The organism is Bacillus sp. FSL H7-0578 (genome assembly GCF_038630855.1).
GTDB classification, from domain to species: domain Bacteria; phylum Bacillota; class Bacilli; order Bacillales; family Bacillaceae; genus Bacillus; species Bacillus safensis.
This window is the reverse complement of the sequence record NZ_CP152045.1, coordinates 344,976-402,646: the sequence shown is the minus strand read 5'-3', so window position 1 is coordinate 402,646 and position 57,671 is coordinate 344,976. Positions and strand designations below refer to the sequence as shown.

The following is a 57,671-nucleotide window of genomic DNA, read 5'->3' as shown; positions in this document are numbered from 1 at the left end:
TGAAGACAGGAGCTGCAGCACAGGCTCATCCGGCTCCGGCTCATAATGCTGTTCATCTGGTTCATACGCCAGCAATGCTTCAATTGTTAAGATAGGCATGACCTTTGCTTCAAATGTCTCACGCAGCCCAGCAATGTCCTCAGCACTTGCTTCATTCGTAATAATGAAAGGTTCATTTTGCAGCTGAAACACGCCCTTCAGCTTATTCACACCTTGATTCATTTCATCATAAACAGGAGGCACAGAGACCGGGGTCGGAATGATTCCTCCGAGAATACAGCCCCAGAATACCGTGATAAAATCTTGATGATCTTTCAATTGAAGTAGCACTTGATCACCGTTTGTCAGTCCTGCTGCCCTTAAACCGCACAGAACCCGTTCAGCGCTTGTTAGTAATTCAGGATAGGTTTGGGTCAACGTACGCCCGTCTTCTTTCATATAGGTCACCCCGCGGTCTGGTGACATAAAGGCTGATCGAATCAGCACCTCTGTCAGTGTGACAGGTGTGCCTGGTTTTTTGATCACATCTCCGCCATACACAAGTGCGGGCGGCTTCTCATGTAGAGATGATGGTTTTGTTTCGCTCGCTTCACTTTTCGAAAGCGGTCCGTTCCCTTGGGTACGCTGTCGATCAGGAAACAGATCATCTAAGTGATAGGGCGTTCGTTTTTCTGGCTGACTTTCAATGAAAGCAGCCGCTTCCTCTACACCATCTATAGCTTTGGTGCGCTCTTCTATCTTTCTTAATTCCTCTTGATCTATGATTTCAATTGAAAGCAGTGCCTCTTTGTCGACTGCTCCACTTTCTGTCTTTGGCAAAGAAGGTAATAAGACGAGAGCGGCTGGCACTTCATGAGGATGAAGCGGACCTTTCATCAGATCCTCTCTTGTCAGCGAAGGGTCCTTCGCCTGTGCAAATAGCACAAGCGATAGACTGCCTTCTTGATTTTTCTTCGGAATGATTGCACATTCCTTAAGCGGAAAATGAAGCATCATGACTTGCTCTAATGCTTTGAGATCCAATCGTTTTCCGTTGATTCTGACGATATGATTTGCTGCATGTCCTTTTCGTCTACTCACTAACATCGTTTCTTCTCCTCCTACATCCAATCCAAAATCTGAATCTTGTTTTCTTCAGTCCAAACGCCGACATCCCCTGTCGGATAGAGGTATTCACCAGTTTGATGTTTGAATGGATGCGGAATTTTATGCGTCTCCATCCAATCGGCAAGCTCCCCGCAAAGTGCTTTGATGTCCTTTGCACCGATAAAAATATCTCCAGGAAATCCTACCGGCATGAGCTGATGCGCTTCGCTCAGGACATATATTTCCGTTTCACAGGAAGGATCATGCACACCTGAATAGACCTCTTCTTGATCTGGGTACAGCACGCTGACTTGTGCATTTTTCGCCCAATCGGTGATCATCCGCTCTTTTTCTTCATTCGTGACGATCGTGAAGGAAGAGAGGGGTGTCTCCATTTGTTCTGTCATGGCTTCAAGTGTGTGGATCAGCTGCTGCATCAGCGATTGTATTTGCTTTTCTGTATATTGATTGAAGCGGTATGTGACCCGCAGCTCCAGCCTCTCTCCCGGAACTGCCACAAGGGTCAGGTCATAGTTCGTTTCTTCATGACTCTCAATGTCTAAAATGCGTACGCCGTATGGCTCGATAGATTCAATCGGATAGTTTTCAAACACGACAATGCTGTTAAACAATGAATCTCCATTCGGAATGTGGGTCAGCTGCTGAATATCCGGCAGTACGGTATATTCGAATTCCCGCATCTGAAAAACTGTGTCCTGTGTATGTGCCAGCAGCTTGGAAATGCTCCACCCTGGCGTGATCGGCAAACGGAGCGGCAATGTGTTTATAAAGAGCCCTGTCATGCTTTCAACCTGTGGTAAATCCGCCGGCCGTCCTGATACTGTCACTCCGAACACGACATCCTCAGATCCTGAATGAAGATGCAAAAGCAGCCCCCATGCTGTCTGAATCAGGGTGCTCATTGTCACCTTCTGCGTGCCTGTCATCTCTTCGAGTTTCTGCTGCATCTCGGGCGTTAGTTTGATACTTAGCTGATCAACACCTGCTTCTTGATCCGAAGCATGCCCGCCGTCTCCTGGAAGCGGTGTAGCCTCCTCTACTCCTGACATATAACCTTTCCAGAACTCTAGCGCCTTCTCTTGATCCTGCTTTTGCAGCCACTCGATAAAATCTTTATATGGACGTAAAGCAGGAAGATCCATCTCCCGTTCATCCACAAGAGAGCGATACAAAGAAAAGGATTCTTCAATAAAGCTGAACAAGCTCCAGCCATCAATTAAAATATGATGAAAGCTAAAAACAAACGTGCATGTGTTTTCATCACGATGGAATAAAGCAATACGAATCAGCGGTTCATCCGTATCTTCTAGTTTGAAATCCTTTGACCGATCTGTTTGCAAATATTGCTGAATGGCTTCCTTCTGATCCATTTCACTCAGGTGGCGCACATCGTGCTGAGTGAGGTGAATACTTCCTTCTGATTGAATCAACTGAACAGGCTCCTTTAGCCCTTCCCAAGCAAATATTGTCCGCAAAATCGAATGACGCTCTACTAGCAGATTCCATGCCTTTTCATAGGCTGCGCCGTCCGTTAAGCCTTCGAGCGTCATATGCACTTGACCAAAATACGCCTGTGACGCTTGATCTAATAATGCATGAAACAGCATCCCTTGCTGCATTGGAGATAGTGGATACACATCCACTACACCATCTGGAAGCTCATCGATTTGCTTTTGCGTCAGCTGAACCATTGGAAAATCAGATGGCGTAAAGCCGCCTTTTGTCTCTACACAATGCGTCAGAATATCCTCCATTTTTTCTTTGAACCTTTCAGGTAACAGGCGCACCTCTTCATACTGAAGCAGTTCACGATGGATCATAAAATTCATCTGAAGCTGACCGTTCACAACATATCCGTACACATCGATCAAATGCTGTCTTTCTGCTTTTGGATCATGTACAAGTCCATTTCGTTCATCTGCTAAATAAAGATATGCTTCACCGTCTATTTGATCTAACTGTCCAAGATAATTAAAGCTCATCTGCGGCGCTGCCTTTTTGAGTAAACGAGATGCTGTCATGTATTGAAGCAAGCCATAGCCGATTCCCTTTTGCGGCACAGCTCTTAAGGTTTCTTTGACATCTTTGATTTGTCTCTCAATATCGGTTTGAATAAAAGGAATAAAAATAGGATAAGAGCTTGTAAACCATCCGACTGTTCGTGACAAATCCATCTGTTCAAATAAATCCTCGCGTCCGTGCCCTTCTAATGTTATGAGCAGCGGCTTTCCAACGGCTTGCGTGAGTCCGGATAAGAGTAAATCGTTTACCTCTGTTCGGTACGCTTGTGATGCCTGCCTTAGTAAAATATCTGTTTGATCCTTCGTCAATTGAATAGACAAAATCTCTGCATGTTCTTCTATATTGAAAAGTGCAGGTGTTTGAAAAGGAGAACCCTCTTCCTCTTGGCTCGTGATCTTTTGCCAAAAAGGAACCTGCTCTTGTAATTGATCGGTTTGTGCGTATTCATAAAGAGCATCTGCCCACTGCTGATAGGACGCAGTTTTCTTTGCAAGCGCGATTTCCTGCCCTGCCGCAAGCTGCTTCAGTCCATTTAATAGGTCTTCCTGTATGATGCGCCATGAGATTCCATCCATCACAAGATGATGGGCAGCGATAAAGAGTTCAGACGTACCATTACTTGTGTGAAAAAGAATGGCTTTGATTACTTCTCCCCGCTCTAATGACAACGTTTCTTGACAAGCGGCGGTCTCCATGCGGATTTGTTCCAGCGCTTCCTCATGAGAAACACTCGTCAAATCAAAGAAGGTGACACAAGGGGTGATGCCAGGCGCACGAATGGTTTGAATCCATGATCCATCTGCTGTTTTTGTATACATCGCTCTCAGCATATCGTGATGATCGACAATTTTTGAGAGAACCTGTGTCAGCTGCTTTAGCTGTATAGATTGCTTGAATTCCATATGCGCTGATAAATTCCAATAATCTTGGTTTGTCATTGATTGCTCAAAGAACCATGATTGTATTGGAAGCAGACGAACATCTCCTGTGACAGGCGATTGATCATAGGACGCAGCAGCATCTGACCTTTTCATAGCGAGTGCCAGCTGTGAAATCGTCTGTTTTTCAAATACATCTCTCGGCTGAATGACATAGCCTTCCTGTGCTAAGCGCGCCACCATTTGTATGACAATAATCGAATCTCCGCCAAGCTCAAAGTAGTTATCATGTACGCCAATCGAAGGCGTACCGAGCAGCTGAGTCCACACTTTTTCCAGTACGCGTTCTTCCTCACTGAGTGCCATGTCAGCCGGTTTGTCCACTTCTTCCTGTCTCCACTCTGGCGGCGGGAGACGTTTTTGGTCTACCTTGCCATTTGCCGTGAGCGGGAGTTCCTCCAGCTCTATTAATAGGCTTGGCACCATATAATCTGGCAGTATTTCTTTTAATTGATAACGAATGTCTTGCGTGGTCATGCTGCCCTTTTGGACAAAATAACCGATCAATCGCTTGTGACCACTCTCATGCTGATGCGGAATGACCGCACATTCTATGATGTCTTCAAAGCGCAGCATGGCGGCTTCAATTTCTCCGCATTCGACGCGGTGTCCGCGAATTTTTACTTGATGATCAATTCTTCCAAGGCAGTCGATGATGCCGTTTGGCAGCCAGCGGCCCATATCGCCTGTTTTATATAAACGCGCTCCTTCTTGGAAAGGATGCGGGATAAATGATTGCGATGTTTTTTCTTCATCTCCAATGTATCCGAGTGCAAGCCCTGTACCGCCTACGTAGATCTCTCCAATGACACCTTGCGGAACCGGCTGCAGCTGGTCGTCTAGTACATAGGCCTGTGAATACGCAATTGGCTGACCGATAGGAACCGAAGTCTGCCCCTCATCCACTGCCCGAATGTGATGCACACAGGAGAACGTCGTATTCTCAGTTGGTCCATAGCCGTTTAATAGGCCTTCAGGTAAATACGGCAGCGCTTTACGGATATGAGCAGCTGACAAAGCATCACCACCGACCAATAAGGCATCGAATCCAGATAAAGCTTCTGGATGTTCCTCTGTTAATCGGTTAAACAGCGGTACTGTCAGAAATCCTGTTGTGATCTTGTAAGATGTCAGCGTGTCAGCCAGTGTATCCATTGATAAGATCGTATTTCGATCGGTCAGTATCAGCCTTCCGCCGTTGAGCAGGGCTCCCCATATTTCATACGTAAAGGCATCAAAGGAGAAGCTCGCGATTTGCAAAATACGCGTTTGTTCATTAAGGGTGACATAATCTGTTTCACATACAAGCCGGATGACCGCTTGATGCGGAATTAAAACTCCTTTTGGCTGACCGGTTGATCCTGATGTGTAATTGATATAAGCGAGTCCATCAGGTTTTAAAGCAGCAGACTTGAGTTCTGCCTCTGATAAAAACTCTTCATACCCCTGATCAAGACAAATGAGCTCGGTTTGACTGATCGAGACTTGTTTCAGCCATTCATTTTTTGTCAGTAACAGCTGAATACCTGTATCCCTCAGCATATAATCAATGCGTGCATCTGGATATTCAGGATCAATTGGGACATAGGCCCCGCCTGCTTTCACAATCGCCAGCACCCCAAAAATCATTTCAGGCGACCTGTCAATTAGAAGCCCTACTGGTTCATGCGGCTTCACTCCTCGCTGCTGCAGATAAGCGGCAAGCCGGTCGACTTTCTCTTGTAACTCCTGATACGTCCACTGTTTTTCCCCAGATTCGAGGGCGATCGCATGAGGTGTTTTTTTCACCTGCGCTTCAAACCGTTCTGTGATGAGAAGCGGGCCTGCTGGTTGTTCTGTGCTGCCGCTCCATTCATAAAGCAGCTGATCCCTCTCTTTCTCTGGCAGGTAATTCATTTGTCTGATTGGCTGTGCTGGATTTTCACAAATACACGCAAGCAGCTGCTCGTAGTAAAGAAGGAACCGATCCATCGTGTCGTCAGAAAATAAGTCTGCATCATACTCCAGTTTTAATTGAAGACCCTCCGCCCCTTCAAAAACAAACAGGGATAGATCGAACTTGGCCGTATCATTATCTTCAATGGCTAAAACGGATGTCGCCTCACCCATCGGAGGAGCTTCAAGGGGCAGGTTTTGCAGAACAAACATGACCTGAAACAGCGGCTGCCTGCCAGCCTCACGTACAATATTCAGCTCATCTACCACCATCTCAAACGGCACATCCTGATGCGCATAGGCGCCCATTGTTGTTTCCTTCACTCGCTCTAATAGCTCTGTGAAAGCCGGATTGCCGCTATGATCAATCCGAAGTGCCAGTGTATTCACGAAAAATCCGATGAGCTGCTCCATCTCCGTCCGATTTCTCCCGGCAATGACGGATCCAATGACAAACTCATCCTGTGAAGACAATCGATGCAGCAAGATAGAGAAAGCCGAAAGTAATGTCATATAAAGGGTGCTGTCTGTATTTTTAGAAAGAGCAGCCAGCTGGTCAGACAGCGGCTTCGACAAGCGGTATTTTTTCGTTTTTCCCCTATAGGATTGAACGGCCGGACGCGTGTAGTCATACGGCAGCATCAACTCTTCCACAGGTACCGCAAATTGCTCCTTCCAATAGGAAAGCTGCTTCTGAAGCGTTTCTCCCGTCAAATACTCCTTCTGCCAAAGTGCGTAATCTGCATATTGAATCGGCAGCGGTGAGAGATCAGGCTCCCTCCCTTCGATCATCGCTGTATACCACTCGGACAGCTCCTTTGCGGCAATGCCAATCGACCAGCCATCTGACACGATGTGGTGAATGGACATCAGCAGCAAATGATCTGTGTCTGACAGCCGAATTAGTTTCGCGCGAAAAAGTGCATCATGCTCTAAGCGGAAAGGTGTGCCCGCTTCTTTTTTCGCCCACTCAGCCGCTTTTTGTTCTTTTTCTTCCTGTGATGAAAGATCTGATATATCGACAACCTCAAGCGCTGGAAGAGTCATATGCTCATGTATGATCTGTACCGGTTCATCGCCGTTCATTGCAAAGGATGTTCTGAGTGATTCATGCCTTTGCACCATTTGCTGCAGGCTGCGCTGAAGCACCTTTACATCTAAAGGTCCATTCATCCGAAAGGAAATCGTATTATTGTATAATGGCAGATCAGGCTGTAATTGATAGAGAAACCACTGTCTTTGCTGAGCATAGGACATCGGAAGCTCCTGACCCTTTTCTATTTTCCGTATCGGAATCGCTTCATCGGCTTTGGCATGTGAATCAATCCAGTCGGCTAACTCTCCAAGTCTCGTATGCTCAAAAAGAACAGCGAGCGGCACGTCAAATCCCGTTTTCTGTCTAACAGCAGACAGCATTTGCGTTGCCTTGAGCGAATGACCTCCGAGTAAAAAGAAATGATCACCACAGCTGATGTTTGAGACATCAAGCAGTTCGGACCAAATATGTGCCAAAAGTTTCTCCGTCTTAGTTTGAGGTGCTCTGTCCTCTGAACCCTGTCCACTTTCTTCTATTAATTCATTGAAATGCACTTCGTCCGGCATCCCATCCTCTGTTTCTTTCCAGTATTCTTCAGGATATAGATGGACGGAATATTCACCAGAGAGACGAGACTGTATACACGTATAAATGGATTGATACAGCCTTTCTTCAAAAGCCTTTGTTTGATCGGTTTTGAAAAAGACATATACGGCCTGCTCTGTTTGTATTTCCCCTTGTATCATCTCTTGAATTTCCTGCTTCGACCGATCCAGCCCGATATAAATGAGAGGAGCATCTGTCATCAAGCATGCCAGCATTGTTTGAATGCCCGCCCGTTTTGGAATCGGGAGATAACCTCTTTCTTTTAGCATGCCTTTGATCATTGAGCCTTCACTCATTCCGGTCTCATCCCACATGCTAAAGCTAAAGCAATACGGCTTTACAGTAGATGTCAGCCTCTGATAATGAGCAAATTGTTCAACGAACTCATTGGCCGCGCAATAAGCGCCAACGGTCATCCCGCCCTTTAACGTTCGAGCTGACGAGCTGGAAAGGAATAAGACATTGTGCCGTTTAGAGGCAGCTTCATGAAGCGAAATCGTGCCATATACCTTCGCTTCGTACATCGCATGTAATGAAACAGACGTCATGTCACGAAGCAGCTCTTCTTGAATGATGCCAGCGAAATGAATAACGCCATGCAGCCTTTTGCCTAAAGCCGTCTCCTGTTTTGAAATCAGGGTTTCAATGGCTTTTGCGTCAGTAATGTCTACTTTTTCATAAAGAACTGTGCCGCCGCGCTTTTCCGTTAGATTCTCAAGTGAAATCAATACGTCATGCTGCTCCGCAGATAAAGCCTCTCGCGCCTTTCTTCCAACCAGCACAAGATGCGCTTGATAGGATGTCAGCAGGTGCTCACTCAGCATTCGTCCAATGCCGCCAAGCCCGCCTGTCATCACATAAAGCCCGGAAGATTCAAATGGCGGTTTCTTCACCCTTTGTTCTTTTTCTAGATGAAGCGGTGTTAAAAGAGGAGTATAACGAACACCTTCGCGATAAGCAGCGATATGATGGCTTGTGTCATGTGTAAGCTCTGTCATGATCGATGATGCATGAGAACGGCCAGCATCGGGTTCTGTCAGAGAAAAATCAAGACACCGCACCTTGATAAATGGCCATTCATGCTGAACAGCTGTCATCAGTCCTGCTGTCGTTGCTTTCTCCACATCATGTGTTTGATCTTCCGGCAAGTTCATCGCATGAGCAGAGACAAAGGTGATCTCTACCGGCTCCTCATAGGCAGCGATCGCTTTTGTTACATATAAGGCACTCATGCTGCCAGTTTTCTGTGCTTCTTTTGCCAACGCTGCATGAAGTGTGTCTTCTTGAGTTGTGTAGTTCCAAAGGTGAATGATTTGTTTCACCGAAACGCCATACGAACGGAGTGTCTCAAAGAGTTGTTCGTAGTCAGACGGCCGATTCGGGTGGATGATGAAGTGTGTATGTGTGAGTTGTGTGAATGCTTGACCCGGTTCAACCGTAATATACGTTTGTTCATTGCTTGAAAGGGATTTTAATTGATCTGCCAGCCCTAATGTGTCTGCAAAGATCACCATGTTCCCTGCTGTTTGTTTTTCAGCTTCATGAAGCGGAGCAGGTGTCCACTCCTTTTGTAAACTCCAATCAGGCAAGGTGTGTTCATTTTCAAGTCTAATGTCCAGCTCCTTGATGATTTCATCAAATTCGCCTTCCTGCCATCGCCTCTTAAGCTGTGCCCTTTCTATTTTTCCAGAGCTTGTTTTCGGAAAGGCATGCTTCTGGACAGGAATCACGCGCGATGCAGACAGCCCCATTTTTGTCGCAATATGGGATTTAATATCCTGACTTGCCCTCATAATATAAGAAGGTTCATACAGCTTCGGTGTAAAAAAGAGAATCAGCTCGTCGGATGCAGATGCTTCCATCCGGGCGGAACAGGCCGCTACAAAGCTCGTTTCGACGCCGGGTACTTCCTCTCCAATGACTTCTATTTCATAGTTGTGATAATTTTTCCCGTTGATGATGATCATGTCTTTTTCTCTTCCGGTTAATGTCAGCCTTCCTTCGTGCAGAAAACCTAAATCCCCCGTGTGAAACCAGCCGTCTGTTTGAAAGACTTCTTGATTCGCTTCGTCATTCTTGTAATAGCCCTTCATTGTCGTCGGCCCTTTAATTTGCACACTGCCAATATGATCTTCGGGAAGAAGCTCATGCTGATGATTCACGATACGAATCGTGATACCCGGAATCGGTCTTCCCAGCTCTGTAAAGCTGACGGTTCCTGTCTCACGTGCCTCCGCTGGTCTTAGCTGCTCTGTGAGTGATGTTTCCTCAAAGGTTAGAACCCCGCTGCTTTCATCTCCCCGCTCTATCGCAAAAGAGAAGACAACGGCTGAAGAGATTTCAGACATGCCGAATGCCGGTCTAATGACGTCTCCCTTTAAGCCGTGCGGAGCCAGCAAGTGTAAAAATCGGTGAATCGTCTTCGGTACGACCGCTTCTGCCCCATTGATCATACAAGTCATAGCAGAAAGATCCCAAGATCCTGACGAAATGTCTTTCTCATAATCATTGATCATCGCAAATGCGAAGTTAGGCGCCCATGTTTTCGTTGCACGGTAGCGGTCCATCCAGTCAAGCCAGCGCAGCGGCTGAGCGATAAAGTCATCTGTTCTTGCCCGAACCTGCTCACAGCCCGTGTACACATTGACTAGGTGAAACATCACAATACCGCCAATATGATCTAAAGGCATCCAGTCTAACGACACATCCTCTTGTGTAAACCCATTGGCTGCCACTGTTCCTTTGACATTCGCCAGCACGCTTCGATGAGAATGTTCTACGCATTTGGGCATCCCTGTACTTCCAGACGTTAAGATAAAAAAGACTGAATCATCCGGTGACGCGGGATAAGCTTCTATATCTCTTGCTAAAGAAAGCATCGGCTCAACGGCTGCAACACGTAACTTGTCTGTATGCCACAATAAAGCTAAGCCTTGCACCTCATCAATCAGCGAGTCATCTGTTAAAATGAGCGGATGCTCCAGCAGGTGCCACGCATGATGAAGTTTCTTCACGGAGGCATTCATTTCCCGATAGGTCGGTGCAGCGGACACTAGTGTTGGAACAAATCCGCCTAACACACACGCCCAAAAGGCTGTTATCATCGCGTGATTGGATGAAAACTGAAAGAACACAGGATCACCCGGTTCAAGTCCTAATGCCCTCAAACCTGTCAGAACCCGCTCAGCGTCCTCCTTTAACTGCGTGTAGGATTGCGTGAGTTCATTCTCACTATTGACGATATAAGTCAGACCATTTGTCGTTTTTGCCGCCTCTGTTAAGGCGTCCTGTAAGGTTTGGGCTCCTGCGTTAACATCTAGATCCCCTCCATAGGAAAGGGCGGGCGGCATGTCCGCTAAAGCAGGGGAAGCCGTTTGCGTCTGTATCGATTCAGCTGCGGCCTCCTGCTCCATGTGATTGTCGAGAAATAAATGAGAGAGGTGATATGGCCGCGGTCGAATGGTTTTTTCACGAGAAAAAACAGCGAAGCGTTCGATTTCGTTGGTTTGTGAAATGGTTCTCTGTACATCTTGTAAAATCGTATCCATTGTTTCATGTACATTTGGTTCGTTCATAATTGATGGTTTCATATGAGTTCCTTTCCTTTTTTGACAGGCAGGGCTGCCAATATGCACCCCTGCCTGAACTAAAGTTTACAAAACGGCTTCTCTATTTTTTTGATTAATTATCTTTTGGATCAGCTGGGCATTTTGAGCTGCACATTCTTTGTTTTTGAACATGTCAGCGTGCTCACCGTAGCCTTGATAATAGCGATAAGCACCGGTGGTCGCTTCTTCCCAATGATCCATCCAATCTGGAATCTCAATTTGCTCTTCTGATTGGATGAAATCAATATCTGCTTGTATCTTTCCTTGATTCACCCCCTTAACAAATGTTTCATAATAGGCCCTCGTTTTTTGAGCAAGCGCTTCTTGAACGAGCTCTCCTTGGGCAAGTTCACTTTGCTTTGATTGATGGACAATCGCTGCGATATCGTCATCGATGGATCGTCCTTCTAAATCACTTTCTCCAATTTTCTTATAGGAATCGATCATGATGACCTTTTCCACCGTCCGTCCTGCTTGTTCAAGCGATTGAACGAGCTCAAAGGCCAGATAGCAGCCGCCAGAGTAGCCCATCAAAGTCAGCGGTCCTTCAGGCTGAAGGTGCTGGATATGATGAACGTATTGCGTCATGCGGTGATCAGCTTCAATAAAGTCAAAGGCGATCAAACGAACGCTATCAAGCGTTTTGGCGGCTTCCTGATAGATAAAGCCGTAGCCAGGTAATGGCGGAAGAGCAAAGACTGTTGAAGTTTGAGATTCATTGAATACAAGATAGCCGGCAGCTTCATGATCCTGCTGTTGAATATAACGGCTGATGGCTTCAATTGTCGGCGTCTCAAACAGCAAGTGAATAGGCACCTGAACATCGAATTCCTTCGACACCTTTGATAAAAGCGACATCGCTTTTAAAGAATGTCCGCCAATCTCAAAGAAATGGTCATCTGTACTGATATCATCTCGTTCAAGCACTTCACGCCACATGACAAGCAGCTTTTGTTCTACCTCATTGGCCGGAAGCTTCACATGGCTGTTTCCTTGAGGCGCCTCTGGCTTTGGCAGCTGACGTTTATCAACTTTTCCATTTGGTGTCAGCGGCATTTTCTCAAGTCTGATCAGCTCATGAGGCTGCATGTATGCCGGAAGTTTCTCCTTCAGCCCTGACTTGATCACATCCACTTTGTCCTTCCACTCATCCTCACACGTCATATAGGCGAGCAGTCTTGTATGCTGCGACGAGCCATGCTGATCCGTTATAAGGGCAGCTTGCTTTACGCCTGGATGCATGAGAAGGTGGGCTTCAATTTCTGTCAGCTCAATTCGGTGTCCGCGAATTTTCACCTGATCGTCCACTCTGCCTACATACTCAATCAGACCGTCTGCTCGAAAATAAGCCAAATCACCCGTACGATACAGCCTTTCTCCCGCAGCAAATGGATGTGTGATAAAGGCTTCTTTTGTCAGATCAGGACGGTTCAAATATCCCTTCGCAAGTCCTTTGCCGCTGAGACAAAGTTCTCCGACCATTCCAATCGGCTGAAGCTGTCCTTGCTGGCTCAATATATAAGCACCCGTTTGGTTAATCGGCTTTCCGATTGGAATAGAATAAGCTTCGATCGGCGGAGCTCCATCTACAGGATAATAGGTGGCGAAAACCGTTGATTCAGTTGGGCCGTAGACATTGATTAGTCTGCCTTTCCCCATGACATCAAAGGCTTTTCTCACATGCTGTACAGATGCACGTTCCCCTCCGAACAGCACCTTGCGCACACTGCGCATCCAATCAGTTTCTTCATCAACGAGAAGATTAAATAAAGCAGTTGGAACAAACATGACAGAAATGCTTTCTCTTTTAATCAGCTCCGTCAGTTCGTGCATATCTAAAATGGTGTCTTTTTTCGGCAGGACAAGCTTTGCTCCGTTTAAAAGCGCACCATATACATCAAAGGTAAAGCCATCAAATACGCTGTTGGATAGCGACAGCAGTGTATCTGTTTCTGAAATGGTTAAGTAGTTCGTATTTTTGACCACCCGGGCAATATTGGAATGGGTTGTCATGATGCCTTTTGGCTGACCTGTTGTGCCTGATGTATACATGATATATGCCGTATCGTGTAAACCTGCTTCCAGCGGCAGATTCTCTGAGCTCATTAGTGAAATCTCCTGATCATCTGCAAACAGATACGTGCCATCAAACGCGAGTCCCTTCGCCTGACCAATAAAGGATGAGTGAGTCAGAAGGTGCGTTGCTCCGCTGTCTTTAAGCATGTATTGAATGCGGCTTTCTGGATAATCAGGATCGATTGGCACATAGGCTGCGCCTGCTTTTAAAACAGCAAGCAGACTGACAATGAGTTCAGGCGTTCGATCGGCTAAAATGGCGATGACCGTTTGATGTTCGGCTCCATTTTTTTGCAAATGCCTTGCCAATCGATTGGCCTGTTCATTCAGCTCGGCATATGTCATCGTCTGCTCTTCTGCTGATAGCGCCACTGCATTTGGCTGTTTGCGGACATTATGCTCAAACCATTTCGATAAATACAGCTGGTCATGCTCAAGCTCAGGTGCATTCCATTCCTCAAGAATCAGCTGTTTTTCCTGTTTTGTGACGAGTGGGAGTGTATGAATCGATTGATCGGGATGCATGACCGCCTCATTGATCAATAGGCTGAGCTGTTCCTTTAACGTGTGAACAAATTGAGGATCAAACGCTCTTTGGTTAAAGGCAAGCTTCAATAGTAATTCTTCTCCAGGCGATGCGAGCAGATTGAGATCATAGTTTGATTTTTCATAGACATTCATGTCCTCCACCGTGAACCCTAACCGTGCCTCTTGCTCGTCCTTCTTTGCAGCTGGGACATTTTCAAACACGACAATATGATCAATGAGCTGCTGCTGACCTGTCTTTGCTTGAATATCATAAATCGGAATATATTGGTGCGGCTCGGCTGCAAGAGACTGCTGCTGTGTTTCTGACAGGAGCGCACGAAATGTCATGTGATCTGTCAGCTGAATTCTTCTTGGGATGACATTGATGAACAATCCAACCATCCTGTCAACACCAGCCAAATCTGCCGGACGTCCTGACACAACTGTTCCAAACAGCACATCATTTGACCGCTGATACCTGCTCAGCAGAACCGACCAGACTGATTGAAGCGCACTGCTTAACGTCGCATTTTGCTGCAGCGCTAACTCTGATAAAGCGGCCGTTTCTTCTTTGCTCATGGACCACTCAATTTCGCCTAATTCATGTTCATTCGTCTGTTTCCGCTGCTCTTTAAAGGTCGATTGTCCATCAAACCCCGCTAATGATTGCTGCCAATATTGAAGTGATGCTTGCTTATCTTGTTTTTCCAGCCACTTTATATATTCTTTATATGGTTTGACCGGCGCTAACTTGTAAGGGACGTCATGTAAAAGTGCATGATAAATCGCAAATAACTCCTGCACCACAAGTCCAAAGCACCAGCCATCCAGAAGGATATGATGATAGCTCCATATCCAGCGATAGCTGGCAGGGCCCGTTTGGAAAACAGATGCCCGCATGAGAGAATCCTTCGAGAGGTCAAATCCTCTCAGCTGATCCTGTTGTTTGAATTTCTCTATACGTTCAAGCTGTTCGTCTTCAGAAAGATCTTGCAAGTCCACAACATCAAGTGTAAAAGGACGTTCTTTTAGTACAACTTGGACAGGGCGCTTTACTTTTTCGTGGAGAAACACGGTACGAAAAATATCGTACCGCTCCACGATGATATTCATGCTTTTCTCAAGTAAGTCATAACGCAGTGTGCCCTTAACGTTCATATCCATTTGCTCTACATAAAAGCCCTTTTCTTGATGATGGAGGGTATGAAACAGCATTCCTTCTTGCATCGGTGACAGATAATACATGTCTTGAACTTGATCCCTTTTAAATTGACTCATCTATTTCATCCTCCCTTCCTTTTTTATGATTCATCTCGTGTTGTTAAGTCAATTTCTCCTCAAGCATGTCAAAAATGTCGTCCATTTCATCCATTTCAAGGTCAGCCGCAGAGAAGTCACTTGGCGTAAATTCCCGTTCTTGCTGCGCTAAGCAATGAGTGATGATGGATTGAATTTTCCCCTTCAACAATGCCATGAACTGCTGTATCGTCTGTTCTTCATATTCACTTGCACAATAGGAACAAGATAAAATGAATCGATTTTGTTGAACAAGACCACTAAGGTTCAGCTTATAAACAGCTTCCGAATCAGGGCTTGCTTGTCGTCCCATATCATAAGTCGACGGCCCAAAGAGTTCTGTCGTCACTTCCTGATCAATCTGTCCAAGATAGTTCAAGCTGATTTCAGGATGTACGTGCTGTCCTGACGGTTCAGCGGCTGTCATGTATTTTAAAATCCCGTAGCCAATTCCTTTATTTGGCACACGCCGCAGCATTTCTTTCGTTCCTTTAATAGCATCAGCTATGGTCTGATCCGGCTTCGCTTCAAGAACAACTGGATACATACTCGTAAACCAGCCAATCGTGCGAGAGACATCCAGCCCTGATAAAATATCCTCTCTACCATGACCTTCAAGCTGCACATGTACATGGGACTCACCTGTCCACTCTTGAACAGCAAGACCGAGAGCACATAAAAGAATATCGTTCATTTCCGTAGTGTACGGCAGATGAATATCGGTCAAAAGATGCTCAGTTTCTGTTTCTGTCAGCTGCATTTGAACTGATTTGGTTTCGGCAACTTTTCTTTTTGTCACTTTATGATCAACAGGTAATGCGGTTAATGGTTTGCTTTCAATTTCTGCCCAATACTCCTGCTGACTTTTTAAAGGCTGTGACTGTGCATAACGTTCAATGGCCTCTGCCCATTCTTTAAAGGAATGAGTTTTCAGCGGCAGGACAAGCTTTTGTCCCTGAACTGCCTGCTGATATAGAGACATAAAGTCCTCTAGTAAAATCCGGCATGAGACACCGTCAATGACTAAATGGTGTGTCACGATGAGTAAATGATCGCCATCTTCTGCATGGAAACAAATCACTTTCATTAACGGACCTGTTTCGAGGTTCAGCTGACGCTGATACTCATTGGCATATGTGGAAACAGCCTTTTTCACGTCGTGCTCTTTTGAGACATCATGAGAAATAATCGCCAGCGGTTCCATGAGCTCCCGCTGGTTGTATTGCAGGATGCCGCCATGTTCCTGCTTATATACCATACGCAGTGCATCATGATGTGAAAGCAGTTTTTTCATGACTTGTTCTGTAATGGAAAGGTCAAATCCATTTGGTGCATGAAGCATCATCGAGAGATTCCAATGGTGCTGATCGCTGAATGCTCGTTCAAAGAACCAGCGCTGAATCGGTGTTAAAATGACTTCTCCTTCGACAGGTGATTGGTCGGCTGTGAGAAGATCGGCTTCTTCAATATATGGGCGAAGCTCCGCAATCGTTGGGTACTGGAATAGAAGTTTCATATCGAGCTTCCAGCCTGCTTGCGTGAGTCTGCTTGCCATTTGGATGCCTTTAATGGAATCTCCGCCAAGGAAGAAGAAGTGATCGTGGATGCCGACTTGGCTGACGCCAAGGACATCTTCCCAAATGCCGCAAAGCAGCGTTTCCACTTCATCTCTTGGTGCTTCGTATACCGTTTGGTTCGCTTCGATATCAGGTGCTGGCAATGCTTTGAGATCGATTTTTCCATTGGCCGTCATTGGAAATTGATCTAGTTTTATGATCCATGATGGCACCATATAGTCTGGTAACGTGCGTTTCAGGCTTTCTTTTAAGTCCTCTGTATCTGGATCGTTCTCTGTGATCACGTAAGCGGCAAGGGCCTCGTGATCACCCGCATCTTTGACCGTTGTCACGACGGCTTCTTTGACCGAATCCAGCGTCAAAAGCTGCGCTTCAATTTCTGACAGTTCAATCCGGAAGCCGCGGATATTGACCTGATGGTCTATTCTGCCGAGATAGATCAGCTCGCCATCCTCTGTCCATTTCACTAAATCCCCTGTGCGATACATGCGCTCGCCTGGATAAAATGGATCTGGGACAAATCGTTTGTCAGTTTCCTCTGGAAGATTCCAGTAGCCTCTAGCTAGCCCTTTTCCTGCAATCACGAGCTCACCAGGTACGCCTGGCGGCGACAGGTCGTATAAAGAACCCATGATGTAAAAACGTGTATTGGCAATGGCTGTTCCTATCGGAAGCGTGCCTTGTTCTGGATCGATTATTCCGCTTGTCGCTACGACTGTATTTTCAGTCGGACCGTAGTTATTGACGAGTTGATATGGAACCGACTTTACCTGTTTCAGCTTATCTCCGCCTGTTAGTAAATAACGCAGAGAATGGTTGTCCATTGACATAAACTGCTCGCATAGCTGCGTTGGCAGGAAGGCAATGGTGATCCCTTTTTCATTGAAATACGCATTGAGCTTGATCATATCAAGACGAATCGCTTCGTCGATAATGTGCAGCTCTGCACCGGCGATCCACGTCGGGAACATCTCCCAAATGGAAGCGTCAAAGCCAAAGCCAGCATATTTCGCAGTTCGATCGTCTTTCGTCACTTGGAACGCATCATTGTGCCAGAATGCAAGATTCACAAGGGACTGGTGCTCAACCATGACACCCTTCGGCTGTCCCGTCGTCCCAGACGTGTAAATCATATAAGCGAGATCCGTTGGCTTCACATGAAGCTGAATCTCGTGAGCTTCTCCTTCTACCGCATCTTCTATGAACAGGACATGACCTGTAAATGAAGATGGTGCAGTGAGCCCTTTTTGCATCAGAAGTACCTCTGCACCGCAGTCTTCCAGCATGTACGCAATGCGCTGCGCTGGATAATCTGCATCAATCGGAACAAATGCCGCACCTGCCTTGAGAACGCCAAGAACAGCTGCCGTCATATCAAGGGACGGACGGGTGAGAATGCCGACGCGGTTGCCTGGTTTTGTGCCGTTTCCGATGAGTCTTGAAGCGACTACATTGGCCCGATGGTTCAGCTCTTTATACGTCCAGCTCGTTCCGCAGAAGACCGCTGCTTTTTGGTGCGGTGCTTCTTGTGCCTTAGCCTCAATCAGGGCATGAACGGTTTGATTTGATGGGACGTCAAGGTTTGGTCCTGACCATTCATTGATCAGCTCTCGTTTTTTCTCTTCAGTAATGAGAGATAGCGCTGAAATCGGCTGATTCAGCTTAGCCAGCATATCGTCTATGATTTTTTCAATATACATGCTCCAGCGCTGAATGGTGCTCTTTTTAAACAGGGCCGCCGCATACTCAAAGCGCAAGCCCACTTGGTCATTTTCTTCAAATACACCGAGCGTTATATCAAATTTTGCATGAACGGTATCTTGCTGCTTTTGCGACAGCTTGAGTCCATTCAAATCCGGTAACGTCAGGTCACGGTCATCTGTTGTCAGCATGACACTAAACAATGGATTGCGGCTCGTGTCTTTCGGAAGATCTAACTGAGCCACCAATTCCTCAAACGGGAATTCTTGATGTTCATAGGCTGACAGGCTGCGATCTTTCATTTTTTCAAGCAGCTGCGCTGTCGTTTCTTCTGGCTGCACTTCGTTTCGAAGAGCCAGTGTATTGACAAACATGCCTGGAACCCGCTCGATTGAAGCATGCGTACGTCCTGCGGTCACTGCGCCTATGACGATATCTGTCTGCCCAGTTAACTTGGAAAGGAAAATAGCAAATGCCGTTTGCATCACCATGTTCAAGCTCACACCTTTTTCCGCCATGAGCGTTTTGATGGACTGCACCTTTTCAGCAGACAACCATCTATCGACTCGCCCTCCTTCAAATGACTGAACTTGAGGACGCGGAAAATCAAGGGGCAGTGCTAAGTCTTCCGGCGGCTGTGCATATTGCTCCAGCCAATACTGCCGCTGTTTCTCAAGCAGCGCCTGCTGCTTTTCTTCCTGCTGCCATACCGCAAAATCCTTGTAATGCAGCTGAACTGGCGGTAACGTCTTTTTCTCATACAGCTCTGCGAGTTCTTGAATGAGCAGACTGCGTGTGACACCATCTGCAATGATATGGTGCATATCCATCATGAATACATATTTCTCATCAGAAAGTTTCGCCACTTTTGCCCTCATTAATGGTGCTTGATGTAATGAGAATGGTGTAATGAATGACTCGACGACAGACTGCTCCTGATCGCCCTCTATTTCAACAGCTTCTAATGTAAACGGCACTTGGCGATAGACTTTTTGAACGGGTACGCCGTCAATTTCTACAAAGGCTGTCCGGAGTGATTCATGTCTGTCGATCAAGGCTTGAAGCGCTACTTCCAGCTGCTTCACATCAAGGCTACCTTCCATCATTAACACGGCTGGCATATGATAAGTGACTGCTTCTGGATGCAGCTGCTGCAGGACATACATCCGTTTTTGAGCAGAAGAGACGGGATAGAAATCTTGCTTTTCCGCTGGCTGAATGGATGTCACCACCGAAGAATCTGTTTCTTCCAAGTAGGCTGCCATTGCCCGTATGGTTGGTTTTTCAAAAAGGACTTTGAGCGGCACATGCTTGTTCAGCTTTGCTTGCACCTTCGAAATGAGCACCATGCCCTTGAGGGAATGACCTCCCAATTCAAAGAAATGGTCAAGAACGCCCATTTTTTCAACTCCAAGAACTTCTGACCAAATGTCACACAGCATCTGCTCAAGTTCCGTTTCTGGTGCCGCATGCGCCGTACGGTTCATATGCACCTCATGCGGAAGCGGCAGAGACTTCGCATCCACCTTTCCGTTTTGGGTAAGTGGAATGTAATCGACTTTCACAAAGTATGTTGGAATCATATAATCCGGCAGTGTCTCCGCAAGATTTTCTCTAAACGTCAGTGTTCCAATGTGTTCAGGCGCTGTGTAATAGAGTGCAAGCTCCGGCAACCCGGACAGGTGCAGGACTTTTACATAGACTTCTTGAATAGATGCCAGTGCACGTGCGGCATGCTCAATTTCCTGTTTCTCAATGCGATAGCCGCGGATTTTCACTTGGTCATCGACTCTTCCAAGAAACTCAATATCTCCATTTGCATGCTGTCTGACCAAATCCCCTGTGCGATACATTCTCTCTTGAGGATCATATGGATTTTCAAGAAAACGTTCCGCTGTTAATTCAGGCTGATTCAAATATCCTCTCGACACGCCTTCTCCAGATATATAAAGCTCTCCCGGCGCGCCATAAGGGACAAGGCGCTGCTGCTGATTGCATACGAGCGCTCTTGTGTGAGCAATTGGCTGTCCGATCAAAGATCGTTCCTTCAAAGCGTCCAGCTCTTGCGGTGTGATCAGCTTGGTCACTGTACCAATGGTTGTCTCAGTCGGACCGTAATGGTTCATGACTGCCACGCATGGATGCTGCATCATAAATGTCTCAACATCCTCAGGGATCACCGGTTCTCCTCCAAGTACCACCAGACGTAAAGCGTCAAATGAATGTTCCTTAGAATCTGCCATCATATGAAATAAGGATGGTGTCATTTTGATATAAGTCAGCTCTTGTTCATCAATCAACCGCATCAGACGTACAGGGTCTGTATACACGTCTTCACGAGGAACATAGAGTGTCCCCCCTGCTTTTAAAACAGGGAAAATGCTTGTGTAACCAAGATCATATGCATAAGAAGAAAGCAGTGCCGTCCGATCACATTCCTGCAAGGTCACCTCATTTATCAGCCAGCTGACATAGTGTGATAGATTACGATGCGTGAGCTGTACACCCTTCGGCTTCCCCGTTGTCCCAGATGTGTAAATCACATAAGCAAGCTGATCAACCGATACTTCCGGCAATTCTAGTGGATGGCTTTGATGCACTGCTTGTTCAACCTGCACCACTTGAATCGACTTATGATTTTGATAGGAATCTGCTAGAGACTCATTTGTCACGATGACTTGTGCACCTGAATCCTCTAATGTGTAGCGGATTCGTTCAGCCGGAAAGGCTGGATCAATTGGAACAAACGCTCCTCCTGCTTTCATCACACCGAGCATAGAGACGATGACATAGACAGAGCGGTCAAGAATCAGTGCCACAGTTTGTTCTTTCTCTACGCCTCGTTTTTTAAGCTCACAGCTAAGTGCATATGACATATCCTCAAGCTCGCGGTAGGTGAGTTTTCTTTGATCATCCATGACGGCGATAGCATCCGGTGTTTCCTTCGCCTGACGTGAAAATTGGACATGGAATGGCTCATGACGATTCGTTTGCCCTTCGCCTTTTTTCTCCAAACGTTCTATTTGTTCATGCTGATCTAGTATATGGAGCAAGCCGATCTGTTCCTCTGGATGACGAACCGCCTCACGAATAATAGCCAGGAGGTGAGTTCCGAACCTGCGGACGGTCTCTTCTTTAAATAACGCCGCTGCATAGTCAAAGCTCAGCTTTAATGCTCCCTCGCGTTCAAATGCTTCTAAAGATAGATCAAATTTGACCGAGTGATGCTGAATGGCATAAGGCGAAATGTGCAGATCGCCGAGCTTTAGCGCCGGTACCTCCATGTTCTGCATGTTAAATGACACGCTAAAAAGCGGGCTCCGAGTTGTATCACGGTCTAATGGAAGATGTGCAATTAACTCTTCGAGCGGATAGCTTTGATGTGCAAAAGCGTCAACACTTGTTTCTTTTATTTCTTCAAGCAGCTGTAAAAATGTTTTGGTTTGTTCTGGTTTTCCGCGCATCGCAATGGTGTTGATAAACATCCCCGGCATGTCCTGGATATCAGGGTGTGTCCGTCCAGCAACAGGCGAACCCACAATGATATCTTCCTGCCCGCTATAGGAGGCAAGAAGCACTTGAAAGGCAGATAACAAGAACATATACATGGTCGTATCGGTTTTCTGAAGCAGCTCATGAATGCGCTGAGTCGTTGCTTGATCACAGCCAAACATGAATCGTTCTCCCGAAAAATCACGTTCCGCTGGACGCGGATAATCAGTTGGCAGCTCTAAAACCGGTAAATCTCCTTCAAATTGCTTCAGCCAATACGCTTCATGCTCCTTCTGTTTCTCCGTTTCTTCTTCACTTAGCTGCCAGACAGCGTAATCTTTATAATGAAGGACTCGTTCAGCAAGAGCTTCTCCATCGTAGGCCTTCGCCAAATCTTGAATGAATGTCTTCATGGAGCTGCCATCTGTAATGAGATGATGTGCTTCCAAGACGAGAAGATGACGATGCTCACTGACTTTCAGCAGCTGAGCTCGCAAAAGGGGTGCTGCAGTTAAATCAAATGGCGATTGACGTTCAGCAAGAAATGCCTCCGCCTCTTCTTCCTTGATGTCATGAACAGGAAGGTCAAATTCAGTCCATTCATGCACCCTTTGGACAATGTCTTCCTCGTTCATATGAAAGCTCGTTCTTAAGATTTCATGTGTTTGGATTAACTGATTAAATGCTGATTTGAGCCGCTGATATTCGAGTGTTCCTTCAAGCGTTAAGACGATCGGAATATGATAATTCGTGCTGTCAGGTTCAAGTGTCTGCAAAATATATAAACGGCGCTGAGCTGGTGATACCGGATATTCGTCCGCCTGCTCTGCTGGCAAAATAGGATGTCCGGCTTCTTCTTGACCATCCTGATCGATGTAAGCCGCTAATGAGCGAATCGTCGGCTTCTCGAAAATCACTTGAATCGGCACTTCCTTTTGAAGCACTTCTTGAACCTTTGCAGACATCATCATCGCTTTAAGCGAGTGCCCGCCAGCCATAAAGAAATGCTCGTCTACCCCAACCGTTTTCCCAAGAAGCTCCTCCCAAATGTCAGCGAGTGCCTTTTCTGTCTCAGTCTCAGGCAGAATGATTTTGATTTCCTCGCGATGCACATCGTCAGGCTTAGGTAAAGCTTTTCGATCTACCTTCCCGTTCGAAGTCAGTGCAAAGGTATCCAGCTTCATCACATGGTGCGGCACCATATAAGCTGGCAGTTTTTGATTGAATACATCTCGTACCTCTTCTTCTGTCAGTGACCCTGTGAAGTAAGCGATGATTTCCTTTTCATCTGAAGAAAGCTGCTGAACAAGTACAACTGCTTCATCTATCCCCGCTTCTTGGTGAAGCACTGATTCAATTTCACCAAGCTCAATACGGAAGCCACGAATTTTCACCTGATCATCGGCACGGCCGAGGAATTCAATCTGACCATCTGCACCATATCTAGCCAAGTCCCCCGTTCGATACATCCGTCCTGACGGCTTAAAAGGATCTGCCATGAATACTTGATCAGTCAAATCTGGACGTTTGATGTACCCTCTTGAAACACCATCTCCGCCCACATACAGCTCTCCTGGCGCTCCAATCGGCTGCAGTCTTTGATAGTCATCTAAAATATAAGCTGACGTATGATTGATCGGCTGACCAATTGGGATCGGGCCCGCTTCATCTCCTCTTACTTCGTAAATGGTCGAGATGGTTGTATTTTCAGTTGGGCCATAGACATTCAGCAAGGTAATTGACGGATGATGCTTTTTCACAAGCTCCGCACTTTTTACATTGATCACATCACCGCCGGTGAATAATGTTTTTAACCCTTTGAACATCTGCGGCCGCTGCTGAGCGAGCTGATTAAATAAACCAGTCGTTAAAAAGAGCGCTGTGATCTGTTGTGTTTGGATAAATTGTTCGAATCGGTGAATATCCAATAAAGTATCACGGTCAACAGGATAAAGCGTCGCCCCATTCAGAAGCGTAGTGAAGATTTCAAGGGTAATCGCATCAAAGCTGACAGCTCCTGTATGCGCCATACGATCCGACGTGTTCAAGCCTATTTTTTCCTGAGAGCATGCTAACCTCACAATATGCTGATGCTCAATTTGAACTCCTTTTGGCCGTCCAGTTGATCCCGATGTGAACATGATATATGCCAATTGAGATGGAGACGTCTCGACTGATAACTCCGCTTGTGAGTGATGAGACAAGCCGGTCACACAAACAGCTTTGATGCTTTCATCAACTGGCGGCTGGCTGTCAGCATAGAGCAAAACGGATACGCCGCTGTCTTCAAGCATCCAACGGATTCTCTCCTCAGGCTGAGCTGGATCAATCGGTACATAAGCAGCCCCTGCATGTAAAATGGCCAAAATAGAGATCACCGCATCTGCTGATCGGTTCATATATACCGCGACAGCATCCCCCGGCTGAACGCCGTTTTTAACAAGACTGCTGGCTAAACGACGGATTTCTTGTCCAAGCTTCTCGTATGTGAATGTTCGCTCGCCTTCGACTAATGCCGGATGGTCAGGCTGCGCCTTGATACGTTCCTCGAGCAGCTCAGGAATGGACAGATGCTTCGGATAATCTCGCTCCGTCTGGTTCCATGCTTCAATTTGCTGCTTTTCTTCTTCTGTAATACATGTCACTTCATGAAGACGTACGTCAGGATTGTGAATGATTTGCTTCATGAGGTTGGTCAGATGTTTTGATATGTTTTCAATGACCTTTTCTTCAAAAGCCATCGCATTGTATTTGAATGTCAATGTCCACGTTTCACCAGGATAGACAAGAATATTGAGATCGAAATTCGTTTGTTCAAATCCGTCCTTTACATCAATGGCAAAACCGAGACGTGCAGACATGGTGTCACCAGACAGCTCTTGATCTAAAGGATAGTTTTCAAATCCAACCAAATGATCAAAGAGCTTTCCTCCAGCAACTGTTTTCTGCTGAATGTCATAAAGCGGCATAAAATCATAGTTTTCCGCTTCCAGTGCATGCTGCTGAACCGTTTGAAACAGCTGTTTGAAGGTCTGCTCCTGATCTAATGTCACTCGAACAGGTATCGTATTGATAAACAGCCCTGCCATCCGCTCAATCCCAGACACACTTGGAGGTCTGCCTGATACGACTGTTCCGAATGTGACATCATCTGCTGCATGATAGGTGCCTAAAAGAACGGACCAGACAGCCTGAAAAAGGTTCGGTGCTGTCACTTGGCATTGTCTTGCCGCATCTTGAATGGCTTGTACGGTTTGAGCGTCCCATGTAAACGTCCATTCCCGATGATCATATTGTCCGTTCGCTTCTTTTTGCTGCAGCAGCCCTTGGTGCTGAACAGCACCATCCAGCCGCTCCTTCCAATAGTCTTCCGCTTCTTGTTTGTTTTGCTTTCCAAGCCACTGGATATAGTCCGCATAAGGCTTACCTTGTGAGCGATCCGGTGTTCGGCCGTTCCGATAAGATTCATAGTAATGAAACAGTTTTTTCATCAACACACCCATGGACCAACCATCCATAATAATGTGATGGTTGCTCCAAATCAGGTGCCAGTTTGTTTCATTTAATTGAAAAACAGCGACTTTCAACAACAGATCATTCGTTAAGTGAAATCCTTGCTTTCTCACTTGCTTTTTATATTGATCCAATACCTTTTTCTGCTCTTGATGATTCAGATGAGATAGATCTTCTCTATACACATCTATATGACGTTCAGCCAGTACAACCTGACGAGGCTTTTGTAATTGCTGATAAACAAAGGCTGTACGCAGAATGTCATATGTCCGTACGAGTTCATTGAGACTCTTTTCAAAAAGATCGAGATCAAAATCTCCGCTTATTCCAAGCTCAAGCTGTGTGAAATAAGAGGAGGAATTAGGGTCTAGCATGGCATGATACAGCATGCCCTCTTGCATTGGTGTTAAAGGATATACCTTTTGAATTTTCTGCTTGCTCATAAGTCCACCTCTTCATTTTTGCTTAAAATAGATCCATTAGCTTTTCAAGTTCGTCCATGGTGAGATCCTCATCCCCCACATCACTAGGTGTGATCTGACTCTCATCCTGTGATAGACAATGTGAGATCAGTGCCTTCACATTCTTTTCTAAGAGTTCCTTGAACTGTTCGATCGTACGTTCTTCGAATTCAAGGTGATGATAGGAAATCGTCACATGGAGCATTGCTTGTTCTACGAAACCAACAATATCCAGCGCATGAGGTTTCTCAGATTCAGGGCTCAGCGATTGTCCTGCATGCCATGGAGAACGCCTCAATTCACCGCCGCCGATCTGTTCATCAAACTGACCAAGATAGTTAAAGCTGATATCTGGTGTGACTTGAAAATCGATATCGTCCTTCATCTTGTCAGGTGTTAAGTATTTTAAAACGCCATAGCCGATGCCCTTGTTCGGAATGTGTCTGAGTTCCTCTTTTAAATACTTGATCTGATAAGAAAGATCGTCTGCATGCGACATATCCAATAACACAGGATACATACTAGTAAACCAGCCGATGGTCCGTGATACATTGACTGCAGGAAGGATGTCCTCTCTCCCGTGTCCTTCAAGATGAATAAAGTGCCTGTCTTCACCTGTCCACTCTTTCATGGACAACCCTAATGCCGTCAGCAAAATATCATTGATTTCTGTTTGGTAGGCTTCATGTACATCCGTCAGCAGACTGCGTGTTTCCTCTTCAGACAATGTAAAACGAATGGTCTGTGTATGAAGCATTCGTTGATCCTCCGTGACATGATCCTTTTGAAGTGGAGGAACGGAATGCGCAAGCACCTTTTTCCAATAATCTCTTTCCGATAGCAGCTCATCTGACACAGCGTATTCAGTCAGCTTCTGGGCATATTCTTGGAAGGAGTGTGTTTTTTCAGGAAGGGTAAGAGTTTCCCCGCGCTTCGACTGTTCATAAAGAGCCATGAAATCTTCAAGGAAAATGCGCCATGACACACCATCAATGACAAGATGGTGTACAGCCAGCAATAAATGATCCCCTTGATCCGTTCGGAAAATGGCAGGTCTCACTAAAGGCCCGTCTGCTAGCGATATACTCGCCTGCACTTCATTTGCCAGCTTTTCTACCTGCTGGATTTGCTGCGACAGCTCTCCTGTTACTTCCACCACATCAATTGCCACATTATTTTCCTCGATTCCTCGATGACGCTGGATGACGCGCCCTTCTTCGAGCGGATACACCATTCGCAAGGCATCATGATGAATCATGAGCTGTTCCAGTACTTGCTGAACGTTTTTCTCATTTAAACCATTTGGCGCATGAAGCATCATCGATTGGTTCCAATGGTGCTGATTCGTAAAGTTTCGTTCAAAGAACCAGCGTTGAATCGGTGTTAAAATGACTTCTCCTTCGACAGGTGATTGGTCAGCTGTCATTTGATCAGCTTCCTCGATATATGGGCGCAGCTCCGCAATCGTTGGGTACTGGAATAAAAGTTTCATATCGAGCTTCCAGCCCGCTTGCGTGAGTCTGCTTGCCATTTGGATGCCTTTAATGGAATCTCCGCCAAGGAAGAAGAAGTGATCGTGAATGCCGACTTGGCTGACGCCAAGGACATCTTCCCAAATGCCGCAAAGCAGTGTTTCCACTTCGTCTCTTGGTGCTTCGTATACCGTTTGATTCGCTTCGATATCAGGTGCTGGCAATGCTTTGAGATCGACTTTTCCATTGGCCGTCATTGGAAATTGATCTAGTTTTATGATCCATGATGGCACCATGTATTCTGGTAACGTGCGTTTTAGGCTTTCTTTTAAGTTCTCTGTATCTGTATCGTTCTTCGTGATTACGTAAGCGGCAAGGGCGTCTTGATCACCCGCATCTTTGACCGTTGTCACGACGGCTTCTTTGACCGAATCCAGCGTCAGGAGCTGCGCTTCAATTTCTGACAGTTCAATCCGGAAGCCGCGGATATTGACCTGATGGTCTATTCTGCCGAGATAGATCAGCTCGCCATCCTCTGTCCATTTCACTAAATCGCCTGTGCGGTACATGCGCTCGCCTGGATAAAATGGATCTGGGACAAATCGTTTGTCTGTTTCTTCTGGAAGATTCCAGTAGCCTCTAGCTAGCCCTTTTCCTGCAATGACGAGCTCACCGGGTACGCCTGGCGGCGACAGGTCGTATAAAGAACCCATGATGTAAAAACGTGTATTGGCAATGGCTGTTCCTATCGGAAGCGTGCCTTTTTCTGGATCGATCATTCCGCTTGTCGCTACGACTGTATTTTCAGTTGGACCGTAGTTATTCACTAGTTTGTATGGAACCGGCTTTACCTGTTTCAGCTTGTCTCCGCCTGTTAGTAAATAACGCAGAGAATGGTTGTCCATTGACATAAACTGCTCGCATAACTGCGTTGGCAGGAAGGAAATGGTGATGCCTTTTTCATTGAAATAAGCATTGAGCTTGATCATATCGAGGCGAATCGCTTCGTCGATAATGTGCAGCTCTGCGCCGGCGATCCACGTCGGGAACATCTCCCAAATGGAGGCGTCAAAGCCAAAGCCGGCATATTTCGCAGTTCGATCCTCGTGTGTCACTTGGAAGGCATCATTGTGCCAGAACGCAAGATTCACAAGGGACTGGTGCTCAACCATGACACCCTTCGGCTGTCCTGTCGTCCCAGAGGTATAAATCATGTAGGCAAGATCCGTTGGTTTGATATGAACCTGAATTTCGTGAGCTTCTCCTTCTACGGCATCTTCTATGAACAGCACATGACCTGTAAATGAAGATGGTGCAGTAAGTCCTTTTTGCATTAGAAGTACCTCTGCCCCGCAGTCTTCCAACATGTATGCAATACGCTGCGCTGGATAGTCTGCATCAATCGGGACGAATGCCGCACCTGCCTTGAGGACACCAAGGACAGCGGCTGTCATATCAAGGGACGGACGAGTGAGAATGCCGACGCGGTCGCCTGGTTTTGTGCCGTTTGTGATGAGTCTTGAAGCGACTACATTCGCCCGATGGTTCAGCTCATCATACGTCCAGCTCGTTCCGCAGAAGACCGCTGCTTTTTGGTGCGGTGCTTCAAGCGCCTTAGCCTTAATCAGGGCATGAACGGTTTGATTTGATGGGACGTCTAGGATAGGTCCTGACCATTCGTTCAGCTGTTTTTGCTGCTGCTGTGGTGACAATAATCGCATTTGATCTAACGATTGATCTGGTGCTGACACCATTTGTTCCAGCAAATGAAGGAAATATTCTTTCCACTTTTCAATTGACGTCTTTTGAAAGATAGAACAATTAAAATCAAACACGAGCTCAATTTGATCTGCGGATTCGTTTCCAGTTAAGGTCAAATCAAATTTGGCATTCTTCTCTTCGAATGGCTGTGGAACAATGTGAAGCCCATCCATTGATAAATCGCGAATATCCGCATTTTCCATTGAGAATACCACGTCAAAAATTGGATGGCGGCTTGTATCTCGAACCGTTTGCACCTGATCTACCAATTCTTCAAATGGGTACAGCTGATGCTCGTTTGCCTCTAACACAAGCTGATGCACATTTGACGCAAATTCAGCAGCTGTCTGATGTCCTGCTGGTCTTGTTCTAAGTGCCAGCGTGTTCACAAACATGCCGATCACAGATTGAATATCAGGATGGGTTCTGCCAACAACCGGAGAACCAATGATGATATCCTCTTGTCTTGAAAGCTTGCTTAAAAGAATACTGTAGCCAGCAAGCAGGACTGTATAGGTCGTACTGTTGAGCGCTCTAACGAGTTCGTCCAATTTCGCTTTAAGCGAACCTTCGATTGTAAATGAGACACGATCTCCTGCGAATGTTTGCACTTTTGGCCTTGGCAGGTCTTCCGGCAGTGCCAGTACAGGCAGTTCCCCTTCTAATTGATCCAGCCAGAATGCCTCTTCAGCTGCTTTTTGCGCAGCAGATGCCTCACTTTTTGACCAAACTGCATAATCCTTATATTGAACAGGTAATTCCTCTAGTTTGTCTCCCCGATACAAGGCTGATAGCTCCTCAATTAAAATGCCAACAGACGCACCATCTGAAATGATATGATGCATATCAATCAGTAAATAATGGACATTTACGGAAACGGAAACTAGCCCTATTCTGAGTAAAGGCGCTTTTTCTACATCAAATGGCCTGATAAAGTCATTCATTAATTCCTGTATGTCTCGGCCGTTCTGTTCAATTTTTTCAATGTCTATAGAGACATTTGTTTCAATCCGTTGAACAGGTTCATTCTCAACAAAATCAAAGCTCGTTCGGAAAGCTTCATGACGTTGGACTAGCTGATCAATTGCCTTTTCAAATCGTTTTTCATCAAAGGCGCCTTCTAGCTTTAAGGCAGCCGGCATATGATAGCTTTGCTCCGCATCAGTCATTTTCTCCAAAACAAACAGTCTTTTCTGAGCAGATGTCACTGGATAATAGGCCGCCTCTTTGGCAACTTCTACTCGCTTGATCTCCGTTTGATCCGCTTGATCAACCGCAAGGGCGAACGCTTCTAATGTTGGGGATTCAAATAAAGACTTCAAAGTGAGCTCCACCTGCATCTCTTCATACAGCCTGTTCAGCATTTTCATGCCGCGCAGCGAATGGCCTCCGCATTCAAAGAAATGATCATGCCTGCCGATTCGCGGCACTTCAAGAACTTCCTCCCAAATGTTCGCCAGCAGACGCTCTGTTTCTGTTTGAGGAGAGGTGTATTCATTTGCCCCCTGCTCACTGAGATCAGGTGCCGGCAGCGCCCGCCTATCGACCTTGCCATTATTCGTCAAAGGAAGCTCGTCTAATTGCATGAAAAATGCCGGCATCATATATACAGGCAGTTCACGTCCTGCTTGCTCGCGCAAATCAGTTAATGAGACAGATCCTTCTGCTGTGAAATACGCACATAACGTGTCATTCGGAGCAGCAATGACGACAGCTTCCTTCACCTGAGGATGCCGCAGCAGCTGGTGTTCAATTTCCCCAAGCTCGATACGCTGTCCGCGAATCTTCACTTGATGATCGATCCGTCCAATGAATTCAATATCTCCATTTGACAGCCAGCGTGCAAGATCGCCCGTTTTATAAATGGTTTCTTCAGGGCGGAAAGGATTGTTGACAAACTTTTCGCTTGTTAGTTCTGGCTGCTTATAATATCCTTTCACCAGTCCATCACCAGCGACACATAGCTCTCCCGCCACACCCGGCGGCTGAACATGTCCAAACTCATCTACAATATAAACAGCCGTTTGACTCACTGGCTTTCCGATTGGGATGGATAACGCCTGCTTCTCAATGTGATTCACAGGATAATATGTGGTGAAAATTGTGCTCTCAGAAGGTCCGTACATATGAACAAGCTTGTCTTTCCCAACTGTCTCAAGTGCAGTCACTACATGAGGCACAGAAGCACGTTCTCCGCCAAACAGCACTTTTCTTACGTTTTTCAGGCTGTCTTTTTTCATATCGATGAGTAAGTGAAAAAGAGCTGTCGTGATCATTAAAATACTGACTTTTTCCTTCTCAATCGCTCCAGAAAGCTCATTCATGTTTAAAATATGATCCTTTGGCAGAACAATGAGTTTCGCTCCGTTTAATAGAGCACCAAACACATCAAACATAAAGGCATCAAATACATAGTTTGAGAGGCTCATCACTGTGTCTTCAGGATGAATGGTGAGATAATTCGATTGCTTCACCGTTCTCAATATGTTCCGGTGTGTCACCATATTTCCTTTAGGCTTACCGGTTGTACCAGATGTATAGGTCAAATTCGCTAAGTCCTCAGGTGAAATATGAACATCTATAGGGCTGTCTGACTGCTGAGCAATCGCTTGATCTTCTGTTTCTATGATGGTTCCCTCAAATGCAGTGAGCACCGAGCGATGGCGCAGCACTTGATGTGTCAGTAAGAATTGTGCACCGCTGTCTGTTAAAAAGTGCTTCACGCGCTCATCAGGGAAATCGGGGTCAATTGGTACATAGACACCGCCAGCCTTAAGCACAGCCAAAACAGAGAGCACCATTTCATTGGAACGTTCAAAGAATAAGGCCGCTTTCATTCCTTTTTCAAAACCATTTTCACGCAAATAATGAGCCAGCTGATTCACTCGGTCATTCAGCTCTTGATAAGAAAGAACCACATCTTCACATTGCAATGCAGGCTGATGACCATGCTGCTGCACCTGTTTTTCAAACTGCGTCACAATGGTCTCTTCCGCTGGATAAGGCGAAGGTAACGGATTCCACCTATTTAACTGAGCTTCTGCTTCTTGTTCAGACAGTAATCGATAGGATCGAATAGCTTCCTGCGGCGCTTGAACCATCTGCTCCAGCAGATAAACATAATGTTTCATCATCTGCTCTGCCGTACTTCGTTTAAATAGCGCCGTACTGTAATCAAGTACAAAGGATAAACCTTGATCTGACCCCATCGCTTGCAGTGTTAAATCAAATTTCGCAATATGGAAATTGGTTTCTTCAACCTCGACCAGCATGTCTCCAATATGCTGAGCTGCTCCATGATCCGGCGCGAGTGTAAAGACGGTGTCAAACAATGGATGACGGCTAAAATCTCTTGGCACATTCAGCTTTTCAAGCAGCCGTTCAAATGGATATTGCTGATGCTCAAATGCCTGCATCGTCTTTTCCTTTACTTGCTCAATCAGCTGAGACATGGTTCCATTCGGATCTACCTCCGACCGCAAAGCAAGTGTCTGGACAAACATACCGATCATGTCATTCAAATCTGTATGCACACGCCCTGCCGCCGGTGTTCCGACCACGAATTCCTTTTGACCCGTATATTTCGCAAGCAGTGTATAGTAAGCAGAAAGCAAGACCGTATACAGTGTCGTGTGATGGTTTGCTGCAAGCTCCTGTAATTGATTCTTTAACGCTTCATCTATTTCTTTGATGACACGATCACCTGCGAAAGACTGGACAGCTGGACGCTGATAATCAGTCAGCAGCTGTAAAGCCGGAATATCACCCGAAAATTCTTGCAGCCAAAATGCCTCTTCTTTTTGAAAGCCTTGGTGCTGTTGCCAAACAGCATAATCTTGATATTGAAGCTTCAATGGTGCTTTAACCGATCCCTCGTAAGCATCTGACAGCTCACGCAGCATCAAATCGATCGAAAGACCATCTGAAATCAAATGATGCATATCGAAAAAGAGCAAATGCTCCTGATCATGCAATGACTGCAAACCAATTCGAAGAAGCGGTGCACACTCAAGATCAAAAGGTCTGACAAATTGCTGCATGTTTTCTTCCACCGTACCGCCTGTCAGCTGTTCTATTTGAAAGGACACTGATGAAACAATCCGCTGACGAGGAACACCTTTTATCGTATGAAAAGAAGTACGCAGCATATCGTGACGTGAGATCAGCCTGTCAAAGGCTTCAGTCAGCTTCTCAAGCTGCAGAGTTCCTTTTAACCTCACAACAGCAGGCATATGATATGCAGTGCTTTGCTCCAATTGACTCACCATATAGACGCGCTGCTGTGGAGGCGACAATGGATAATGATCAGCAGCCGGCGCTTTTGGTATCACCGTTTCAGAAGACCTTTCTGCTTGCTCAATATAAGCAGCTAGAGCAGCAATTGTCTGCTGTTCAAATAAAACGGAGAGCGGCACCTCCACTTCAAAGTCTCGCTGAACCTTGGTAAGTACGGTCATCGCTTTGAGCGAATGCCCGCCTCGATCGAAGAAAGAATCATACACACCGATCTTCTCTTGATCTAGAATGTCTTCCCACAAATGAACAAGCTTCGTTTCTATATCGTTTCTAGGTGCCGTATAAACAGCATGTACCGCTCTATCACCTTTTAATGCAGCAAGTGCACGACGGTCGACTTTGCCGCTGACTGTGAGTGGAAAAGCATCGAGCTGTTTGAAATAAAGAGGCATCATGTACGCTGGAAGCTGATGTTTGATAGCCGCTTGCAGCATGTCAACAGACACACCTTCATGACGAGCTTGATAATAAGCACTTAACGCCTTTTCTCCATCCGCTTCGTCAACCACTAGCACGACAGCCTTATCAACTCCATCTACCTGCTCCATCACAGCTTCAATCTCGCCTGTTTCTATCCGGTAACCCCTTATTTTCACTTGATCGTCCATTCTGCCAAGATAATCAATCGTGCCATCCGGAAGCCATCTGACTAGATCCCCCGTTCGATACATCCGCTCATGCGGAGAAAACGGGTCTGCTGTGAATACCTTCTCCGTCAATTCAGGCTGATTCACATAGCCTCGCCCAACACCTATACCGGCAATGCACAGTTCTCCTGCTGCCCCATGCAGCTGTAATTGATCATATTCATTTAAAATATAAATACGATGATGACCAAGCGGTTTTCCAATCGTCACATAGCGCTGTTCAGTGGATTCGCTCAGCTCACTGAGATCTAGACGATGCACCGCCGCATCCACACACGTCTCAGTTGGACCATACACATTCCACAGAGTAAAATCAGGCTGACTCATACGAACTGCTTCAATGAGTGAACGTGCTGCTTTCGCAGGCAGCGCTTCTCCCCCAATCAACATGTGCGTCAATGACAGCCCGTCCAAATCCGCAGCAAGTAAAAGCTGCACATGCGCCGGTGTTCCATCTGCCGCTTCAATTTGATGTTTTCTGTAATAAGCCGCTAGCTGCATGCCATTTCTCGTCGTTTCTCGCGGGATGATATGAAGCGTATGTCCAAATAAAAGGGCAGCAAAGATTTGTTTGACCGATGCATCGAAATGGAATGGGGCTAGAAGCGCCATTTGTAGCTCATTCGCCCCTTGATAAATCTCATGATGCAAAGCATGGACCAAATGATGAAGCTGAAGATGCTCAATCATGACGCCCTTCGGCTTTCCAGTTGTACCCGATGTATAAATCATGTAGGCTAAATCATCCGGCGCCGTCTGATCTACAAGCTCAGGCAGCCGGCCATCATCTAATAATATTTGCTGCTGCACGATCAATTTTTCCGAAAGGGCTGGGTAATCTTGAATGAACGATTCCTCTGTTAACACAATAGAAGCACCTGAATCCTCCACAATAAATTGAATGCGCTCCTCAGGTAATGCCGGATCAATTGGTACATATGCCCCGCCAGCCTTTAGTATGCCGAAGACTGCTGCCATGGCATCTGTCTTCCGCTCCATCAAAACAGCAACAGGCACATCACGTGAGATACCTTTCATTTGTAAAAAACGTGCCAGCTTTTCTGCCTGTTGTTGCAGCTCTCCATAAGTAATTGTTCCATTTTCTGCTACAACGGCTGTCCGGTCTGCATATTTGTTGGCTGTCTCATCAAACATGTGATGAACCGGTTTTGCTGCTGGCCTTTCAAACGATTCTCCTTCAGATAATTGCAGCAGCTCCTTATGTTCACCTGCTGAAAGTAAAGGCAGTGTCCCGATCAGCTGATCAGGCTGAGAGACGGCCGCTTCTAGTAATATCAAGAATCGATCAAACATCTTACTCATTTCTTCTTCTGTGAATACATCTGTACGGTAATCCAAATCAATGGTCAATGTATCAGTATCCCAGCGGTCTTTCACATGTATTGAAATATCATTCATTCCGCTCCCGCTAAAAATCGGTTCAGTAATGAACGACAGATTCTCTTTTTTCTGCCACTGCATCACCTGATACTCTAAAGAAATATCAAAAAGGCGTCCTGTAAACCCTTCTCTTTCCCGCAAATCATTCATGAGCAAATTGTAAGGGTACTTTTGGTGTCGCAAGATCTTCATTTGATCTGCCATGACCTTCTTTACGAAATCAAGAAACGATTGCGATCCTTGAACAGATGCACGCATTGGAATCGTGGATACAAACATCCCAATCATCTTTTTTTCTTTGGCATTCGTCCGGTTGCCCATAAAGGTTCCAAGAACGACATCCTCCATACCGCTAAAGCGATGTAAGTAAATATAGACAGTGGACATAAACATCGAAAGCATACTGACTTTCTGTTCTTCACAAAAAACACGAAGCTTCTCCTTTAAAGAATCTGGAACATCCCCTGAAAATCGCTCCGCATGCAAACTCATCTCGTATCCCTTATGCGGTTTTAAAGATGCGAAGTCTGGAATATGAGCAAATTGCTCATTCCAAAAAGCTTGGTCTTTTTGAAAACGTTTAGAAGATTCATAGGTCTGCTCACTCATGATGTGATCAACGAAGGAAATCTCCTCAACTGGCGAGATGTCTACTCCTTGCAGCATGTCATGATATAAGTCAATAATGCGATTTCCCATTAAAATGATGGAAATACCATCCGCGACAATATGATGTGCTTTACAGAACAGCCAGCACTCTTGATCACTGATTTGAAACACCGTAAATTCAATCAAAGGGCTGTCAATCAATGGCATCGGCTCACGAATCTGCTCGTTTGCCCAAACCCTTACTTCCTCTTCACTCCAGCCCTTTTCCATGCGAATCGGCTGTTTTTCATAAGGTTTGATATATTGAACAGGCTCCTCCTTTTCATCTCGATACACGAGCCTCAGCCGAAGAGAGTCAGTTTGTCGAATGTACGCTTGAAGCACATCGACGACCAAAGAAGGATCGAGACCAGATGCTGATCTCAACCTGGCGAATCCACCCAAATTAGAAATACTTGTACCTGGATAAAATCTTTCCGTGTAGAATACTCGCTTTTGCGCATGTGTTAAGGGGTAATAAACTGTATTCATTCTCATCCTCCGCCTCTTCTATGTTTTCTCCACCAATTTCACCCTGCACCCTCTATATCAAAAGAACCAAGTCTATTTCATTAAAATAGACGGTTAAACCGAAAAGGAGCCCACCCCGAATAAAACGGAGGGACTCCCATTTTCATTCGGTAGCCTGCCGACCTTAGCAAAAAAAGAATCATTTACCTTAGGACATGGCTTTGCGTCTCTATGTTTCCATAGATTTGCCTTTTTCTTCTTTTCTTTTAGATATTTTCTATTTACGTCCACTTTATATGAAAATATTGTTTTTTTCACCGAAAAATGGGTGTAAAGATTCATGCGTTATACCGAAGGGATCCTGTGAGAATTGACGATATTTACCGAAAATAACTAATAATAGTTGCGTTCAACCGAAAATAATCGACTAAATACCGCAAAAATTTCATATTTTCCCTTAAATTTTGAAAATATGACCGAAAATGTAGGATAGAGGTCTCCTTGCGTTCCCCGCAAATTCTTAAATCTTAAGAACTATATTCCCTAAAAAAATGAATTTTTTTTACTGTAAAAACAACAAAAAAAGAGCTGTCATTTCAAATGACAACTCCTTGTTTCTTCATTATATTTACATCACCTTAGACAGACCAATCGTTTTCTCAATAATGAGCAGCGCAATGATAGAAATGATAATAAATATGACAGATATCGCATTGACACTCGGATCAAAGGTCTGCTCAATGTAATTAAAGGTCCTGACGGGGATTGTAATGGTTTGAGGAGAGGAAACGAACAAACTGATCGATATTTCCCCAAATGACGTCACAGCTGAAAACACCCCTCCTGCAATGATTCCCGGCTTAATCAAAGGCAATGTGACTCGAAAAAACGTGCGAATGGGTCCTGCGCCAAGATTCATTGAAGCCAGCTCAAGCCGCGGATCTAAATTCGAAACACTCACGCCTACCGTTCGAACCACATAGGGAAAACCAATGATGACGTGACCAATGACGAGCGCCCACAAAGACCCTGTAAAGCCCATAGCCGTAAACAAGTAAAGCATCGCAATCCCTAACACCACCTGAGGAATCATGAGAGGTGACAGAATGAAAGCTTGGACAGCCTCCTTTCCCTTAAAGGAAAGCCTTGCTAAAGCATACGAAGCCATTGTCCCTAAAAGAACCGTGAGAGGCGTCACGATGAACAGCAGAATCACACTGATCCGAAGAGATTCCATCCATTCTGGATTTGACACGACCTCATGAAACCAGCGCACAGAGAACGAAGTCGGTGGAAATTCAGGAAAGGCATTTGGACTAAAAGCAGATAGGACGATCACAAGAACAGGTATGGTTAAAAAAAGATAAACCAATGACCCAGCAGTCCAAATCAGGATGGAAAGCAAGCGGTCACCTATTGACTTTTTACGCATGCATCCTCGCCTCCCAACGCTTCAATAAATAGCTTAATAGACTGACTACCACAAGCACACAAACCAATAATGTAAAGGACATAGCTGCAGCAAGAGGCAGATTATACACCTGCATGACCTGCTGATAAATTGACAGCGGCAGCAGCGGCTGCATCCGTCCGCCGACTAACAGCGGGGTGATATAACTTCCTGCTGCCAGTGAGAAGACGATGATCGCGCCAGTCACCATGCCTGGGATGGTCAGTGGTAAGGTGACATGAAAAAAGGTTCGAATCCGGCCAGCTCCAAGACTCATAGAAGCCGGTCTTAAGTGACGATCCATATCGGTTAAGCTTGTTGCGATCGGCAGTACTGCAAATGGCAGCATAACTTGGACATAGGCAATAATGACCGCATTCATATTCCACAGCATCGAGAGCGGCTTCTCAATTACATGTAAATCTAGTAACATGCCATTGATCAGGCCATTTTGCGAAAGAAGAACAATCCATGCAAATGTCCGAATCACAACACTTGTCAAAAGCGGCGACACAAGTAGGATATAGAAAAATGCCCGCAGACGCGGATTAGGTGCTTTGACGAGCACGTATGCTGCGGGGTATGCCATCAATAAACAAATCACCGTTGTCTGCAAAGCCACCCACACAGTACTTCCAATCGCCTTTACATATGCATCTGTCGTGAACACATGAATATATTGAGAAAAGCTATACGTTTGTAATGTATTCATCATCGAATCGACATCGCGAAAACTGAGAACGAGCATCATCACCAGAGGAGCTAGTAAAAATACAACAAGAAACAAACAGGCTGGCAGCAGCATAAACCAATGAAATCGTTGATTCTTTTTCTTGATTCGCATCACGTATGCACCTTCGAATCTAAGAAAATGATATCTTCAGGCTGCCAATGGATATGGACGGTTTCTCCAACTTCAGGCAGCTCGGGAAATGCCGCATCAGAAGCATGGACAATGATTTCACCATGATCAAGTCCCACAACCAAACGTAATGAATGCCCAATATAACTCACATCTGACAGCACGCCTGATACATGGTTCGGCTTTACTTCCTCCCGCTCAGAAGAGATGCTGATTCTTTCAGGACGCAGCATAAGCAGTTGCTTTTCCCTCTTCTCTTGATGTGCCGCAGCCTGCAGCTGAAGATGCTGACCGCTTGAATGGGTGACATGAGGAACTGTAAATGCCGCATCAGCTTCATTGTACACGGCCTCAAAGAGGTTCACCTGTCCGATGAATTCAGCTACAAATCGATTGTTTGGCTGGCGGTACACCTCTAAAGGCGTCCCAATCTGCTGTATTCTTCCCTCACCTAAAATTCCAACCCGATCAGAAAGGCTTAAGGCTTCCTCTTGATCATGTGTCACAAGAATGGTTGTAATCCCGACATTCCTTTGAATATTTCGCAGCTCTGTCTGCATGTTTTTTCTTAGTTTGGCATCTAAGTTGCTGAGCGGTTCATCAAGAAGGAGAACAGACGGCTGAATCGCCAGCGCTCTTGCAATCGCTACCCGCTGCTGTTGACCACCGCTTAATTGGTGGGGCATCCGTTTCGCAAATGCCTCTAATTGAACAAGAGACAAGCTTTCCATCACCTTCTCTTTGATTTCCGCCTTCTTTTTCTTTTGAACCTTTAGCCCGTATGCCACATTATCATATACAGTCAGATGTGGAAAAAGTGCATAGCTTTGAAAAACCATACCTGTTTTTCTTTGGTAAGGCGGCAAAGCTGTCACATCCTGATCACCAATATAGACGACGCCTTTTGTTGGTTCTAAAAAACCGCCAATGATGTTTAATAATGTTGATTTTCCGCAGCCGCTAGGACCAAGAAGGGAGAAAAACTCTCCCTCATTCACCGTAAGACTGACATCGTTGAGAGCAATTTGCTCACCGAAGTGCTGACTGATGTGTTCTAAATGAATTCCACTCATGCGATCACCTATTTTCCTCCGCCTAATACTTCGTTCCATCGATTTGTCCAATTGCCAAGCTCAGAGGTCGCTGTTTCATAATCTACCCAAGTCAGCTTGCTGTAATAATTTTCTCCAACTTTCACTTTCCCCTTAATCTTGTCATTGTATTTCACATCAGAATTCGACATGCCATAATAAGATTTTTCTGAGAATGCCTCCTGAGCTTCTTTTCCGCTCAAGTAGTTTAATAGTTTGTACGCCGCTTCTTCGTGCTGATTTCCCTTCGTTAAAGCCCAGCTCGCAACAGCTGCAACAGCGCCTTCTTTCGGATATGAGAAACCAATATCCATTCCTTCTTCTTCAAGTGCAAATACTCGCCCGTCCCAATATGGAACAGCCGCAACATCCCCACGTTCTAACAAAGTTTGAATCGATCCTGGGTTATCTGGAAAAGCAGCTACATGACCTTTTAACTGCGCGAGACTTTTAAATGCTTTATCAATATCCTTAGGATTTGATTCTGTCCCCCCTTGCGCATGAACAAGTGCAGAGAAAAATTGCAAACCGGCTGAATAAGTCGGAGATGAAATGGCTACCTTCCCTTTCAGCTGACTGCTCCATAGGTCAGTCCAGCTGTTTGGTTCCTGCTTGACGAGGTCTTTTCTATAAGCAATTCCAAGCTGTCCCATACTAAAACCTGCTGCATATTGTTTTCCATTAACAGTAAGCTTCTTTTGGACAGAACGGTAAAGTTTTTTGACGTTCGGCGCTTGATCTTCATCGATAGGCGCAAGAACGTTTGCTGCGATACCTCTTTGAATCGTATCGGGCTGTAAGATTAGTAAGTCATATGGTGGATTTTTCCCATTTGACGCTTTTAATTTTGTAAACCATTCAGAATCCGCCCCAGAGACGGTTTGCACTTTAATTCCTGTATCTTTTTCAAACTTTTCGAGGATTGGTTTTATATTCTTTTCCCAATCGCCTCCATATACGCCAACAATCACAGTCTGCTGCTGTTTGCCTTGATCCTTTCCATTTCCACCACAAGCGGCCAGCAGTACAACGATTGATAGGATGCCTGCAAAAATAGCAATTAATCTTCTTTTCATGATTTATTTCCCCCTTTTTGTCCATTCATTTGACAAAGTGCTTGAGTAATATCTTCCTTTGTTAACGGCTCATTTCTATGACTGAAATTTTGATGAACTGCATGTTTATAGTGCGTACGTTCATTAGCCGGATAGGAACGAAGCTGAACGGCCAGCTCACTGCTGGCTTCGTCCGTCCATACTTTCTCATAAGCTGCTCTTTGTTCTCCGAAATCCCACACGTCAGTAGATGCAGAAACATCAACCTTTTCTCGCACCCTGCTCGTCTGCTCCTCATCAATCTTCCATTTATTTTGGTCTAAATACACTTTCACACCATATTGCTGCAGCGCTCTTTCTTCACTTAATAGACCTGCTTCCACTTCCTGAAGGACTTTTTCTTTCTTTCGGGCAAATGGATTCCCCCAGCCGCCTCCACTTGGTGAAATCAATTGAACGATATCGCCTTTTTCAAGTCGCAGAACATCTATTTTGGGCTGGTCTTGTTTCTCACCATTAGCCGTGATCAGCTTGACCTCACCAACCGATCCTGCTCGGCCGCCCATTAATCCCCAAGGCTGAAACTTCATCCGTTCCATTCCTCGTGCTGTCACCATTGATTCAGGCTTCATCATTTCAAATTCCAAACCAATTGCATGTCCGCCTCGATTTTCACCAGCTCCACCTGTATTCGGCAGAAGTTCATATCGGTGAACATGAATATCAATATGCTGTTCCAAACTCTCAATTGGGGTATTCTTCAAAAAGCCTGACGAATGATCAATACCGTCCACTCCATCAGTACCATTTTGAGCACCGCCGCCTCCGCCTAAAGGTTCGACAACGGACATTTTCCTGCCACCCGTTTGATCATCAGGTACTGAGAGAACCACAATAGCAGATTGACCTGCACCTGCTGCCGGCACCGCTTCAGGTAACAGCTTACCAATGGCGCCTAGCACGACATTGTACAGCCTCATCGTAATCGAATGACGAATCCCGACAGAAGCCGGGTATTCTGGATGCACCAGCGTTCCTTTAGGAGAGATCACGTCAATTGGATACGTTATTCCACCATTAATCGGTATAAAAGGATCCTTACTAATGATGTAATTAATCAATCCTTGATAAAGAAAGGAATGCTTCTGACCATTGGTAACGAGGTTAAAGGCTGTTTTCACTTGCGGGTCACACTCAGAAAAATCGAGCGTCAGCCGTTTCCCTTTAATCGTTAGCTTGATTTTCAACCGAATAGGGACGTCTGAGATCATATCATCATCTAAATAATCAGCAAATTCACTCGTTCCATCCGGTATAGCTTCAATGACCTTTCCAGCACGATCCTCGGCTTGCTTCAGCAAGTCTATCATTCCTTGTTTCACTTCGTATTTTCCAAATTTCTCAATCATTTCTATTAACCGAATATCTGCTGTATTAACTGCTGCAATCATCGCATTAATATCACCATCATTTAGATGACTAGCGCGGCTGTTCGCTCTTAAAAAGGTACGTACGACCTGATTCTCTTTCCCGCCTTCATAAATTTTCACTGGCGGAATTCTTAATCCTTCTTGATGAACATCCGTTGCTGTCGGTGAAATACTCGAAGGCACAAGCCCACCCACATCACTGACATGAACAAAAGACCAAGCATAGCTTACGATTTCACCATCTACAAAAATCGGCTTAATGATATGGACATCTGGAAGGTGAGTCGCCAAACCGTCTGTCGTATAAGGATCATTAGTGATGATAATGTCTCCTGGCTGCATCGGCCCGCTTTCTTCAATCGCTTTTTTTAGACTCAGCCCTAAAAAGATCGTCACACCCACTGTCTTCGGATAAACAAAGAAATCTCCAGAAGGCGTGGCTAATGCTGTCGCAAAGTCAGCAGATTCTTTGACGAAGGTCGTAAATGACGTCCGTTCAATGACATGCCCCATACCTGATGCAATCGCATTAAAATAACTGCGCATCATCTCAAGCTTTGCTGGGTCAGTTCTCATGTAAAGCCGCCTCCTTTGAAATCACTAAGTTACCTGATGGATCAATGCTGCCTGCCCAGTTTGGCAAAATTAATGTTGTTGTATCATCCTGCTCAATAACTGCTGGCCCATTTACAATAGAACCTACTGACAGAGTATCCCGGTTATAAACCGATGCTTCGTATTCTTTTTCTTCAATAAAAATTCGTCTATATTCATATGGTTTCAAAGACTGTCCGCTGTTTTCATGAACAGGTGAAAAAGGCAGCGGAGGCGTCTCGCCTATGACTCGAACGCGTAAATGAGTAAATTCGATTTTTGCCTGATCATCCCTATGACCATATTGACGCTGATGCAATTTGTGAAAGGCTTCAATGAGTTGGTGGATATTTTGTTCCTGCTTTAGCCAATCAATCGATAATGGCAGTTCAATCTCAAATGCCTGTCCCTGATAACGTGCGTCTGCTAATAATAGAATGGATGTCTGATTGATATGCTGAATGTTTTGCTGGCTGACCCAATCAGTCGCTTTTCGCGACAGCTTCTCATAATCTTGTTTTAGTTGGTTGATCGAATAGTCTTGTAAGCATATTTTCTTCGACAGCACCGCATCATGAATAAAGTCAGCAGTCAGAGCACCTAACGCACATAATGTACCCGGACTTGGAGGAACAACCACATTTTTCGCATGAATTTCTCTCGCAAGGAAATTCGCCACAACCGGCCCTGCTCCGCCAAACGCCAGCAAACTAAAATCTCTAGGGTCAAACCCTTGCTGCTCCATCACATTGCTTAATTCTGTGTACATATTGGCTACGGCTACTTGAATGAGCTGGTCAGCCGCTTCTTCAACCGTTTTGTTGAGCTGATCAGCAATTGGCTGAAAAGCCTTTTTCGCCGCAGACAACTGTAATTGTAAATGTCCTCCGGCAAAACGTTCTTGATTGAGGTAACCGCATATGAGAAACGCATCAGTTAAAGCTGCTTTTTCTCCCTTTCCATACGAAGCTGGTCCCGGGTTTGAGCCAACTGATTCTGGCCCCGCTTTTAGAAGTCCTCCCTGATCAATCCATGCTACCGAACCTCCTCCTGCTCCTATTGAATACATCGCAACAGATGGAAGAATAATTGGGAAGCCAGAAAGCTGATTCGATTGCGCCATTGTAGGCTGTCCATTTTGAATAATCGAGATATCTGCACTCGTCCCCCCAACATCAAAAGTGATCAGGTTGGGTTCACTAGATGATGCTGCAATTCTAGCCGCACCGATGACACCGGCTGCCGGACCAGAAAAGAGAGTCTTCACAGGCGAGGTTGCCGCACTTTCTGCATCCATTAAACCACCATTTGATTGTGTAATGTATGGAGAAATTGGTACACCTTCTTCCTTCAAACGACTTTTCAGTGTTTGCAAATACTGTTTCACCTTTGGTTGAATGTACAAATTAACAACAGACATCACTGTACGCTCGTATTCCCTCATTTGAGGCCATAATTCAGATGAGGTAAGGACTTCTAACTGTGGATAATGATGATTGATATAGGCTTTTGCCTGTAATTCATGAACTGGATTTTGATAACTATGTAAAAAAGAAATGACGATACCTGCTAGCTTTTTAGATATAGCATGCTGGACTGCATCATCTAACTGCTGCAGATGGAGAGGTTTTTTGATCGTACCATCGTGTATCAACCTTTCAGAGATTGGATATACATGTTTCCGAGGTATCAATGGTTCTGGCAAACGAGAATTGAAGTCATAAGGAATGGGTAGTCGTAAACGTTGAAGTGACAATATATCTTGAAATCCTTCTGTCACAAAAAGGGCTAAACCTGCTCCTTTTCGCTGCAATAATGTATTAAGACCAATTGTCATTCCGTGAACGAGGTATTGAATGTTGGATAAATCAACACCTCTTTTTTTTAGAAGATTTAACCCATTGATAATTCCTTGGGCTGGGTCATCAGTCACTGTGGGTGTCTTGAGTTCAGTCAGCTCCCCTGTTGCTTCATTTATCAACGATAAATCAGTAAATGTTCCGCCTATGTCTATTCCGAGCCGGTATGAGACATCCGCCATTTGTACTTCCCTCCTACAATGTAATTAGAATCATATTTTGATAAATTACGACATTTTTTGATATTTGACTCCATATTATTAAAGCAGATCGGTCTAGTCAATTTTATTTTTTTGAAATTTCTGTGTGTTAAATTCTTGAAATTAGCTCAAAAAGCAGTGATAAAGCCATTTTGAATGAGCATATTCGTTTTATGATCTACAAAATTAAAATTTTTATGAATTTCTACAAAAATGAAAAGCATGAAATCTTGTAAAATCTGTTTTTTGAATTTTAAAAGGCGTTTTTTCAAAACCAGGGGAAATTGGTAAGTAATTCTGCTATACTTCTGTTTACAAAATACGCAAACAAGAAAGAGAGCCAGCACCTATGAAACTTCTTAAAATGATTCTCTTGCTTTTATTGATTGTTATTGGTGTAGCAACAGGCTATATCCAGCTGGAGCAAGGGAAACAAGAGACAGCGAATTCATCTTATGACAAAACGATTCATTTTCCATCAGACCGCTATCCCGAAACAGCCAAGCACATAGAAGAAGCCATTGATGAAGGTCATTCGTCCATTTGTACAATTGACCGTAAACATAGTGATGAGCAGAGGGATCGATCATTACATGGCGTTCCAACAAAGCGCGGGTATGATCGTGACGAATGGCCAATGGCGATGTGCAAAGAAGGAGGCACAGGAGCTTCTGTCAAATATGTACGCCCTTCTGATAATAGAGGCGCAGGCTCGTGGGTAAGTCATCAATTATCGGATGATCCAGACGGCACAAGAATCCAATTTATCATCGATTAGCAGCCTTTCCCTTTTCTATATTAAAAAAATTTTCACATGACTGCATGCAGGTATTTTAAACACTTTTTTCATGCCGATAATCCTTAAGGAGGGATACCCTACCTTATACCTAAAGGAGTTAAAAAGCATGAAGAAAAAGGGAAAACTGAGGCTCGGTGCCAAAATTTTGCTGATCTTTTTAAGTGTCCTCATCATCTTTTCCGCAGTTGTTGGTTATGTGGTGAATCGCGAGATGACAGAAAACATCAAGCAAATGGCAACTGAAAAAGCAAAAGGTGATTTAAAACTAGGCTACGCCTACCTGAATGGAAAAGTAGAAGGCTCGTGGCAGATTAAAGAGGATAAGCTATTCAAAGGAAATACGCAAATCAATGATCATGACACATTAGTTGACCAATTAGCCGAATATACCGGTGATACCATCACGATTTTTCAAGGAAATACCCGCGTTGCTACGAATGTCATGTTAAACGGGAAACGAGCTGTAGGTACAGAAGTCTCTCCTGAAGTGAAGACCACTGTTTTAGATAAAGGAGAAAACTATTACGGCACAGCAAATGTTGCCGGGAAAGACTATCAAACGGCTTATATGCCGATCAAAAATGAAGCAGGCGAAACAATTGGTATTTTTTATACTGGCGCCAATCAAAGCATGATTTCACAAATGCTTCAGTCATTCTATATACAATTTGTCATCGTCCTTTTGTTAAGTCTGATCGTTTCGGTCATCATTATTTCTATTTTCACTAAGCGGATTCAGGCACGTCTCAAGCATATGGCTTCTGCCATTAAGAGTGCAGGCGAAGGTGATTTAACCATCAATGTGACGGATACTGCTGGTGATGAATTGTCTGATCTGGCTGGCCATTTCAATAAGATGCGTGAAAAACTAAATCAAACCATTCTAAATGTCATGAACACGTCTGAATTAGTGGCCACATCCTCTGAGCAGCTGTCAGCTAGCGCAGAAGAAACGAGTGCAGCATCAGAAAAAATCACCTACACGATTCAAGAAGTGGCACAATCTTCAGAAGAACAGTCCGCTCAAATGACAGCTAGTGAGCACAAAATGATTCAAGTATCAAACGAGCTGGCAAACATCACTGAAAATGCAGGACAAATGGCTTCAAGAAGTCACTCCGCACAAGAAGTGGCCCAAAAAGGTGTACACAATATCGGTGAAGTTCATTCACAAATGACGTCTATTGCCAAATCAATTGAAGAAAATGGTACAGCGATTCAAGCATTGGAAACACGTTCAGCTGAAATCGATCATATTTCCAAAGTCATTACAGATATCGCCAGCCAGACAAACCTGCTAGCTCTTAATGCAGCAATTGAAGCAGCACGGGCAGGTGAGCACGGAAAAGGATTTGCTGTTGTCGCAGACGAAGTGAGAAAGCTCGCAGAAGAATCTCAAGCATCATCAAACATGATTTCCCATCTCATTTCTGAAATACAAAAAGAGATGACTCATTCGACGAATGCCATCAAACGAGTAAGAGAGGAAGCGGCTCAAGGGGCTGTCCTTATCTCTCATACAGAGGAATCATTTCATGATATCCAGCAGTCGATGAGAGAAATGGCGAATGGCATTAAACATTTATCAAGTGCATCACAAAAAATCGCAGCTTATACAAACGATGCGAAACAGTCTTTTGCGTCTATTACAGAAGGCGTGAAACGAACGAGTGAACATTCACAGCAAGTAGCCGGTTTAACAGAAGAACAATTTGCTGCAATGGAAGAAGTAACAGCTTCATCAGAAGCGCTTGCCCATTTAGCAGGAGATTTAAAAGCAATGGTCTCGCAATTTCACATCTAGATCCCACACCAAATAGCGCAAGACGGCGACAATCGTCTTGCTGCCTAACTTTCTCCTCAAGAATCACTCTTTAACCATTCACGTTCCAACAAAAATCCATAAATAAAGGAGTTTTTTATATGAATCACTTAAATCAAGCCTATTCCCTATCTATCTCCTACCACCAAATCACGGTATACACCGGAAGCGAAACACCACCTGTTATTGATTGGACAGATGAGGACATTCTTCAAGGATTTGCAACAGGAGATCAAGGAGTTTCCTTTGAAGGAATCAATAATGGAAAGGCGTCTATTATTGTGACATTAAATAGCGATGAGCCCCAAGTCTCGGTTGATAGAGCCATAACAGTTCCCTTTACGCTTACAAATGATCAAGTTTATATCACAAGCGTCATGGCCAATGTGCTGTCTTTCTCCATTCCAAAAGGAAACTATCAGCTTACCTGCTACACCTCACAGCAGCCTGATCAAGACGTTTATTATGTAAATTTCCAAACAGTGTAGATTACGACTGATCGTATAGATCAAGCCACTGTTCCGCATAGTCTACCGATTCTCTCATGGGCAGTAAATATGAACTGGCAAGTCCAATTTGATTGTGCTGATGGATGCCTCCTGATTGCAGAAAATCACGGCCAATCTGTTCAAATAGTTCTTCTCTTGTGATGATATCTTGGTACTCTTTCCATACCCTCCACCCATTCTCTAAAATAGGGGCCCCTCTTGTCATGAGGTCCTGCTGAGGGATTCGGTATTCAGCTAGATGAAAAGCTGTCATGCTCTCAAATGATGCACCAAGCAGCAGCACTTGAGCATGAAGATCATACATGCGGCCAAGAGGTGACTGCTCTCCTAATCCAAAGGAAAGTGCATGGTGTTGCAGAATTTCATGTTTTCTTTTCCCCCAGGCGGTGAATGAAAAATGGGGATGATTGCTTCTCGCCACGCCTGGGTATTTCCAAAATGTTTCCGCCACCTTTCCCATTGCTGCTGGTGTCGTGTAAGCTGGGTCAAATGCGGGCATTGTTTCTTTGATCGATTTCCACCATGAATAAGGAACAGGCGGATCGATCCAATCGGCGGGATCAGAAAGCTCTAACGTTTGTGCCGGCATAATCAGTGTCCCTTCTTCTGTTAAGGTTTCCATCAATGCTTGTATGACGGCTACAGCGCCTCCGTTTACCCAGCCGATTGATGATAAAGATGAATGAACACATAAAATCATGCCCTTTTTTACACCAAGTTGAACCAAGTCTGCTTTGATTCTTTCCTTTGTCATCGGTTCAGCTTGATTTTCGATTAATTTTTGCATCGTTCCTTTTCCTCCTGCGTCTCTTCTATTACTGATGAATGAGACGTTTAACCGCAATAGACAGTTTGTAATTTGCGTAATTCGTCAGCTCCGTTAAAAACTGATCAAGTTCATCATGACTGGAGAAATGTCCTTCAGCCATATAACAGCCTTCACCACTTATTTTGAACAAATTCTTGATTTCTTCCTTTTTATAAAGAAACGACAGAAGTGGTTCATGATGATGACTACGGGTATATAGCTGCAAAAAGGTTTGAATCGACTTTTGTGTCTGCCAATCAATTGAAATGGTATATGCTTCAATCACACCTTCTTCTTCTAGCTTTAACACCCGATTTGCAACAGCTTGGCCGGTTAAATGAACTTTTTCACCTAGAGCTTTCATCGTTAATCGGCTGTTCTTTGATAGTTCTTTTAAAATATTCATATCTGTTTGGTCTAGCATTGGCCCACCTCTTTCAAAAATCAAGCCCTTCTGCCAAAAGACTTTCATAATCCTCTGTCACGTAGAACTCTTTTAATATACTGTAAACTTAATCAGAAAAAAAGGAGGCCTTTTTATGAAAATTACACTCATTCGCAATGCGACTTTATACCTTCACTATGGTCATTCAACTTTTTTAATCGATCCCTTTTTAGCAGCAAAAGGAACATATCCACCGTTCCCTCATACAGCCAATCAACATTTGAACAATCCTATTGTGGAGCTTCCTGTAAATATAGATTTAGACAGTCTGTTACACCCAGATGCTGTCTTACTCTCTCATTTACATGTGGACCACTTTGACGACGAAGCCAAAAGGAAATTAGCTCAGGATCAACCAATTTATACTCAATCGGAGAAGGATCGAAAAGAAGTTGAAGAAGCTGGATTTCAGCATGTCACGTGCATTGAAGATGAAATGGACATTTGCGGCGTTCATATTAAACGTACAGACGGACAGCATGGGACGGGAGAAACGGCGAAGCGGATGGGGCAGGTGAGCGGTTTTGTTTTCTCTCACCCTGATGAACCTACCCTTTATATTGCAGGTGATACCATTTGGTGTGATGAACCGAAAGAGGTTGTGAATACAAGCAAGCCAGACGTCATTGTGGTCAATAGCGGGGCTGCTCAATTTTTAGAAGGCGATCCCATTACAATGACCAAGGAAGAGATTCTAGACATTCACCGTTCTCAGCCAAAAGCTCAAATTGTCGTCTGTCATCTTGAAGCAGTGAATCATTGCCTGTTAACAAGAGCTGCTTTAGAAGCTTACGTTCAAGAACATCATGCAGATCAAGCCATTTTTGTCCCTCAAGATGGGGAAAGTCTCACCTTCTGATCGACAATAAAAAACCGGCACTTCGCTGCCGGTTTCATCATTATCATGGGCGATGGTGCTGTGGTTTTTTCAGCAATGGAACAAATCCGTTCTTTTTCAAATGAGTGTAATGCTCATCCATTCGTTTCGTGATGTGTGTGCCTTGTTCCTTTGTTAACACGCCGTACTGTACATATTTCTTAATGACTTCTTTTCGCTTAGAAAGAATTTGCTGCTCAAGGATTTCAATTTGTTTTTGTTGTTCTGCTGTTAATTTCACTTGATGTGTCACCGGGCGCTTTTCCATTTGAGGTGTTTCTCCATGAGCCGTTTCTATATGAAAACCAAATAACAGCATCATCGACAAGATGATCAAACTACTTATTTTTTTCATCATTGTTGTTCCCTCCTTTATTCGCCTTTATTTTGCGCTCGCTTTCCTTTTTTATACATTATTTCTAACACGCAAATTGCTTATAATATTCTTACTTTTTCACTTTTCTTCTGAAAACGTTGTCCTTATAGAGAAAGCGTGCTATGTTTTGTTTTGTATAAAAAATAGAGGAGGATTCTTAAATGAGTCGTTTTTATCATAAAAAACCTATATGGATCATGCTTGTTGTATCTGCTTTCATCCTTATCATGTCTGCTTGCAGTCAATCAGGCTCATCTCAATCTGAAGACACAAAGTGGGATCAGATTAAAAAGAAAGGGAAAATCGTGGTTGCAACTTCAGGCACCCTTTATCCAACTTCTTATCATGATACTTCTAATGGCAAGGATCAATTAACTGGCTATGAAGTAGAAGTCGTCAAAGAAGCGTTTAAACGTCTTGATGTGAAAGTAGAATTTAAAGAAATGGGCTATGATGGGATGCTGAGCGCCATTAATTCTGGTCAAGTGGATGCCGCTGCAAATGATATCGACATCACAGATGACAGAAAAGACAAGTTTGCCTTTTCAACCCCTTATAAATATTCCTACGGAACGGCTATCGTTCGGAAAGATGATTTATCTGGCATTAAAACTTTAAAAGATTTAAAAGGAAAGAAAGCAGCAGGGGCTGCCACAACGATTTATATGGATGTTGCTCGTAAGTACGGTGCAAAGGAAGTCATTTATGATAATGCGACAAACGAGCAATACCTAAAGGATGTTGCAAACGGCCGTACAGATGTCATTCTAAATGATTATTACTTGCAGACACTGGCTCTTGCTGCATTTCCTAAACTAAATATTACGATTCACCCTGACTTGAAGTACATGCCGAATGAACAAGGTTTTGTTATGAAGAAGGACAACAAAGAGCTTCAAAAAGAATTAAATCGTGTATTAGGCGACATGAAAAAAGACGGAACAATGAAAAAGATTTCTGAGAAATTCTTTAATCATGCAGACGTCTCTAAGAAAATTGATGCTGATGTCGAAGATGTCGACATTTCCAAATAAGGAGCCGCAATCGTGGGAGATATTCATTTAGAATATATATTTAATCCTGCACTGGCAAAGGCGTCATTTCCGTTTGTTATGAAAGGCATCTGGCTGACGCTGCTCATTTCCTTTGTGAGCATGTTTTTTGGTACCATTCTTGGCTTTTTTATCGCTCTTGCCAGAATGGCGAATTCTTGGATTCTTCGGCTGCCTGCACGGCTGTATATCTCATTCATGCGAGGCGTGCCCATTCTTGTGATTTTGTTTATTCTCTATTTTGGGTTCCCCTATATCGGCATAGAGTTCACAGCGGTCACTGCCGCCATTATTGGGTTCAGCTTTAATAGTGCTGCCTATATTGCAGAAATTAACCGGGCAGCCCTCTCCTCTGTTCCAAGTGGACAGGTGGAAGCCGCTAAATCATTAGGTCTCAGCTATTGGCAAACGATGCGTGGTGTCATTTTGCCCCAATCCGTCCGCATCGCCCTGCCGCCATTGACCAATGTCATGCTCGATTTAATCAAAGCTTCCTCACTGGCAGCGATGATTACTGTACCAGAGCTCTTCCAGCAAGCAAAAATTGTAGGCGGACGAGAATTCGATTATATGACCATGTATATTTTGGTCGCACTCATTTACTGGGGCATTTGCAGTGTCGTCTCATTGCTTCAGGACTTTTTAGAAAAACGCTATGCGAAATATCTGTAGCAAAAAAAGAGCAGATCCATGAGATCTGCTCTTTTTTCTTTTTAATGAATGAGCCATAACCATACATATAACCCGAGTAAAGTGAGAATCAAGGTTGGGATGGTCAGGAGGATTCCGGCTTTCATGTACGCTCCCCAAGAGATATGGACGCCTTTTTTCTTTAAGACATGAAGCCACAGCAATGTCGCCAATGAGCCGATTGGGGTCATTTTCGGTCCAAGGTTGGAGCCGATGACATTGGCATAAATCAGTCCGTCTCTCATGACACCTGCTGTATCTGTATGTCCAATGGCAATCGCATCAATTAAAACGGTCGGCAGATTGTTCATCACAGAGGACAGCACTGCGGCAAGCACGCCCATAAACATCGTTCCTGCAAGCAAGCCATGTGAAGCCCCTTGCTGGATCCATGCCGCCAATATTTCTGTAAGACCGACATTTTTCAGTCCATATACGACAACATACATGCCGATCGAGAAAAACACAATGGACCACGGCGCTTCTTTGATCACTCGCTTTGTCGCCACTTGCGGACTTCTTCTCGCCAGCCACAAGAAAGCAAGGGCAATCCCGCCTACGATGATGGACACTGGAATACCGATCAGCTCCCCCGCAAAATAACCCACAAGCAGACAGCCGAGCACATACCAAGACAAACGGAACATACGGATATCTCGAATAGCTGATGCCGGTTCCTTTGCCTGAGACAGATCGTAGGTTTTTGGAATAAGCTTTCGGTAAAATACATACAGAACCAGCATGCTCGCTCCAAGCGACACAAGGTTTGGCACGAACATATTCGCTGTATATTCTAGAAAACCAATATGAAAATAGTCGGCTGATACGATATTGACCAGGTTACTAATGACAAATGGCAAGGAGGTTGTGTCTGCAATAAAACCGCTTGCCATCACAAAAGGCAGCACCATGCGCTCATCCAGCTTCAACGCTCTCACCACAGATAAAACGATTGGGGTCAAGATCAGTGCCGCTCCATCGTTGGCAAAAAAAGCAGCCACAACAGCGCCTAGCAATGTTAAATAAATAAACATGCGGACACCGTTGCCTCTTGCGGCTTTTGCCATATGCAGTGCAGCCCATTCAAAAAAGCCGATCTCATCTAAAATTAACGATATGATAATAATGCCAATAAAGGCAAATGTGGCGTTCCATACAATTTGCGTGACTTCCCACACATCGCCCAGATGAACGACACCAAAGGCAAGTGCAAGAATGGCGCCTCCACACGCTGACCATCCTATGGTGACACGTCCTGGCTGCCAAATGACAAGGACGAGGGTCATGATGAAAATCAAAATGGCTAAGGTGACTGATCCCAAAGGTGGCCCCCCTTTCACTTTTCTCATAAAATCTTTATCTATCATACAACGAAATGCATCCGTTGTATGCCATTTTCGCATGTCACATGAAAATCCGCAGGTGATCCCGTGCACCTGCGGATTCCATCATCATTATTGATCTTTTTTCATCAGCATCAATTCAATAAATAACTCACACCGCTGGCTAAAATGACTTAAGTCGATCGAGGTCATGTCAAAAATTTGTTTCATTCGATAGTTTAATGTATTTTGATGAATAAACAACTGCTCCGCTGCTGGCTTTAGCTTGCAGTTATTCAATAAGTAGACTTCCAGCGTTTTTAAAAACGAGGTTTGACTCTCGCGGTCTTTTTCCTTCAAGCGTAACAAATCTGGATTGAAGTCGTTTTTCTTTTTTTGATGGCTGTAAATGGAATCTAAAAACCGGAAGACCCCTAAATTCTCATAATCATATGGAATCAGTTCTTGTCCTCCGACAATTTTCACTGCCTTCACGACCTCTATCGCTTCAAATCGACTTGTACTCATTTTCATGACATCACGATACTCTCTTCCCATCCCGATATACAAAGGGGAAGGATGGGCATGCGTTTTTGATTGCAGATGTGCGATGACATCAGCGGCAGTCGCTTTCGGTGAGTGCCGGTCTGACAGGCTGCCTAATATAACGACAATATCTGCTTGAACTGAATAGACGTGATTCACTTTATCCTCTAGCTGCAAATACGTTCGAATGACATCCTTCACATCTTCTGCCGTCTCACTTTTGTTATCGGCAGCGTGCACGACCATGACGGTAAATACGGCTGGCAGTGGAATGCTTAAGTTCTCAGCCTCCCATTTCAGCTCTTCTTCTGTATAAAAATGATCATCCATGACCTTTTTGAAAAACTCTTCAATCTTCCCTTCCTTTTTCTCAAGCTGTTTCTTATTCTTATAAATCACTTTTCCAACCTGAAAGGACGCTTCGTGTAAAAATTGCAGCTCCTCCTGAGAGAGGGAGTCCTCAATGTCCTGCACCCAAATAAAGCCTACTACCTCTTGTTTATGCTTGGCGCTCACAGCCACCCGCCGATTAAATCCGAGCTCGTCATGGCCGCTCACATAAAAAGGCTTTGACTCCTTGTGAAGCCGCTCAATTACCCCTGTTTTCTTTAACCAATCGACCACAGACCCCGGACATTCCTTGGAGAAAATCGTTTGCTGATTGACTGGGTCAAACTGCTGAATGCTGTAAGAATTATAAGCAAGGAGCTGACACTCTGTGCTTTCTAAAATGACTGGTTTTTTTAAATATCCGCTAATAAATGCAATTAATTTATCGACATCAAAAAATGTATGAAGCTTTTCTAATATCTCTTCCATCCCGATTGCTCCCTGATTAAGTGATACATTTATCATACTTCTTTCCAGTCAGATTTGTATAGAAACAAGTCGCAAGCAGGCAAAAAAAGCATGAACCCGTCAGTGCAGGTTCATGCTTTTTCCATATTAAAACATTTCACTAATCGTTTTTGCCTGCATGTGCAGAGCTAGGTAATCTGGACCGCCTGCTTTTGAATCCGTTCCTGACATTTTGAAGCCGCCGAATGGGTGGTAACCAACGATGGCACCTGTGCAGTTACGGTTAAAGTAAAGGTTCCCTACATGGAACTCCTGCTTCGCACGGTTGATGTGATCACGATTATTCGTAATGACAGCACCTGTTAAACCGTATTCTGTGTTGTTGGCTACCTCAAGTGCCTCATCAAAGCTAGAGACTTTCGAGAAAGCCAAGACTGGTCCAAAGATTTCTTCTTGCATTAAACGGGAAGTTGGCTCAAGATCTGCAAAAATGGTCGGGTGGATAAAGTATCCTTCCGAATCATCACTCGTTCCGCCAGTGACTAAGCGGCCTTCCTGTTTGCCAACCTCGATATAATCCGTGATCTTGTCAAAGGACGCTTGATCAATGACAGGTCCCATATAAACATCCGCAGAAAGTGGATTGGCTGTTGTTTTCGTTTCTGTGATTTCCTTCACTCGCTCAACCACTTGGTCATACAGCTTCTCGTGAACGACAGCCCGAGAACCAGCTGAACATTTCTGACCTGAAAACCCGAAGGCTGATGTGAAAATGGCATTAGCTGCTAATTCAACATCTGCATCCTCATCAACAACCACTGTATCCTTACCGCCCATTTCAGCAATGACACGTTTTAAATGCTGCTGGCCTGGCTGCACTTTTGCCGCGCGTTCAAAGATACGTGTCCCTACTTCTCTTGATCCAGTGAATGTAATCAGGCTTGTTTTCGGATGATCTACTAAGTAATCCCCGACCTCTGCTCCGCTTCCTGGTACAAAGTTGACAACGCCCTTTGGAAGACCGGCTTGCTCAAGCTCCTCCACAAAACGGGCTGCAATGACAGGCGTCGCACTCGCTGGTTTTAAAACAACTGTATTCCCAGTGACGATTGGCGCTACTGTTGTTCCTGCCATGATCGCAAACAAGAAGTTCCACGGCGGAATCACGAGCGTCACGCCAGTTGGTGTGTAAACATATTGATTGCGTTCGCCTTCGCGGCTGTTCACTGGTTTGCCTTTCGCCAGCTCCAGCATTTGACGGGCATAATATTCTAGGAAGTCAATCGCTTCTGCTGTATCTGCATCTGCTTCATTCCACGGCTTACCTGCTTCTTTGACAAGAAGGGCTGAATACTCATGCTTTTTACGGCGAATGCTTGCCGCAGCTCGGAATAATACGCCAGCTCTTTCTTCTGGAGACGTGTAGCGCCATGTTTCGAATGCTTTCGCTGCTGCTTGAACCGCCTGCTCTGCCTCTTCCTTCCCGGCCTTTGATACGGTTCCAACCACTTCATCCTTTTTCGCTGGATTGATCGAAACAATCTTGTCTTTCGTTTCAATTCTTTCTCCATTAATCACGAGCGGATAGGTTTGACCAAGTGATTCTGTTACTTTAGCTAATGCTTGTTCAAACGCTTTGCGGTTTTCTTCCTGGCTAAAATCCGTGAATGGTTCATGTTTGTAAGGTGTTGTCATTTTTGTCACGCTCCCGTTTCAAATTATTTTCTCGTCATCCCTTTTAGAGCAAAGGCAATGTTTGCCGGCCGTTCTGCAAGGCGTCTCATGTAGTAGCCATACCACTCTCGTCCATACGGAGTATAGACCCTCATTTGATAGCCTTCTTTCACAAGTGCCTGCTGCGTTTCTGATCTCATGCCGTACAGCATTTGAAATTCGAACTGACCTGTCTGTATATTGTGTTTTTTCACAATATTTTTTGTGAACTCGATCATTTGATCGTCATGTGTCGCAATGGCTGTATAGTTCCCTGAGAGCAATTGCTTTTCGATCAGCTTTTGATAATTCAGATCGACATCTATTTTGTTTGGATACGCCACTTCGGCGGATTCCTTATAGGCACCCTTTACAAGTCTTAAAAATGGCTGCAGCTCATTTAGGTCATCAAGATCCTTTTCTGTTCTGTACAAATACGCCTGCAAGACCGTACTGACATACTCATATTGAGATTTCATCTCTTTAAAAATGTCCAGCGTTTTTTGACAGCGCTGTTCATCCTCCATATCGATTGTCACCATGATACGGTGTTTCTCTGCCGTATCTAAAATACGTTTCATATTGTGATACACAAGGTCATCGTCAATATCCAGGCCAAGGGATGTCATTTTGAGTGACACATGGGAATTGAGTCCCGCCTCAGCAATCCGCTGAATGGTTTGAATACACTCAGTCGTCCGTTCATTGGCAATCTCTGCCTTTGTAACAAACTCACCAAGGTGATCAACTGTCACAGCCATTCCTTGGTCATTTAATCGCT

At 44.7% G+C, this 57,671-nt stretch carries 24 protein-coding genes and 1 riboswitch (2 of these 25 cut by a window edge); of the genes, 6 read left to right on the top strand and 18 right to left on the bottom strand.

The genetic code is table 11. The features are described 5' to 3' along the window. The 11 genes from MHB41_RS01975 to MHB41_RS01925 all read right to left on the bottom strand — a co-directional run. Nucleotides 1–1,086 carry the beginning of a non-ribosomal peptide synthetase gene (locus tag MHB41_RS01975; RefSeq protein WP_326134945.1) on the bottom strand. The gene continues 7,110 nt to the left of window position 1, outside the view, so the window shows 1,086 of its 8,196 coding nt (coding positions 1–1,086); it begins with the start codon at nucleotides 1,084–1,086; its stop codon lies off the left edge, out of view. Nucleotides 1,087–1,100: 14 nt separating this feature from the next. After that, nucleotides 1,101–11,234, bottom strand: coding sequence for a non-ribosomal peptide synthetase (locus MHB41_RS01970; RefSeq protein WP_217008887.1), 10,134 nt, complete (start codon nucleotides 11,232–11,234; stop codon nucleotides 1,101–1,103). Between the two features lie 63 nt (nucleotides 11,235–11,297). Then, nucleotides 11,298–15,134 carry a non-ribosomal peptide synthetase gene (locus MHB41_RS01965; protein WP_061110386.1) on the bottom strand — a complete coding sequence of 1,279 codons (3,837 nt, stop codon included), beginning with the start codon at nucleotides 15,132–15,134 and terminating at the stop codon, nucleotides 11,298–11,300. A gap of 43 nt (nucleotides 15,135–15,177) precedes the next feature. Beyond that, nucleotides 15,178–25,878, bottom strand: a complete 10,701-nt coding sequence (locus tag MHB41_RS01960; protein ID WP_217008886.1) for a non-ribosomal peptide synthetase — start codon at nucleotides 25,876–25,878, stop codon at nucleotides 15,178–15,180. A gap of 22 nt (nucleotides 25,879–25,900) precedes the next feature. Continuing rightward, nucleotides 25,901–36,613, bottom strand: coding sequence for a non-ribosomal peptide synthetase (locus tag MHB41_RS01955; RefSeq protein WP_217008885.1), 10,713 nt, complete (start codon nucleotides 36,611–36,613; stop codon nucleotides 25,901–25,903). 145 nt (nucleotides 36,614–36,758) lie between these two features. Then, a riboswitch (cyclic di-GMP riboswitch) is annotated at nucleotides 36,759–36,852 on the bottom strand. 368 nt (nucleotides 36,853–37,220) lie between these two features. Then, nucleotides 37,221–38,024: an ABC transporter permease gene (locus MHB41_RS01950; RefSeq protein ID WP_024424298.1), complete on the bottom strand. Its 804-nt coding sequence runs from the start codon at nucleotides 38,022–38,024 to the stop codon at nucleotides 37,221–37,223. After that, on the bottom strand, nucleotides 38,017–38,886 hold the full coding sequence (locus MHB41_RS01945) for an ABC transporter permease (protein WP_046313825.1): 870 nt from the start codon (nucleotides 38,884–38,886) through the stop codon (nucleotides 38,017–38,019). Before MHB41_RS01945 ends, MHB41_RS01950 begins: the two co-directional genes overlap by 8 nt. Next, nucleotides 38,886–39,977, bottom strand: a complete 1,092-nt coding sequence (locus MHB41_RS01940; RefSeq protein WP_340899373.1) for an ABC transporter ATP-binding protein — start codon at nucleotides 39,975–39,977, stop codon at nucleotides 38,886–38,888. Before MHB41_RS01940 ends, MHB41_RS01945 begins: the two co-directional genes overlap by 1 nt. A gap of 8 nt (nucleotides 39,978–39,985) precedes the next feature. Further along, a complete protein-coding gene (locus MHB41_RS01935; RefSeq protein WP_101677035.1) occupies nucleotides 39,986–41,071 on the bottom strand; it encodes an ABC transporter substrate-binding protein in 1,086 nt (361 codons plus the stop codon). Continuing rightward, nucleotides 41,068–43,056 (bottom strand): hydantoinase B/oxoprolinase family protein, encoded by a 1,989-nt coding sequence (locus tag MHB41_RS01930; RefSeq protein WP_340899376.1) that lies wholly within the window; start codon nucleotides 43,054–43,056, stop codon nucleotides 41,068–41,070. Before MHB41_RS01930 ends, MHB41_RS01935 begins: the two co-directional genes overlap by 4 nt. Then, nucleotides 43,046–45,115: a hydantoinase/oxoprolinase family protein gene (locus MHB41_RS01925; RefSeq protein WP_340899378.1), complete on the bottom strand. Its 2,070-nt coding sequence runs from the start codon at nucleotides 45,113–45,115 to the stop codon at nucleotides 43,046–43,048. Before MHB41_RS01925 ends, MHB41_RS01930 begins: the two co-directional genes overlap by 11 nt. Nucleotides 45,116–45,482: 367 nt before the next feature. Here MHB41_RS01925 and MHB41_RS01920 point away from each other — a divergent pair, with 367 nt between their 5' ends. The 3 genes from MHB41_RS01920 (at nucleotide 45,483) to MHB41_RS01910 (ending at nucleotide 48,242) form a co-directional block, all read left to right on the top strand. Next, nucleotides 45,483–45,911 carry a NucA/NucB deoxyribonuclease domain-containing protein gene (locus tag MHB41_RS01920; protein ID WP_024424305.1) on the top strand — a complete coding sequence of 143 codons (429 nt, stop codon included), beginning with the start codon at nucleotides 45,483–45,485 and terminating at the stop codon, nucleotides 45,909–45,911. Between the two features lie 127 nt (nucleotides 45,912–46,038). Further along, nucleotides 46,039–47,736, top strand: a complete 1,698-nt coding sequence (locus tag MHB41_RS01915) for a methyl-accepting chemotaxis protein (RefSeq protein ID WP_340899379.1) — start codon at nucleotides 46,039–46,041, stop codon at nucleotides 47,734–47,736. A gap of 119 nt (nucleotides 47,737–47,855) precedes the next feature. Continuing rightward, nucleotides 47,856–48,242: a competence protein ComJ gene (locus MHB41_RS01910; RefSeq protein ID WP_056765076.1), complete on the top strand. Its 387-nt coding sequence runs from the start codon at nucleotides 47,856–47,858 to the stop codon at nucleotides 48,240–48,242. A 1-nt stretch (nucleotide 48,243) separates the two neighbouring features. On the opposite strand, the gene MHB41_RS01905 is transcribed toward MHB41_RS01910, so the two are convergent. Further along, nucleotides 48,244–49,050 (bottom strand): AAC(3) family N-acetyltransferase, encoded by an 807-nt coding sequence (locus MHB41_RS01905; protein ID WP_025092812.1) that lies wholly within the window; start codon nucleotides 49,048–49,050, stop codon nucleotides 48,244–48,246. A gap of 28 nt (nucleotides 49,051–49,078) precedes the next feature. Beyond that, on the bottom strand, nucleotides 49,079–49,495 hold the full coding sequence (locus MHB41_RS01900; RefSeq protein ID WP_176544459.1) for an Lrp/AsnC family transcriptional regulator: 417 nt from the start codon (nucleotides 49,493–49,495) through the stop codon (nucleotides 49,079–49,081). Between the two features lie 115 nt (nucleotides 49,496–49,610). On the opposite strand from MHB41_RS01900, the gene MHB41_RS01895 reads away from it, so the two are divergent. Then, nucleotides 49,611–50,375: an MBL fold metallo-hydrolase gene (locus MHB41_RS01895; protein ID WP_098677316.1), complete on the top strand. Its 765-nt coding sequence runs from the start codon at nucleotides 49,611–49,613 to the stop codon at nucleotides 50,373–50,375. Nucleotides 50,376–50,418: 43 nt separating this feature from the next. On the opposite strand, the gene MHB41_RS01890 is transcribed toward MHB41_RS01895, so the two are convergent. Then, complete coding sequence (locus MHB41_RS01890; protein WP_087978414.1) at nucleotides 50,419–50,748, bottom strand: YckD family protein; 330 nt, start codon at nucleotides 50,746–50,748, stop codon at nucleotides 50,419–50,421. Between the two features lie 182 nt (nucleotides 50,749–50,930). Between MHB41_RS01890 and MHB41_RS01885 the strand changes: the two genes are divergently transcribed. Further along, the gene (locus tag MHB41_RS01885) at nucleotides 50,931–51,803 is read left to right on the top strand and encodes a transporter substrate-binding domain-containing protein (RefSeq protein ID WP_024424312.1); all 873 of its coding nucleotides are present in this window, start codon (nucleotides 50,931–50,933) and stop codon (nucleotides 51,801–51,803) included. A 12-nt stretch (nucleotides 51,804–51,815) separates the two neighbouring features. Then, on the top strand, nucleotides 51,816–52,493 hold the full coding sequence (locus tag MHB41_RS01880; RefSeq protein WP_034283291.1) for an amino acid ABC transporter permease: 678 nt from the start codon (nucleotides 51,816–51,818) through the stop codon (nucleotides 52,491–52,493). Between the two features lie 41 nt (nucleotides 52,494–52,534). On the opposite strand, the gene MHB41_RS01875 is transcribed toward MHB41_RS01880, so the two are convergent. The 4 genes from MHB41_RS01875 to MHB41_RS01860 form a co-directional block, all read right to left on the bottom strand. After that, the gene (locus MHB41_RS01875) at nucleotides 52,535–53,833 is read right to left on the bottom strand and encodes an arsenic transporter (RefSeq protein ID WP_098677317.1); all 1,299 of its coding nucleotides are present in this window, start codon (nucleotides 53,831–53,833) and stop codon (nucleotides 52,535–52,537) included. Nucleotides 53,834–53,965: 132 nt separating this feature from the next. Then, nucleotides 53,966–55,198: a helix-turn-helix domain-containing protein gene (locus MHB41_RS01870; protein WP_034283288.1), complete on the bottom strand. Its 1,233-nt coding sequence runs from the start codon at nucleotides 55,196–55,198 to the stop codon at nucleotides 53,966–53,968. 126 nt (nucleotides 55,199–55,324) lie between these two features. Beyond that, nucleotides 55,325–56,872, bottom strand: coding sequence for an L-glutamate gamma-semialdehyde dehydrogenase (gene pruA, locus MHB41_RS01865; protein WP_024424316.1), 1,548 nt, complete (start codon nucleotides 56,870–56,872; stop codon nucleotides 55,325–55,327). Between the two features lie 23 nt (nucleotides 56,873–56,895). Then, nucleotides 56,896–57,671, bottom strand: partial view of a proline dehydrogenase gene (locus MHB41_RS01860; protein WP_340899389.1) — the 3' portion only. Its footprint extends 142 nt past the window's final position; 776 of the gene's 918 nt are visible here — the last part of the coding sequence; its start codon lies beyond the right edge, outside the window; it ends in the stop codon at nucleotides 56,896–56,898.

Excerpts from the sequence above, each read along its gene's own strand:
- MHB41_RS01970 (WP_217008887.1), bottom strand. The coding sequence starts at position 11,234 with ATGAAACCATCAATTATGAACGAACCAAATGTACATGAAACAATGGAT.
- MHB41_RS01965 (WP_061110386.1), bottom strand. The coding sequence starts at position 15,134 with ATGAGTCAATTTAAAAGGGATCAAGTTCAAGACATGTATTATCTGTCA.
- MHB41_RS01960 (WP_217008886.1), bottom strand. The coding sequence starts at position 25,878 with ATGAGCAAGCAGAAAATTCAAAAGGTATATCCTTTAACACCAATGCAA.
- MHB41_RS01955 (WP_217008885.1), bottom strand. The coding sequence starts at position 36,613 with ATGAATACAGTTTATTACCCCTTAACACATGCGCAAAAGCGAGTATTC.
- MHB41_RS01950 (WP_024424298.1), bottom strand. The coding sequence starts at position 38,024 with ATGCGTAAAAAGTCAATAGGTGACCGCTTGCTTTCCATCCTGATTTGG.
- MHB41_RS01945 (WP_046313825.1), bottom strand. The coding sequence starts at position 38,886 with ATGCGAATCAAGAAAAAGAATCAACGATTTCATTGGTTTATGCTGCTG.
- MHB41_RS01940 (WP_340899373.1), bottom strand. The coding sequence starts at position 39,977 with ATGAGTGGAATTCATTTAGAACACATCAGTCAGCACTTCGGTGAGCAA.
- MHB41_RS01935 (WP_101677035.1), bottom strand. The coding sequence starts at position 41,071 with ATGAAAAGAAGATTAATTGCTATTTTTGCAGGCATCCTATCAATCGTT.
- MHB41_RS01930 (WP_340899376.1), bottom strand. The coding sequence starts at position 43,056 with ATGAGAACTGACCCAGCAAAGCTTGAGATGATGCGCAGTTATTTTAAT.
- MHB41_RS01925 (WP_340899378.1), bottom strand. The coding sequence starts at position 45,115 with ATGGCGGATGTCTCATACCGGCTCGGAATAGACATAGGCGGAACATTT.
- MHB41_RS01920 (WP_024424305.1), top strand. The coding sequence starts at position 45,483 with ATGAAACTTCTTAAAATGATTCTCTTGCTTTTATTGATTGTTATTGGT.
- MHB41_RS01915 (WP_340899379.1), top strand. The coding sequence starts at position 46,039 with ATGAAGAAAAAGGGAAAACTGAGGCTCGGTGCCAAAATTTTGCTGATC.
- MHB41_RS01910 (WP_056765076.1), top strand. The coding sequence starts at position 47,856 with ATGAATCACTTAAATCAAGCCTATTCCCTATCTATCTCCTACCACCAA.
- MHB41_RS01905 (WP_025092812.1), bottom strand. The coding sequence starts at position 49,050 with ATGCAAAAATTAATCGAAAATCAAGCTGAACCGATGACAAAGGAAAGA.
- MHB41_RS01900 (WP_176544459.1), bottom strand. The coding sequence starts at position 49,495 with ATGCTAGACCAAACAGATATGAATATTTTAAAAGAACTATCAAAGAAC.
- MHB41_RS01895 (WP_098677316.1), top strand. The coding sequence starts at position 49,611 with ATGAAAATTACACTCATTCGCAATGCGACTTTATACCTTCACTATGGT.
- MHB41_RS01890 (WP_087978414.1), bottom strand. The coding sequence starts at position 50,748 with ATGAAAAAAATAAGTAGTTTGATCATCTTGTCGATGATGCTGTTATTT.
- MHB41_RS01885 (WP_024424312.1), top strand. The coding sequence starts at position 50,931 with ATGAGTCGTTTTTATCATAAAAAACCTATATGGATCATGCTTGTTGTA.
- MHB41_RS01870 (WP_034283288.1), bottom strand. The coding sequence starts at position 55,198 with ATGGAAGAGATATTAGAAAAGCTTCATACATTTTTTGATGTCGATAAA.
- pruA (WP_024424316.1), bottom strand. The coding sequence starts at position 56,872 with ATGACAACACCTTACAAACATGAACCATTCACGGATTTTAGCCAGGAA.